The 56504-nt window shown below is 70.5% G+C and carries 55 protein-coding genes and 1 tRNA gene (1 of these 56 running past the window's edge); 38 read left to right on the top strand and 18 right to left on the bottom strand.

The window, feature by feature from the left end:
* The 3 genes from AB0B28_RS13480 to AB0B28_RS13470 form a co-directional block, all read left to right on the top strand.
* On the top strand, positions 1–5678 hold the 3' portion of the coding sequence (locus AB0B28_RS13480; protein WP_360120483.1) for a DUF5979 domain-containing protein. The gene continues 973 nt to the left of window position 1, outside the view; the window shows 5678 of its 6651 coding nt (coding positions 974–6651); its start codon lies off the left edge, out of view; its stop codon occupies positions 5676–5678.
* Between the two features lie 194 nt (positions 5679–5872).
* Positions 5873–6922 (top strand): AI-2E family transporter, encoded by a 1050-nt coding sequence (locus AB0B28_RS13475; RefSeq protein ID WP_360120481.1) that lies wholly within the window; start codon positions 5873–5875, stop codon positions 6920–6922.
* 15 nt (positions 6923–6937) lie between these two features.
* Positions 6938–8209: a hypothetical protein gene (locus tag AB0B28_RS13470; RefSeq protein WP_360120479.1), complete on the top strand. Its 1272-nt coding sequence runs from the start codon at positions 6938–6940 to the stop codon at positions 8207–8209.
* On the opposite strand, the gene AB0B28_RS13465 is transcribed toward AB0B28_RS13470, so the two are convergent.
* On the bottom strand, positions 8206–8595 hold the full coding sequence (locus AB0B28_RS13465; protein ID WP_360120477.1) for a hypothetical protein: 390 nt from the start codon (positions 8593–8595) through the stop codon (positions 8206–8208). The genes AB0B28_RS13470 and AB0B28_RS13465 overlap by 4 nt on opposite strands.
* A 113-nt stretch (positions 8596–8708) precedes the next feature.
* Here AB0B28_RS13465 and AB0B28_RS13460 point away from each other — a divergent pair, with 113 nt between their 5' ends.
* The 6 genes from AB0B28_RS13460 to AB0B28_RS13435 all read left to right on the top strand — a co-directional run bounded on the left by AB0B28_RS13460 (position 8709) and on the right by AB0B28_RS13435 (position 11287).
* Entirely contained in the window at positions 8709–9389 is a 681-nt protein-coding gene (locus AB0B28_RS13460) for a hypothetical protein (RefSeq protein ID WP_360120475.1), read from the top strand.
* Between the two features lie 87 nt (positions 9390–9476).
* The gene (locus AB0B28_RS13455; RefSeq protein WP_360120473.1) at positions 9477–9881 is read left to right on the top strand and encodes a DUF6325 family protein; all 405 of its coding nucleotides are present in this window, start codon (positions 9477–9479) and stop codon (positions 9879–9881) included.
* 14 nt (positions 9882–9895) lie between these two features.
* Complete coding sequence (locus AB0B28_RS13450) at positions 9896–10192, top strand: SHOCT domain-containing protein (RefSeq protein WP_360120471.1); 297 nt, start codon at positions 9896–9898, stop codon at positions 10190–10192.
* A gap of 14 nt (positions 10193–10206) precedes the next feature.
* On the top strand, positions 10207–10587 hold the full coding sequence (locus tag AB0B28_RS13445) for a phage holin family protein (protein ID WP_360120469.1): 381 nt from the start codon (positions 10207–10209) through the stop codon (positions 10585–10587).
* A gap of 29 nt (positions 10588–10616) precedes the next feature.
* A complete protein-coding gene (locus AB0B28_RS13440) occupies positions 10617–10892 on the top strand; it encodes a DUF2277 domain-containing protein (protein ID WP_360120467.1) in 276 nt (91 codons plus the stop codon).
* On the top strand, positions 10889–11287 hold the full coding sequence (locus AB0B28_RS13435) for a hypothetical protein (RefSeq protein WP_360120465.1): 399 nt from the start codon (positions 10889–10891) through the stop codon (positions 11285–11287). Before AB0B28_RS13440 ends, AB0B28_RS13435 begins: the two co-directional genes overlap by 4 nt.
* Before the next feature lie 2 nt (positions 11288–11289).
* Here AB0B28_RS13435 and AB0B28_RS13430 read toward each other — a convergent pair whose 3' ends face one another.
* Together AB0B28_RS13430 and AB0B28_RS13425 are read right to left on the bottom strand one after the other, a co-directional pair.
* The gene (locus tag AB0B28_RS13430; protein ID WP_360120463.1) at positions 11290–11727 is read right to left on the bottom strand and encodes a DUF1801 domain-containing protein; all 438 of its coding nucleotides are present in this window, start codon (positions 11725–11727) and stop codon (positions 11290–11292) included.
* Between the two features lie 298 nt (positions 11728–12025).
* Positions 12026–12100 (bottom strand) — tRNA-Val (locus AB0B28_RS13425).
* Positions 12101–12227: 127 nt separating this feature from the next.
* Between AB0B28_RS13425 and AB0B28_RS13420 the strand changes: the two genes are divergently transcribed.
* The gene (locus tag AB0B28_RS13420) at positions 12228–12944 is read left to right on the top strand and encodes a DsbA family oxidoreductase (RefSeq protein ID WP_360120461.1); all 717 of its coding nucleotides are present in this window, start codon (positions 12228–12230) and stop codon (positions 12942–12944) included.
* Positions 12945–13355: 411 nt separating this feature from the next.
* Here the strand turns inward: AB0B28_RS13420 and AB0B28_RS13415 are convergent, their stop codons facing one another.
* Positions 13356–13802 (bottom strand): DoxX family protein, encoded by a 447-nt coding sequence (locus AB0B28_RS13415; RefSeq protein ID WP_360120459.1) that lies wholly within the window; start codon positions 13800–13802, stop codon positions 13356–13358.
* A 132-nt stretch (positions 13803–13934) separates the two neighbouring features.
* Here AB0B28_RS13415 and AB0B28_RS13410 point away from each other — a divergent pair, with 132 nt between their 5' ends.
* The 5 genes from AB0B28_RS13410 (at position 13935) to AB0B28_RS13390 (ending at position 20332) form a co-directional block, all read left to right on the top strand.
* On the top strand, positions 13935–15392 hold the full coding sequence (locus AB0B28_RS13410) for a LuxR C-terminal-related transcriptional regulator (RefSeq protein WP_360120457.1): 1458 nt from the start codon (positions 13935–13937) through the stop codon (positions 15390–15392).
* Positions 15393–15471: 79 nt separating this feature from the next.
* Positions 15472–16614, top strand: a complete 1143-nt coding sequence (locus AB0B28_RS13405; RefSeq protein ID WP_360120455.1) for a VLRF1 family aeRF1-type release factor — start codon at positions 15472–15474, stop codon at positions 16612–16614.
* Between the two features lie 242 nt (positions 16615–16856).
* Positions 16857–18275 carry an FAD-dependent monooxygenase gene (locus AB0B28_RS13400; protein ID WP_360120453.1) on the top strand — a complete coding sequence of 473 codons (1419 nt, stop codon included), beginning with the start codon at positions 16857–16859 and terminating at the stop codon, positions 18273–18275.
* 153 nt (positions 18276–18428) lie between these two features.
* Entirely contained in the window at positions 18429–19346 is a 918-nt protein-coding gene (locus AB0B28_RS13395; RefSeq protein WP_360120451.1) for an endonuclease/exonuclease/phosphatase family protein, read from the top strand.
* A gap of 113 nt (positions 19347–19459) precedes the next feature.
* Positions 19460–20332: an endonuclease/exonuclease/phosphatase family protein gene (locus AB0B28_RS13390; RefSeq protein WP_360120449.1), complete on the top strand. Its 873-nt coding sequence runs from the start codon at positions 19460–19462 to the stop codon at positions 20330–20332.
* Here the strand turns inward: AB0B28_RS13390 and AB0B28_RS13385 are convergent.
* The 5 genes from AB0B28_RS13385 to AB0B28_RS13365 form a co-directional block, all read right to left on the bottom strand.
* Positions 20319–21374 carry an NAD(P)-binding domain-containing protein gene (locus AB0B28_RS13385; protein ID WP_360120447.1) on the bottom strand — a complete coding sequence of 352 codons (1056 nt, stop codon included), beginning with the start codon at positions 21372–21374 and terminating at the stop codon, positions 20319–20321. The genes AB0B28_RS13390 and AB0B28_RS13385 overlap by 14 nt on opposite strands.
* A 50-nt stretch (positions 21375–21424) precedes the next feature.
* The gene (locus AB0B28_RS13380) at positions 21425–21877 is read right to left on the bottom strand and encodes a DUF3291 domain-containing protein (protein WP_360120445.1); all 453 of its coding nucleotides are present in this window, start codon (positions 21875–21877) and stop codon (positions 21425–21427) included.
* Positions 21878–21929: 52 nt separating this feature from the next.
* Positions 21930–22316: a VOC family protein gene (locus AB0B28_RS13375; RefSeq protein WP_360120443.1), complete on the bottom strand. Its 387-nt coding sequence runs from the start codon at positions 22314–22316 to the stop codon at positions 21930–21932.
* A gap of 65 nt (positions 22317–22381) precedes the next feature.
* Positions 22382–25102 (bottom strand): aconitate hydratase AcnA, encoded by a 2721-nt coding sequence (gene acnA / locus AB0B28_RS13370; RefSeq protein WP_360120667.1) that lies wholly within the window; start codon positions 25100–25102, stop codon positions 22382–22384.
* 437 nt (positions 25103–25539) lie between these two features.
* Entirely contained in the window at positions 25540–27024 is a 1485-nt protein-coding gene (locus AB0B28_RS13365; protein ID WP_360120441.1) for an aminopeptidase P family protein, read from the bottom strand.
* Between the two features lie 188 nt (positions 27025–27212).
* On the opposite strand from AB0B28_RS13365, the gene AB0B28_RS13360 reads away from it, so the two are divergent.
* The 12 genes from AB0B28_RS13360 (at position 27213) to AB0B28_RS13305 (ending at position 37980) form a co-directional block, all read left to right on the top strand.
* Positions 27213–27518 carry a hypothetical protein gene (locus AB0B28_RS13360; protein ID WP_360120439.1) on the top strand — a complete coding sequence of 102 codons (306 nt, stop codon included), beginning with the start codon at positions 27213–27215 and terminating at the stop codon, positions 27516–27518.
* On the top strand, positions 27515–27910 hold the full coding sequence (locus tag AB0B28_RS13355) for a hypothetical protein (RefSeq protein WP_136530083.1): 396 nt from the start codon (positions 27515–27517) through the stop codon (positions 27908–27910). Before AB0B28_RS13360 ends, AB0B28_RS13355 begins: the two co-directional genes overlap by 4 nt.
* A gap of 66 nt (positions 27911–27976) precedes the next feature.
* Positions 27977–28456: a PH domain-containing protein gene (locus AB0B28_RS13350; RefSeq protein ID WP_360120437.1), complete on the top strand. Its 480-nt coding sequence runs from the start codon at positions 27977–27979 to the stop codon at positions 28454–28456.
* Positions 28457–28804: 348 nt separating this feature from the next.
* On the top strand, positions 28805–29398 hold the full coding sequence (infC, locus tag AB0B28_RS13345) for a translation initiation factor IF-3 (protein WP_360120435.1): 594 nt from the start codon (positions 28805–28807) through the stop codon (positions 29396–29398).
* A 77-nt stretch (positions 29399–29475) separates the two neighbouring features.
* The gene (gene rpmI, locus AB0B28_RS13340; RefSeq protein WP_360120433.1) at positions 29476–29670 is read left to right on the top strand and encodes a 50S ribosomal protein L35; all 195 of its coding nucleotides are present in this window, start codon (positions 29476–29478) and stop codon (positions 29668–29670) included.
* A gap of 45 nt (positions 29671–29715) precedes the next feature.
* Positions 29716–30099 (top strand): 50S ribosomal protein L20, encoded by a 384-nt coding sequence (rplT, locus tag AB0B28_RS13335; RefSeq protein WP_360120431.1) that lies wholly within the window; start codon positions 29716–29718, stop codon positions 30097–30099.
* Positions 30100–30101: 2 nt separating this feature from the next.
* On the top strand, positions 30102–31055 hold the full coding sequence (locus AB0B28_RS13330; protein WP_360120429.1) for an RNA methyltransferase: 954 nt from the start codon (positions 30102–30104) through the stop codon (positions 31053–31055).
* Positions 31052–32119, top strand: a complete 1068-nt coding sequence (pheS, locus tag AB0B28_RS13325; protein WP_360120427.1) for a phenylalanine--tRNA ligase subunit alpha — start codon at positions 31052–31054, stop codon at positions 32117–32119. Before AB0B28_RS13330 ends, pheS begins: the two co-directional genes overlap by 4 nt.
* A gap of 3 nt (positions 32120–32122) precedes the next feature.
* Positions 32123–34618: a phenylalanine--tRNA ligase subunit beta gene (pheT, locus tag AB0B28_RS13320; RefSeq protein WP_360120425.1), complete on the top strand. Its 2496-nt coding sequence runs from the start codon at positions 32123–32125 to the stop codon at positions 34616–34618.
* 315 nt (positions 34619–34933) lie between these two features.
* Positions 34934–36511, top strand: a complete 1578-nt coding sequence (locus AB0B28_RS13315; RefSeq protein WP_360120423.1) for a penicillin-binding transpeptidase domain-containing protein — start codon at positions 34934–34936, stop codon at positions 36509–36511.
* A gap of 23 nt (positions 36512–36534) precedes the next feature.
* Entirely contained in the window at positions 36535–37221 is a 687-nt protein-coding gene (locus AB0B28_RS13310) for a phosphatase PAP2 family protein (protein WP_360120421.1), read from the top strand.
* A 315-nt stretch (positions 37222–37536) separates the two neighbouring features.
* Positions 37537–37980: a DUF4190 domain-containing protein gene (locus AB0B28_RS13305; RefSeq protein ID WP_360120419.1), complete on the top strand. Its 444-nt coding sequence runs from the start codon at positions 37537–37539 to the stop codon at positions 37978–37980.
* On the opposite strand, the gene AB0B28_RS13300 is transcribed toward AB0B28_RS13305, so the two are convergent.
* Entirely contained in the window at positions 37977–38393 is a 417-nt protein-coding gene (locus AB0B28_RS13300; RefSeq protein WP_360120417.1) for a YrdB family protein, read from the bottom strand. The genes AB0B28_RS13305 and AB0B28_RS13300 overlap by 4 nt on opposite strands.
* A gap of 115 nt (positions 38394–38508) precedes the next feature.
* On the opposite strand from AB0B28_RS13300, the gene AB0B28_RS13295 reads away from it, so the two are divergent.
* The 10 genes from AB0B28_RS13295 (at position 38509) to argH (ending at position 48791) form a co-directional block, all read left to right on the top strand.
* Positions 38509–39666 (top strand): histidine kinase, encoded by a 1158-nt coding sequence (locus AB0B28_RS13295; RefSeq protein WP_360120415.1) that lies wholly within the window; start codon positions 38509–38511, stop codon positions 39664–39666.
* Positions 39667–39691: 25 nt separating this feature from the next.
* Positions 39692–40348, top strand: coding sequence for a response regulator transcription factor (locus tag AB0B28_RS13290; protein WP_360120413.1), 657 nt, complete (start codon positions 39692–39694; stop codon positions 40346–40348).
* An 89-nt stretch (positions 40349–40437) separates the two neighbouring features.
* Entirely contained in the window at positions 40438–41451 is a 1014-nt protein-coding gene (gene argC, locus AB0B28_RS13285) for an N-acetyl-gamma-glutamyl-phosphate reductase (RefSeq protein WP_360120411.1), read from the top strand.
* Positions 41448–42602, top strand: coding sequence for a bifunctional glutamate N-acetyltransferase/amino-acid acetyltransferase ArgJ (gene argJ, locus AB0B28_RS13280; protein WP_360120409.1), 1155 nt, complete (start codon positions 41448–41450; stop codon positions 42600–42602). The genes argC and argJ overlap by 4 nt, the downstream gene beginning before the upstream one ends.
* Positions 42599–43513, top strand: coding sequence for an acetylglutamate kinase (gene argB / locus AB0B28_RS13275; protein ID WP_360120407.1), 915 nt, complete (start codon positions 42599–42601; stop codon positions 43511–43513). The genes argJ and argB overlap by 4 nt, the downstream gene beginning before the upstream one ends.
* The gene (locus AB0B28_RS13270) at positions 43510–44712 is read left to right on the top strand and encodes an acetylornithine transaminase (protein ID WP_360120405.1); all 1203 of its coding nucleotides are present in this window, start codon (positions 43510–43512) and stop codon (positions 44710–44712) included. The genes argB and AB0B28_RS13270 overlap by 4 nt, the downstream gene beginning before the upstream one ends.
* Positions 44709–45632: an ornithine carbamoyltransferase gene (gene argF, locus AB0B28_RS13265; protein WP_360120403.1), complete on the top strand. Its 924-nt coding sequence runs from the start codon at positions 44709–44711 to the stop codon at positions 45630–45632. Before AB0B28_RS13270 ends, argF begins: the two co-directional genes overlap by 4 nt.
* Positions 45629–46183 carry an arginine repressor gene (locus AB0B28_RS13260; protein WP_360120401.1) on the top strand — a complete coding sequence of 185 codons (555 nt, stop codon included), beginning with the start codon at positions 45629–45631 and terminating at the stop codon, positions 46181–46183. Before argF ends, AB0B28_RS13260 begins: the two co-directional genes overlap by 4 nt.
* Entirely contained in the window at positions 46180–47391 is a 1212-nt protein-coding gene (locus AB0B28_RS13255; protein WP_360120399.1) for an argininosuccinate synthase, read from the top strand. Before AB0B28_RS13260 ends, AB0B28_RS13255 begins: the two co-directional genes overlap by 4 nt.
* Positions 47391–48791 carry an argininosuccinate lyase gene (gene argH / locus AB0B28_RS13250; protein WP_360120397.1) on the top strand — a complete coding sequence of 467 codons (1401 nt, stop codon included), beginning with the start codon at positions 47391–47393 and terminating at the stop codon, positions 48789–48791. Before AB0B28_RS13255 ends, argH begins: the two co-directional genes overlap by 1 nt.
* Positions 48792–48837: 46 nt before the next feature.
* Here argH and AB0B28_RS13245 read toward each other — a convergent pair whose 3' ends face one another.
* The 5 genes from AB0B28_RS13245 to AB0B28_RS13225 form a co-directional block, all read right to left on the bottom strand.
* Positions 48838–49314, bottom strand: a complete 477-nt coding sequence (locus tag AB0B28_RS13245) for a hypothetical protein (RefSeq protein ID WP_360120395.1) — start codon at positions 49312–49314, stop codon at positions 48838–48840.
* 84 nt (positions 49315–49398) lie between these two features.
* The gene (locus AB0B28_RS13240; protein WP_360120393.1) at positions 49399–49941 is read right to left on the bottom strand and encodes an HdeD family acid-resistance protein; all 543 of its coding nucleotides are present in this window, start codon (positions 49939–49941) and stop codon (positions 49399–49401) included.
* Between the two features lie 176 nt (positions 49942–50117).
* Positions 50118–50357 carry a DUF397 domain-containing protein gene (locus AB0B28_RS13235; RefSeq protein WP_360120391.1) on the bottom strand — a complete coding sequence of 80 codons (240 nt, stop codon included), beginning with the start codon at positions 50355–50357 and terminating at the stop codon, positions 50118–50120.
* A gap of 21 nt (positions 50358–50378) precedes the next feature.
* A complete protein-coding gene (locus AB0B28_RS13230; RefSeq protein WP_360120389.1) occupies positions 50379–50627 on the bottom strand; it encodes a DUF397 domain-containing protein in 249 nt (82 codons plus the stop codon).
* Positions 50624–51493 carry a helix-turn-helix transcriptional regulator gene (locus AB0B28_RS13225; RefSeq protein WP_360120387.1) on the bottom strand — a complete coding sequence of 290 codons (870 nt, stop codon included), beginning with the start codon at positions 51491–51493 and terminating at the stop codon, positions 50624–50626. The genes AB0B28_RS13230 and AB0B28_RS13225 overlap by 4 nt, the downstream gene beginning before the upstream one ends.
* 223 nt (positions 51494–51716) lie before the next feature.
* Here AB0B28_RS13225 and AB0B28_RS13220 point away from each other — a divergent pair, with 223 nt between their 5' ends.
* Complete coding sequence (locus AB0B28_RS13220) at positions 51717–52064, top strand: hypothetical protein (protein WP_360120385.1); 348 nt, start codon at positions 51717–51719, stop codon at positions 52062–52064.
* Positions 52065–52132: 68 nt separating this feature from the next.
* Here the strand turns inward: AB0B28_RS13220 and AB0B28_RS13215 are convergent, their stop codons facing one another.
* The 3 genes from AB0B28_RS13215 to AB0B28_RS13205 all read right to left on the bottom strand — a co-directional run bounded on the left by AB0B28_RS13215 (position 52133) and on the right by AB0B28_RS13205 (position 56192).
* On the bottom strand, positions 52133–54268 hold the full coding sequence (locus AB0B28_RS13215; protein WP_360120383.1) for an MMPL family transporter: 2136 nt from the start codon (positions 54266–54268) through the stop codon (positions 52133–52135).
* Positions 54269–54381: 113 nt separating this feature from the next.
* Positions 54382–55056 carry a response regulator transcription factor gene (locus AB0B28_RS13210; protein WP_360120665.1) on the bottom strand — a complete coding sequence of 225 codons (675 nt, stop codon included), beginning with the start codon at positions 55054–55056 and terminating at the stop codon, positions 54382–54384.
* On the bottom strand, positions 55053–56192 hold the full coding sequence (locus tag AB0B28_RS13205; protein WP_360120381.1) for a sensor histidine kinase: 1140 nt from the start codon (positions 56190–56192) through the stop codon (positions 55053–55055). The genes AB0B28_RS13210 and AB0B28_RS13205 overlap by 4 nt, the downstream gene beginning before the upstream one ends.
* Positions 56193–56504: the final 312 nt, after the last annotated feature.

Raw genomic sequence — 56504 nt, 5'->3', positions numbered from 1 at the left:
CGCCGCCGGACGGCCAGACCGTCACCGGTTTCACCGTGGTCTTCACCGGCGACATCGTCTCCGGCGCGCAGGCCACCCTCCCGTTCACCGTGGACACCGACCCCGACCAGACCGAAGAGGAACTCAGCCACGACAACCAGGTCCACGTCGAGGTCGCCGACGGCGGCGACACCGGCTCGGACACCGCCGAGGACTCACTGATCACCCTCGCCGCCCGCCTCGCCGTGGACGCAGACAAGCGCATCACGCCCGCCGAGATCAACGCGGTGCCCGGCGAGAAGGTCATCGTCCAGTTGCCCTCGCAGATCGAGCCGTTCCCGGCCTCCACGACCGACGCCACGCACCTGGTCGTCCAGGACCCGCCCGCAGTCCCCACCGACCCGGCTGACCCGTTCTGGAACGCCTTCGACGCCACCGCGATCACCCAGACCGCCGTCCCGGCGGGCGCGACCCTCACCATCTCCTACTGGGACGGCACCCAATGGGTGGTCCTGCCCGGGGCCGAGGCCATCGAAGGCCCGACCGTGGTCAACATCCCGATCCCGCCGGAGCTCCAAGGGGACATCCAGGGCCTCAAGTTCGACTACTACGACCCGGACGGCTTCCCGCCCGGGACCTCGGTGCAGCCGAACTTCCAAGCGGGCCTTCGCGACTCGCTGCGCGACGGCACCGGGGAGATCCCCGACGACGCGTTGATCACCGACTGCGCCGCGTCCAGCGCCACCACCGACGACCTGAGCGCCGAGTCCGATCCCGCGTGCGCCGACGTCCAGCTCATCCCCACCACGCCCGGTGAAGGCGAGCTCATCGACAAGACCTTCCTCGAACCCGAACCGGGTTCGGGCAAGACGATCATCGCCCGCTCGGGCGACCGGATCGACGCCGAACTCCACTGGTCCACCGGCGGCTACTCCGGCCTCGACCAGGTGGTCCTCTCCGACGTTGCCGACCCGAGCGTCCCGGTCGGCGACACGTTCTTCAACGCGTTCGACCTGGTCTCCATCGATCCGATCACGCCCGCCGACGACCCGTGGATGACCTACGACGCCGTCGACCGCGTCGAACTGTGGAACGGCACCGCCTGGGTCCGCGCCGCGAGCGACCCATGCCCTGCCGCCTGCGACGGGACCTTCCCGGGCTACACGCTCAACACCGACGAGATCGCCTCGACCACGAGCGTGCGCCTGGTCTTCATCGAGAGCCCGACCCGCGCCGACCGGATCGGCACCGACCCGACGCTCCCGCAGGTCGGCGACGGCGTCTCGCGCTCGACCGGAAACGACCGCACCGTGCGCCTGACCTTCCAGATCCGCGACGTGGTCCGCGACCCGCAGGCCGACCCGGACCCGGTCCTCGGCAGCCGCGAGTACAACGTGGACGGTTCGCCCGGCCAGGTCCACGACACCGCCAGCGCCACCGGCTTCACCGACGGCACCCAGGTCGTGCGCGACACCGACGGCGACGACGTGCTCATCATCGACGTGCCGCTCAACGTCGACGTCACCAAGGACTGGACCGGCGGCCCGCTCGGCATCCCGCCGGCAGGCACCGACCCGGCCTCGTATCCGTCCGGCCGGGTCACGGTCGACGCGGTCAACCGCACGGCCGCGAAGGTCGACACGCTCCAGATCACCGATCCGTCCGGCGGGGACGACCCGTTCGACGTGTTCGACCTGATGGACATCGTGGACATCACGATCCCGCCGGGGGCTGCGAACACGGTGGTCACGATCCTCTTCGAGGACGCTTCGACTTCGGACTACACCGTCGAGGAGGCGCTCGCGCTCTCCGAAGGGAGCCTCGCGAATGCCGTGGGCATCACGGTGACCCACACCGGCCGCATCGACGAGGGCGCGCACGCGACGCTGGTGTTCGATGCCCGCCTGCGCGCGACGCACCGCGTGGGCGGCGACCCGGTGATCGAGGACGACTCGCCGGTGACGAACGGGACGCTCGCGAGCGTGTCGGACCTCGGTGGCACCGAGGACGACACGCCCACGGCCTTCGACAACGCGCAGATCGAGCTGACCGACATCGACATCTCGGTCGAGGCCGGGAAGTCGTTCTCGCCCGACTCGATCACCGAGCCGTCGAACGGCCCGGTCACGATGACGATCACCGGGCAGCCGGGCGGCTCGACCCGCACGAACCTGATGACGCTCACCGACGACGAGCCGCTGCTGTGGAACCAGTACGACTTCTCCGGATTCGGTGCTTTCTCGTTCGCCGCGCCGATCGACACCGTCCAGGTCGACGCCTTTACCGGCGGGACCTTCACAACAGTGCCTTCTCCAGACGGCGGCTCGGGCGTCGAGGTCACGGGCGGTTCCTGGGTCGACGGCGAACCGGGCACGAGTCTCGTTCTGCCGGACGGGGTCGCGGCCGGTGACGTGCAGGGTCTGCGGTTCACCTTCACCCGCGCCGACGGCGCGATCTGGGAGAACCCGGCCAACCCGCTCCAGGCCGTCCCGATCGAGCTGCTGCGCCGCGACGAGTTGCGAACGGGCGGCCCGGTCCTGAGCGACCTGACCGGCAACGACCCCGCGCCGGGCGAGACGAACGCGGGCGTGGCCACGAACAACATGACCGCGCGCGTCGAAGGCGCGGTCATCATCGACGGCTCCCCGGTCAGCGCCGAGGACGACGCGCAGGCCACCGTGCTCTACCGGCACGCGGTGAACGCGGTCGAGATCGTCAAGCTCGCCGACGGCGCGGTCGACGGCGGCATCAAGGCGCCGTCGACCACGTTCCCCTACACGATCCAGGTCACCAACACCGGCGACCGGGCCATCGTGGACCCGGTGGTCCGCGACGTGATGCCCACGGACGCAACGGGTGCGCAGCTGACGTTCGACCCGGACGTCTATCCGGGCGGCGAGGGCGCGTTCGCCTACGCGCTCGACGGCGCGGCCCCCGACCCGGCCACGGGTCCGGCGCTGCCGACCGACGCGGCTGAAGTCACCACGGACATCACCGGGAACGTGGAGCAGATCGTGTTCTCCTTCCCGTCCGGTTCGGTGCTCGAAGTGGGCCAGACGTACACGATCACGATCCAGCTCATGATCCGTCCCGGCGTTGCGGGCGGCTCCGTCGTGGAGAACACGGCGGGCGTCTCGGGCGACCGGCCGTGGGACGAGTGCACCGGCACACTCGACCCCGACACCGGGGAATGCCAGGCCAACGCTTCGGTGCAGGTCTCCTCGTCGGCGTCGATCCGGGCCGTGAAGTCCGTGCGAGCCGTGGACGACGAGCTCGGTGAGCTCTCGGTGAGCGACGACGTGCCCGCCGAGGACTGCACACCGAACGCGAACGGGTTCTTCGTCTCCCCGTGCGTCCCGATCCTCAAGCCCGGCGGCGACCACATCTGGCGCTTCGAGGGCATGAACACCGGCAACCTGGGCCTGTCCCATGTGGTCGGTTTCGACGAGCTTCCGGCGATCGGCGACACGGGCGCGATCAACCCGAACCCGCGCGGTTCGCAGTGGCGGCCGCTGTTCGAGGGCACGGCGCGCCTGACCACGCCGGTGCCCCCGGGGACGCGGCTGGAGCTGTACTGGACCGACGAGATCGTGCAGTGCGGCCGGACCGTCGAGTGCCCCGACGAGTCCTGGACCCTGTTCCCGCAGTTCGGGGGCCCGGCATTCACCGACGAGATCCTCGACAGCATCAAGGCGCTGCGCTACGAGGCCTTCTTCCCGGCCGAGAACCTGTTCGATCCGCTGGAGACCATCGGGTTCGAGTTCATCATGACCGCGCCGCCGTATTCGGAGACGCCCGGGAAGGACACGATCGCCTGGAACTCGGCCTCCGTGGGCGGTGAGACCGAGAGCGGCCAGGACCTGCCGCTCACCGAGGGCGCGCGCGTCGGCGTCGCCCTCGCCACCGGGCATCTGGCGATCACCAAGGAGGTCACCGGCGACGGCGCGGCGTACGCGCCCGACGAGTTCACGCTGAACCTCCAGTGCCGTTCGGCGATCGGGACCCGCGTCGAGGACGACGTCCCGTTGGGGGACAAGGCGGTCCAGGTCGTCGCGGCCGGTGAGACCGTGGTCGTGGACGACCTGCCCTACGACGCCGAGTGCACCGTGACCGAAGCGGACGGTTCGGGTTCGACCTCGTTCAGCGCCAACACGGTCAAGGTGACCCGCGACGACGAGGACCCGCTGCTGATCACGGCCGAGAACGTCTACGAGCTGGCCGGGCTGATCGTCCGCAAGAGCGTGGACTCGGACGCCGTGGACCAGGACGGCAACCCGATCACATACGGGCCGTTCACGTTCGAGGTCGACTGCACGTTCCTCGGGGAGCCGGTCTACGCCGACGGCTACGGCCCCGACGCCCCGATGGTCGTGGAGCTCGCCGACGGTGAGGAGGCCGAGTTCGACGGGCTCCCGGCCGGGGCCGAGTGCACGATCACCGAGACCGACACCAAGGGCGCGGCCTCGACCACGATCACGACCGTCCACACCGGTGAGGACCCGGTCGTCGTCGACGGCGACACGACCGACATGGACCTCTACCCGGACGCGGGCGGCGATCCGGACAACACCGCGACCGCCGTCAACGTGTTCGAGACCGGCGTCCTGCGTCTGGAGAAGGAGGTCATCGGCGGCGGCGTGGGCCCGGTGATCCCCGGCCCGTTCACGATCGAGGTCACCTGCGTCTTGGACGACGCGTCCGGCCGCCGGACCGTGTGGGAGGGCGAGATCGTCCTCGGCGGCACCGAGCCGCTCGAAGCCGAGATCACGGACCTGCCCGCCGGGGCCGACTGCTCGGCCGAGGAGACCGCGACCGGCGGCGCGACCATGTCGGTGATCCTGCCGCGTGAGGTCACCGTGGACGCCGACGAGCCGGTCACGCTGCACGCGATCAACGTGCTCACCGCCGGTTCGCTCGAAATCGTCAAGGAGGTCACCGGCGACGGCGCCGACCTGTACGGCACCGGCCCGTTCGAGGTGGAGCTGACCTGCACGTTCGACACCGGCATGGCCGTGGTCCCGGTCCAGATCCCGGACGGTCCCGTGCGCGAGTTCGACGTGGACGAACCGACGGTCTACGAGGGACTGCCCACGGGCGCCGAGTGCACCGCGGCCGAGACGCTGACCGGCGGCGCGACCGAGGTCACCGTGAGCGGCGGCATCGACGACGGCCCGACGGTGATCGTCCCTGAGGACGACGAGGTCGGCCTGACGGTCACCAACCGGTTCGACACCGGCGGCCTCGCGGTGAGCAAGGCCCTGACCGGCACCGCCGCGGGCGACCACGAGGGCGACACGTTCGAGTTCACGCTCGACTGCGTGCGGGTCGTGGACGGCGAGGCCGTCCCGGTCGAGATCCCGGGCGGTCCCACCAGGGAGGTCACCGGCGCAGGCGAAGCCGCCTACGCCGACTTGCCCGCGGGCGCGCAGTGCACGCTCACCGAGACCGGCGACGGCAACGCCGAGACCACCGAAATCACCATCGGCGACGAGGACACCGCCGAGTTCACCGTGACCGCCTGCGACGACACCACTTGCGACGCGGCCACGGTCACGAACTCGTGGACCAAGCCGGTGCCCGACCTGGTGGTCACCGGAGGCGACACCGCAGCGCTCATCAAGGCCGCGGTACTCCTTACAGTGCTCGGAGCAGCAGCGATGAGCCTGGCCCGACGCAGACCGACAGGAATGAACGCTTAAGAGAGCACGGCCCGCCGGAACCAACCCGGCGGGCCGTTCCACGTCCGGCCTGTCAGCGTTCACGCGCTCATGAATGCGAGAAAACCCCTGATCAGCTCCCTGTCCGACCGTACGATCTGGAGGTTCGGTGCGTACGCCGAGCGAGGGGGCGCGGCATGGGCGGCAGGCGGGGGTTCGCGGCACGCCCGTTGCGCATGTCCCGGCCCGTCCGGACCGAACCCCTCGTGCTCCGCTCCCCGTTCCGCTTCGGACTCCTCGCGGCCCTCGGCGCGGCCGTCGTCATCGCCTTCGCGCTGCTCCTGCCGGTCCTCAGCTCGGTCCTGGTGATGTTCCTGGTCGCGTGGCTCCTCGCCACCGGCCTCAACCGGGCCGTCACCTTCCTCGTCCGCAAAGGACTGCGCCGCCCGGCCGCCGTGACCGCCATGCTGCTCGGCGGGCTCGCCCTCGTCGGGCTCCTCGGCGCGGTCGTGGTCCCCGTCGCGGTCAACGAGATCATCGGCCTCGTCGGCTCCCTCGACGACTACCTCATCTGGTTCGCCAACACCGACGCCATGCAGGACCTCGAAGCGCGCCACCACGTCTTCGAGCAGTTCGCCACCTACCTGACCCCCGACCGCATCGGGTCGCTCGCCAGCGGCGTCATCGGCAGCGCCGTCTCGGTCGCCGGAGCCCTCTTCGTGGTCTTCACCGTCGGCGTCCTCACCCTCTACTTCCTCATCGGATACGAGCGGATCCTGAGCGGCGCGTTCCGACTCGCCCCCGCCTCCCGGCGCGCCGAAGGCCGCGCGCTCGCCGACGGCGTGCTCGACAAGGTCGGCGGCTACATGACCGGCGCGATCCTCGTGGCCCTGTGCGCGGGCGTCAGCGCGTTCCTCCTCATGCTCGTCCTCGGCACCCCCTACCCGCTCGCGCTCGCCCTCGTCGTGGCCGGGCTCGACCTCATCCCGCAGCTCGGGGCCACGCTCGGCGCGATCGTGTGCGCCCTGGTCACCCTCACCGTGTCGCTCCCGGCCGCGCTCGTGGCCGTCGCGTTCTTCGTCGGTTACCAGCAGCTGGAGAACTTCCTGATCTACCCGAAGGTCATGAACCGCACCGTCCAGGTCTCCAGCCTCGCCGCGATCACCAGCGTCCTCATCGGAGGCGCGGTCGCCGGCGTCCTCGGGGTCCTCGTCGCCGTGCCCGCGTGCGCGGCCGTGCAGCTCATCGCCAAAGCCACCGTCCTGCCGCGCCTCGACCGCCGCTGATTGAAGGAGACCGCCATGTCCGACGCCCTCAACCGGGCCGAACGCGCCGAGCTCGAACGCCTCCGCGCCCAGGTCGGCACCCGCAAGGCCCGGAGCGGCCTGCGCTGGACCGGCTCGGCCGCGCTCCTGGTGATCGGCGCGATCGTCCTCATGCTCGCCGCCGTCACCGTGTTCGCCCGCAACGAAGTGCTCGACACCGACCGCTTCGTCGACAACGTCGAACCCCTCGCCACCGACGCCGAAGTCCGCGCCGCCGTCGCCACCCGCATCTCCACCGCGGTCGACGAGGCCCTCGACGTCGAAACCCTGGTGGCCCAAGCCATCGACGCCGTCCAGACCAAGGGCGCGCCCGACGTGCTCGACCGCCTCAGCGTCCCCCTCGCCTCCGGCGTCGACTCCTTCATCGAGAAGAAGGTCCACGAGGTCGTCTACTCCGACCAGTTCACCGAACTGTGGCGCGAGGCCTCCCGCGCGGCGCACACCGCGCTGGTCGGCGTCCTCACCGGCGACGGCGGCGACCTCCTCGCCCTGCAAGGCCAAGACCTCGTGCTCGACCTCGCCCCGGTCCTCGAACGCGTCAAGGAACGCCTGGTCGACTCCGGTTTCAGCCTCGCCGCGAGCATCCCGAAGGTCTCCGTCGAGTTCACCATCGCCGAATCCGAGGCCTTCCCCAAGCTCCGCAGCGCCGCGTCGCTCCTGGACGCCGCCGCGTGGGTCCTCCCGATCGCAGGGCTCGCGCTCCTGGCCGCGGGCGTACTCACCGCACCGGACCGCCGCCGCGGCCTGCTCGTCGGCGCGCTCTGCGTCGCGGGCGCGATGCTCCTGCTCATCGGCGGCCTGGCCATCGGCCGCGGCGCCTACCTCGCCGGGCTCGGCGACGCCGTCCAGTCCCAGCAGGCCGCCGCGAACGTCTACGACACCGTCACGCGCTTCCTCCAAGGCGGCGCGCAGACCCTCACGGTCATCGCGATCATCGTGGCGCTCGCCTGCTGGCTCCTCGGCCCCGGCACCGCCGCCCGCGCCACCCGCAGACTCGGCGTCTCCGCCCGCGACGCCGCCGCCCGCGGCCTCGCCGGAGCCGGACTCACCTTCGGCGCGGCGGGCGACTTCGTCCACCGCCACCGCCGCGGCATCGAACTGGTCCTCGTCCTCGCCGGTCTGGCCTGGATCGTCCTATGGCGACACCCGGGCGTCTCCGGCGTGGTCACCGTGGCGATCCTCGTCGGCGTCCTCGCGCTCATCGTGGAGGTCATCGGCCGCGCCGCGACCGAACCCCAACGCGCCTAACGCTCTACGGACACCCGCAACCGCCCGCCCGCGGTCGCGAGCGCCCAGATCACGAACACGTCCAACCCGATCAGCACCACCGACCACCACGGTTCGATCGGCAACCACAGGAAATTCGCGACCAACGACGCCGAAGCGAGCCCGAGCCCGAGCACGCGCGCCGTCGTCCCGCCCCAGAACAGGCGCACGCCCACCGCGACCGCCAGCGCGCCCACGGCCAGATGCACCCAACCCCAAGCGGCGATGCTGAACGCGAACGCATACCCCTCAGGAGCCGTGAAGTACCCGCCCTCGGCCACCGCCTGCAACCCCACCACCGCCTGCCAGCAACCCCCGACCAGCAGCAACACCGCCGCACCGACCATCCGCCCCGAACTCTTGGCCATGACGCCTCCCCACGACGATCATCACCCCGTCCGCGACCGCCCGTGCCCGTTTCGCCCTCTCGGCGCCTTCGACCCGGCTAGCCTCACCCGTACACAGGGGACGGAGGCTGCACATGGACGACGCGAGACCCCAGATGCGGCCTTGGGTCGACCTGGCGCTGACGATCGTCATGGCGCTGGCCGCCGTCGGCACCGCCTGGGCCGGGTTCCAGAGCGCCAAGTGGAGCGGCCTCCAGGCCATCGCGTTCGCCGAGGCCGGGGCCGCGCGCACCGAGTCGGCGAAGGCCAGCACCGACGCCGGGCAGGACCGCCTCAAGGACCTCGTGGCCTTCACCTCGTGGATCGACGCGCTCCAGACCGAGATCGTCGACGGCACCTCCCCGAGGCCCGCGGGGGACTACACCCCGAACCCCGACGAGGTCTCCGGCTTCCTCTACGACCGCTTTCGCCCCGAGTTCAAGACCGCCGTCGACGCCTGGATCGCCACCCGGCCGATGGTCGACCCCGACGCCCCGGCCACGCCCTTCGAGATGGCCGAGTACCAGCCCGCCTCCGACGCCGTCGCCGCCGAACTCGTCGCGAAAGCCGAGGCCTCCACCGCCGACGCCCACGAGTACAACCAGCGCTCCGACAACTACGTGTTCATGGCCGTGATCCTCGCGCTCGCGCTGTTCTTCGCGGGCGTCGCGGGCCGCACCCGCACGCTCCGCTCGCAGCGCATCCTCTCCTCGGCCGCACTGATCACGTTCATAGGGGCCGCGATCGTGCTGCTCGCGCTGCCCAAGACGTTCTGAGCATCGCGAGAAACCGTCACGGCCGCCCGTCCCGGCGTGTAGCGTCCCGTCCAGGCAGCGTTTTCGCAGCGCAAGTGGGAGGCAGGCATGGCAGGCAGCGCACCGGTGGACCTCGTCCTGGTGGAATTCTCGGGGAACCGCTTCGACGGGCGGGTCCTGGCCGAGCTCGAACGGCTCTCCTCGGACGGCACGATCGACGTGCTCGACGCACTGCTGGTCAGCCGCGGGTCCGACGGGTCGATCGAGTGGATGGAGGCCTCCAGCGTGGACGACCGCCTCGCCGCGCTCGTGGGCGAACCGGCGGGCCTGCTCAGCGCCGAGGACGCCGAGGCCGTCGCCGAGGAACTCCAGCCCGACACCGCGATCGGGATGCTCATCTTCGAGCACTCGTGGGCCTCGACCCTCGCCGAATCGGTGCGCGGGGTCGGCGGCCACCTGCTCGACTGGCAGCGCGTCCCGGCCGCCGCCCTCGACGAACTCGCCGAACACTGACAGGAGGCACGACGATGATCCGACGCGTGGGACGCCCCGGACTTCTCGGCACGATGGCCCGCACGGCCGTCATCGCCGGCACCGCCGGAGCCGTGAACCGCTCCATGAGCCGCGCCGCGGCCGGCCGCGAGCAGACCGAGGCCGAGGCCGCCGCCTACCGTGAGCAGCAGGCCGCACCGCCACCGACGGCCGCACCGGCTCCCGCGGGCGACGACGTGATCGCCAAGCTCGAACAGCTCGGCCAGCTGCACGCCTCGGGCGTCCTCAACGACGCGGAGTTCGCCGCGGCGAAGGCCAAACTGCTGTCCTGAACCGGAGGCCGCTCATGCGTTTCCTCATGCACACGCTGATCACCGCGGCGGCGCTCGCGTTCGCGACGTGGATCCTCGACGGCATCCACGCCGACGCCGACGGACCGGCGCGCAACGCCTTCACGCTGATCGGCGTCGCGCTGGTCTTCGGCCTGGTCAACGCCGTGCTGAAGCCGTTGATCCGCAAGGCCACCGGCTGCCTCTACGTCGTCACCGTGGGTCTGGCGGCCCTCGTGGTCAACGGCCTGCTGTTCCTGCTCACCGAGTGGATCGCGTCCCGGCTCGGCCTGCCGTTCGAGATCGACGGCTTCTGGCCCGCGTTCTGGGGCGCGATCATCGTCAGTGCCGTGAGCGCGATCCTCAGCTTCGCGGTGCCGAACAAGGACCACGCCTGAGTGTCGCCGGGGCGTGGCAGGCTTGAGGCATGTGTCGCAGTATTCGAACCCTGTTCAACCTCGAACCGCCGGCGACCTCCGAAGAGGTCAACGCGGCGGCGTTGCAGTACGTCCGCAAACTCTCGGGGTCGACGCACCCGTCCCAGGCCAACCAGGAGGCCTTCGACCGCGCCGTCGCGGCGGTCGCCGCCGCCACGCAGGAGCTCATGGACACCCTGGTGACCTCGGCGGCCCCGCGCGACCGCGAAGTCGAGGCCGCGAAGGCCAAGGCCCGCGCGGCCGAACGATTCGGGACGAAGCCGTGAGCCGCGAATTCATCGAGCTGGGTACTCGCTCCCCGGCCCCGACCTGCGGCCCGGCCTGCGCCGACGCCGGAGGCTGCACTTGCGGCCAGGCCGCGAGCTGGGCCCCAGCCGCCTGCACGCTCGACGAGGCCGACCGGCCCGCTCGCGAGCTGGAGTTCGCGTCCCTGTTCGCCAGGGCAGTGCGCTCGGCGCAGCGGCCGAACCCGACCAGGCTGCACCTGGTCCTCGACCCGGCCTTCGCCGCCGAGGCCCGCGACCTGGCCGCTCGCGAGAGCGGCTGCTGCTCGTTCTTCGAGTTCGCCTTCACCGAGGCCCCGACCGGCCTGGCCTGGTCCATATCGGTCCCCGCAGACCAGGCCGAAGTCCTCGACGCCCTCGAAGTGGCCGCCCGCTGACGTCAGGCCTTCTTGACCAGCGCTATGAGCTTCTTCTCGACGGCGGGCGTGATCTCCTCCAGCGCGAACGCGGTGGCCCACATGTCGCCGTCGTCGAGCTCGGCGATGTCGTTGAAACCGAAGCTCGCGTACCGGGACTTGAATTTCTGGGCGCTCTGGAAGAAGCACACGACCTTGCCGTCCCGGGCGTACGCGGGCATCCCGTACCAGGTCTTCGGTGACAGGTCCGGCGCGTTCTCGGTGACGATCGCGTGCACCCGCTCCGCCAGCTCCCGGTCGGTGCCCTCCATCTCGGCGATCTTGGCGAGCACATCGGCAGTGCCGTCCTTCCTGCCCGCCCGCTTCCCGCGCTTCTGCTCCTTCTTGAGCTCCGCAGCGTGCTCCTTCATGGCCGCCCGCTCTTCCGCACTGAACCCGACCGAGCTCTGCTTCTCCGCCATCACTCACTCCTCATCAATCGAAGCCGACCCCTCGATGCTAGGTTTCCGCACCTCACCTGCGCTTCTCGAATCCTGATCAATCCCGCCCTCGTCCGGCTCCCGAATGCCCAGGCCGGTGGCAAGCATGATCATCGGACCCAGCGATCGGCCTCGTGGGACTACGTCCTGGGAATCAGAGTCTGGGACCAACCAGAAGGCGCCGAAACCGCCTCCCCGGCGCCGAACGATGCTCGTCACGGACAAGAGCATGAAACGCTCCGCCCTGTCGCAGACAGATAGCCTGTGACCTGCGAGTTTGTGGTGGGTGCTACAGGGATCGAACCTGTGACCACCTCCTTGTAAGGGAGGTGCTCTACCGCTGAGCTAAGCACCCGGGGCGCGCTGTTGGGGGCGCGTTGGGCCTGGGACAGGGTACCTGAACGGGGGTTTGGGGTCGGCGGGGGGAGGAGAGGTGGGGCACGGAGTGGAATTCGGTGGAAGCTTCAAGTGTTGGGGGTGGGGTGACGAAGCTACGTGTTGACATCTGGTCCGACATCGCCTGCCCGTGGTGCTACGTGGGCAAGGCCCGGTTCGACAAGGCCGTGGAGCGGCTCGACGGGAAGGTGGACGTCGAGGTGCGCCACCGCTCGTTCGAGCTGGACCCCGACCGCGCGCCCGGGGACGTGGACGCCGTGGTGCCCATGATCGCCAAGAAGTACGGCATCAGCCCCGCACAGGCGCAGGCCAACGAGTACAAGCTCGGCGATCTCGCCAAGGCCGAGGGCCTCGACTACCGCTCCGAGGGCCGCGATCACGGCAACACCTTCGACTTGCACCGACTGCTGCACCTCGCCTCCGCTCGCGGCGTCGAGGCCGAGGTCTGGAGCGCGTTCTACGCCGCGAACTTCGCCGACGAGGCCTCGATCTTCGAACGCGACCGCGTCATCGAGGTCTCGGTGGCCGCCGGGCTCGACCGGGACGAGGTCGTGGCCGTGCTCGACGACCCTGAGGCGTACAAGGCCGAGGTCCGCGCCGACGAGGCCGAAGCCGCCGCGCTCGGCGCCACCGGGGTCCCGTTCTTCGTGATCGACGAGAAGTACGGCGTCTCCGGCGCCCAGCCCACCGACCTGTTCGCCGAGATCCTCGAAAAGGCTTGGGGCGAAAAGAAACCGGCGATCACCCCGATCACCGGAGCAGAAGATGCCGAGGCCTGCGGGCCCGACGGCTGCCCTATCTGACCGATGACGGAACGCGTCCCGCGCCCGACAAGGCGCGCGGGACGCGTTCGTCATGTCTCGACGGGATATTCGTCAAGGTGACGGCGGCGGGACGCGTCCTCGCACCGCCCGCGCGGGGCTGAGGCAAGCGCTCCAGCGGTGTCGGGAGCGCCCGCACGGGGCTGCGGCGAGTGCCTCAGCGGTGTCGGGAACGCCCGCACTGCGCGCACGGGCTGCGGCGAGCGCCTCGAATGCTCGCACCGGCCGCACGGGCGCGCGCCTTGAAGTGCCGGGCTGGTGCGTTCTCCGGTCGCACGGGACATGCGTGGGCGCACCGCGCGCGTAGCACGGCGCAGTTCGTCGGAGAGCGGGCGCAGCGCCAGCGGCGCGGGGCGTCTTGGGGTCCCGCGCCGCGTCGGAGGTTCGGGTTGGTCACGCCGCTGCCCGGTGCGTTTCTCGTCGGCGAAGCACCAGCGGCAGCACGTACGGGTCGAGACCGTAACGGCCCGAACCGGTCACGGCCAGCAGCAGGCATGCGACCCCCACCGCGAGCGGGAACGCGTAGCCGCCCGCGTCCGCGTAGATCCCGCTCGCGCCGTTGACGAACACGATCGCGCCGACCATGACGAGCGCCGCCCCCACGGCCGCCGCCCGCACCAGCACGCCGGCGATGAGCGCCGCCCCCGCGGCGAGTTCGCCGAACGCCGCCACGTGCGCGCTGACCTGCGGCAGCGGCACACCGCCGCCGCCCATCGCCTGCGCGGTCGCGTCGAGTCCCCACTCCGCGAGCTTCTGCCAGCCGTAGGCCAGCAGGATGACCCCGGTTCCCAAGCGCGCCAACAGTACTCCGGCATCGGCGAGCCGTCCTCGTGCTTCCATGCGTCCTCCTCATCGTGAGCGTCGCCTTGAAGTCTCGCCGCGCGAAGCCCCGCCGCCGCCCGCCCGTTCGAGCGGTTCCGCCGCCCCGAACGAGCAGGCCGCGCCCGGCCGTGTTCGCATTACTGTTGATCCATGACGCCTCACGAGCTCGCCACCGCGCTCGCGCGCCTCCAAGACCTGCTCGACGCCCCGCTGCCGCGCATCCTCCCGTGCGTCTCCGCGGTCCTCGACGAGGTCCTTCCGCATCGAGGACTGCTCCTGTTCAGCGGCGACTGCGTCGCGGCGAAAGTGCGCAGCACCGGCGACGCCCCGGCCGGTCCCGAGGCCGCCGCCGAGATGACCCGCCTCGCCGGGCTCGTCCTCCCAGGCACCCCGTGGCACGGGACGATCACCGTCGACGACATCGAACACCGAGTAATCGCCGTGGCCGCCGCGCCGCCCGGCTCGGCCGGTTCGGTCCTCGCGGTGCTCACCGACCCTGAACCCGCCGCTCCTCCCGCCTCCAGGGGCCTCGACCACCCCGAACCCGTTTCCGGTTCGCGCAACGGCACCGAACCCGCCCGCACCCCCTCCGAGGACCATGACCGCGCCGAACCCACCTTCAGCTCGCGCAACGGCACCGAACCCGACTCCACCGCCGATCCCGCACAGGACGCGGGCCTCGCGGTCCAGCGGCTCTGGGAGATCGCCGCCTGGCGCGTCCTCACGCTGAACGCCCAGGTCGAACCGGTGAAACTCTCCCGTTCCCACGTCGAGGCCCACGACCGCGCCCGCGAGACCGTCGAGCGCACCGACCGCCACGCGACCGCCCTCGCCGCCGTCCTCGGGGCCCTGCGCTCGCGCCGCCTCTCCGACGCCGCGGCCCGCCGCACCGCCACCGACCTCGCCGCGGAGGCGATGGTCGAACTGCGCACCGAGACCGGCCGCGAAGGCGACGCGGAGACCCTCGGCGACGCCTTCGCGAGCATGGCCGACCGGCTGATGCTCCTCATGCGCCACAACGACATCGAACTCGAACTCGACGCGCCCGAGTCGCCGCGGACCGCGCTGCCCGGCGCGATCGCGGTCGCCGCTCGGGCCGCGGCCCGAGGCGCGGCGCTCACCGCCGTGGAGCAGTCCGGCGTCACCCGCGTCCGTATCGCCTGGGCACTGCGCGACGGCGTCCTCCACGTCACCGTCCGCGACGACGGCCCCGGCCGCCTCGACCCGGAGGACCCGCGCGTGCGCCGCGTCGCCGAAGGCCTCGCGGCCCTCGGCGGCACCCTCGCCGTGGACGCCGTGCCCGGCTGGGGCAGCACCCTCACCGCGGCGCTGCCGCTCCACGACACGCCGCCGCGCCCCGCCGCGCGCGCCGACCGCCTGGGCCCCCGCGAGATCGACGTCCTGCGCCATCTCCTGCGCGGCCACCGCAACCGGCAGATCGCCGAGGCGCTTCACATCAGCGAGCACACCGTCAAGTTCCACGTGGCCAACATCCTCGACAAGCTCGGCGTCGCCACCCGTGGCGAGGCCGCCGCCGCGGCTCGTGAACTGGGGTTCGTGCCGATCGGCGCGACCCCCGCCGCGCCGCTGCCCGCCTCCCGCGCCTGAGGAGGTGGCGAAAGCTCCCCGAACGGGTAACCGCCGGAATATCCTGAGTCGAATTCCGCTCTACGAGGAGGCGATCGCCATGCCGATGGACCGCGAGACGCAACTGAAGCTGGTGAACCTGCGCGACGACGCCGGCGTGCTCTCGCTCTACGTCAACGCCGACCCCCGGCAGGAAGGATCCCAACCGCCCTGGAAGACCCGGCTCGATCAGGGGCTCAAGCAGCTGATCGAGGCCGTCGACAACCCCACCCGCTCGATCCTCGGCCGCCGCGTCGAGGAGATGAAGCTCGACATCGAGCAGCTCGTCCGGCCCGGAGCCCCCGGGGTGGGGCGCGCGCTGTTCGTGGCCCTCGACAGCGGCCGCTCCTACAGCGTCGCGATGCAGACGCCCCTGACCGACCGCATCGCCCTGGCCCCCCGCTCCCACATCTCCCCGATGTTCGGCGCCTGGGCCGAGGGCGCGCCCGTGGGCGTGGCCGTCGTGGACGGCAAGGGCATGCGCCTGCTCGACGTCCGCTTCGGCCTGTGCGAGGAGGTCTCGGGGCTCCACTTCGAACTCGACACCTCCGAATGGCGCGTCATGAAGGGCCCCGCCAGCCAGAGGGGCGCCAGCTCCTACACCCAGTACGACCTGTTCGACTTCCGCGTGGCCGAGCACCTCCAGAAGTTCCTGGCCGCCGCGCACAGCACGATCGAGGAGCACGCGACCACGTTCGGCTGGGAGCTCCTGGTCGTCACCGGCGACCCCGAGCTGGTCGAGGCCGCCTCGAAATCGCTGCGAAACGGCTTCAAGGCCGAGGTCGTGCCCTCGAAGCTGGTGCTCAGCCAGGCCACCCCCGCGCAGATCGAAGAGGCGCTCGCGCCCGAGATCGCCGCGGCCAGAGCGCAGCGGGACGGGAAGCTCGCCGCCGACTTCGCAGAGGCGGGGCCCAAGAAGACCGCGCTCGGTTCGGAGGAGGTGCTCGACGCGCTCCAGGAGGGCCGCGTCGATCGGCTGCTCATCGAACGCGACTCGGTCTGGAGCGGCCGCCGCATCCCCGAGGGCTCGGTCCTGGCCGACGCCATCGCGCCCGGCGAGGCCGAGGTGGCCTCCGCGATCGCCGACGCGCAGCTGGGCGAGGCGATGATCGAGATGGCGCTGTCCTCGGACGCGAAGGTGTCGATCCTGGCCGGAGGCCTGGGGAAGCAGGTCGGCGGTGTGGGCGCATTTCTCCGGTGGTGACCGATTGCATCTCGAAGTTAGGTTATGCTAACCTATCTTCGGCAGTACGAACAGGGCCGCGGGTCTCTCACCTCCCGCGGCCCTGCTGCATCTCCAGGGCACTCCAGGCACTGTTCTCACAGGTCGCCGTTGTCCTCCATCACAACTCGGCCGAAAGGCTTCCCTTCCCGGGTCCCTTCCCATAAGCTTAATTCATCAGTTGATGAATTAAGCTTCATCGGCTCACCCCAAGGGAGACCACCATGTCTGACCAGCAGCAAGCCGAAGTCATCGTCGTCGGCGCCGGGCCCACCGGCCTCCTGCTCGCCGGCGACCTCGCCGAAGCGGGCATCGCCGTCACCGTCCTGGAGAAGCGCGGCAAGGACCTCTCGAACCTCTCGCGCGCCTTCGCCGTCCACGCCCGCACCATCGAGGTCCTCGACGCCCGCGGCCTCGCCGACGAACTCTTCGCCCTGGGCGGCAACGAACTCGGGAAACTGTTCCTGTTCGGCCGCGTCGAGCTCGATCTCACCGAACTGCCCACCCGCTTCCCGTACCTCTACTCCACCCCGCAGTACAAGATGGAGCAGGTCCTGCGCGACCGCGCTCTGCGCGCCGGAGTCGCGATCCTATACGACCACAAGGTCACCGGCCTCGACCAGACCGCCGAAACGGCCACCGTCCACACCGACAAAGGCGACTACACCGGCCGCTACGTGATCGGCACCGACGGCGTGAACTCCGCGGTCCGCAAGGCCGCGGGCATCCCCTTCCCCGGCGAGGCCGTCCTCGAATCGATCATGCTCGCCGACGTCAAGCTCAGCGACCCGCCCCCGCGCAGCCCGGTCGCCAACGGTGCCAACGGGGCCTTCTCCTTCGCGGCCGACTTCGGCGACGGCTACTGGCGCGTCTTCGCCTGGAACAGCCACGACCAGCGCCCCGAGGACGCCCCGGTCGAGGCCGAGGAGATCAGTGCCGCGATGCGCCGCGCCTTCGGCAGCGACTTCGGCCTCCACGACCCACGCTGGGTCTCCCGCTTCCACTCCGACGAGCGCCAGGCCCAGACCTACCGCGCCCAGAACGTCTTCCTCGCCGGGGACGCCGCCCACTGCCACTCGCCCGCGGGCGGCCAGGGCATGAACACCGGCCTCCAGGACGCGGCCAACCTCTCCTGGAAGCTCGCCGCGGTCCTGCGCGGGGCCGACCCGGCCCTGCTCGACACCTACGAGGCCGAGCGCCACCCCGTCGGCAAGGCCGTGCTCCGCTCCAGCGGCACCCTCGTCCGCGTCGCGGCCAGCCGCTCCCGCACCGCCCAGATCGTGCGCACCACCGCCATCGCCGCGCTCATGCGACTCAAGCCGGTGATGCGCCACATGGCCGGTGAGATCAGCGGCATCGCGATCCACTACGGACACGAGAAGGGCGACCACCGCCTCGTGGGCCACCGCGCCGAGGACGTGGACCTCGCCGACGGCTCGCGCCTCTACGAAGCCCTGCGCGGCGGCAGGTTCGTGGTCCTCGACAGCGCCGGGGAGGACTCCTCGACCGCGGCCCACGCGTTCTCGGCGAAGCCCGACGGGACCGCCAAGGTCGTCCGCCCCGACGGCTACATCGGCTGGGCCGGACCCGACGACCCGGCCGCGATCGCCGACTACCTCGCCGTCCACAGCGGAACCCGCTGAGCCCCAACCCCTTCCATCACGCGGCGACGGGCCCGGCCCGCCGCCGCGGTCCTCTGCCGTTCGCGATCCGTTCACGCGCTCGCGGTAGCGCGGAAGTCGCTTTTGCCATGGACTGGCGGTCCACCCTGTTTCCTCCCGAAATGCAGGTGTCCCATGGCAAATGTCCTCAGTCGACGCAACGTCCTCGGTGCCGGCCTCGCGGCCGGTGCCACCGCCGTCGCCTCCGGCGCCCTCTCGGGTACCGCGCAGGCCCAGGAGGCCCACGGCGGCCCGCTCATCGGCGGCCCGCGCGGCGACCAGCTTCATCTGCTCACCTTCAACCTCCGCTACGAGGGCGGCGACGCCTCGCCGCACACCTGGGGCGAGCGCCGCCCGCTCGTCAAGACCATCCTCAAGCGAGAGAAGCCCACCGTGCTGCTCACCCAGGAGGGCGTGTTCGGCCAGCTCCAGGACGTCCTGGAGGACCTCGGCAGCGAGTACGACTGGGTCCACCTCGGACGCCTGGGCGGCTCCAGGTCCGAGGCCACCGCGATCTACTGGAACACCAAGCGACTCAAGGTGGTCGAGTACGACCACCAGTGGCTCTCCGACACCCCGCTGCTCATCGGGTCGAAGGGCTGGGGCAACAATGTCGTGCGGATGCTCACCTGGATCCGCTTCCAGGACAAGCGCACCGGTAAGGAGTTCTACGCCGTGGACAACCACTTCGACCACCAGTCGGAGGAGTCGCGCCAGCGCGGCGCGCAGATGAACCTCGACCTCATCGCGCCGTGGGACGCGCCGGTGATCGTGGCGGGGGACTTCAACAACACGCCCGACACCCCGATCTACCAGATCTTCGCCGACGGCGGCCTGGTCGACACCCTCGTCGAGGCCGAGGACCGGGTCACCCCGGTCTACGGTTCCTGGAACGGCTGGAACCCCGTCCCCACCGAGGCCGAGCGCCGCATCGACTGGATTCTCGCCACGCCCGACGTGCGCACCGTCAAGGCCGGGGTCAACACCTACGCCAAGGACGGCCTTACCCCGTCCGACCACTGGGCCGTGCAGGCCCTGGTCGAGCTGCCGTAAGGCCTCAGTGGCCCCAGATCGTATAGGATATAGGATATATCCTATCGGGTCTGGGGTCGCCGGGAGTTGCCGAAGGGGCCTTCTGAGGCCTCCGCGGCCGATATCGTCGAGAGGTGAACGACGTTCAGCCCCAAGAGCTTGCAGGTCCGCAGGCCGGACCGTCGCTCTCCGGTGCGCCGCTCATCGGGCCGGTCGCGGCGCCGCTGCTGCACGTCATGACCTACAACCTCAAGTCCTCCTCGGGCCGGGCCCCGCACTCGTGGCTGAAGCGGCGGCCGCTGGTGGCCGAGATCGTGCGCTCCGAGCGCCCCACGGTCCTGTGCACCCAGGAGGGCCGCTACCGCCAGCTCCTGGAACTGCGCGAGGACCTCGACGGCTACGACTGGGTCCACCTCGGGCGCGGCGGGGGTTCGCGCTCGGAGGCCACGGCCGTGTTCTGGGACCGCTCGCGGCTCGTCCCGGTCGAGTACGACCACCTGTGGCTCTCGAAGCGCCCGAACGTGATCGGCTCGCGCAACTGGGGTTCGGGCACGGTCCGGATGCTCACCTGGGTCCGCTTCGAGGACCGCGCGACCGGTCGCGACTTCCACGTGGCCGACGTCCACCTCGACCACCGCTCGGAGAAGGCCCGCCGCAAGGGCGCCCGGATGTGTCTCGACGTGCTGCGCCGCTTCCCCGGCGCGGCGATCCTGGCCGGGGACTTCAACTGCGAGCCCGGCTCGCCCGCGCACCGCGTGCTCACCGACGGCGGCCTGGTCGACGCGTGGGACGCCTCCGAAGCCCACCTGACCCCCGACTGGGCCACGTTCAACGCCTGGCGCACCAAGCCGGTGGTCGGCGGCAAGCGCATCGACTGGATCTTCTTCAAACCCGGCGGCGAAGGCGACCGCGTCCGCGTGCGCACCGCCGGAGTCAACCCGCGCGCGGCGCAGGACGTGGCCCCTTCCGATCACTGGCCCGTGCAGGCCGTGCTCACGATCGGCTGAGCAGCTCTCGCACTTCACGCACGGCCGCGCGACCGGCGCGGTTGCCGCCCACGGTGCTGGCCGAAGGCCCGTAGCCGACGAGGTGGATCCGAGGGTCGGCCGCCACGCGGGTGCCGTCCATGACGATCCCGCCGCCCGGCCCCCGCAGCTTCAACGGCGCGAGGTGGTCGAGCGCGGCCCGGAACCCGGTGGCCCACAGGATCACGTCGGCGGGCACGAACCTTCCGTCGTCCCATTGCGCCCCTTCGGGAGTGATCCGGTCGAACATCGGCAGCCGCGCAAGCACGCCCGACGCGCGGGCCGCCCGGATCTCCGGGGTCTGCGGCACTCCCGTGACGCTGATGACCGACTGCGGCCGCAGTCCGCGCCGCACCCGCTCCTCGACCATCGCCACGGCTTCGCGGCCCCGGTCGGGGTTGAACTCGTCGTCGCGCCACTGCGGTTCCCGCCTGGTGACCCACGCGGTGGAGGCCGCGTGCGGGGCGATCTCCAGCAGGTGCTGGATCGCCGAGATCCCGCCGCCGACCACGATCACGCGCTCGCCGGCGAACTCCTCGGGCCCGCGGTACTGCGCGGTGTGCAGCTGGCGGCCCGCGAAGGACTCCTGCCCCCGGTAGCGCGGCCAGAACGGCCGTTCCCAGGTCCCGGTGGCGTTGATGAGCGCCTTGGCGATCCACACGCCTTGGTCGGTGGCCACTTCGAGCCGCTTGTCCGGCAGGGACCTGACCGAGCGCACCGAGACCGGCCGCCGCACCCGCAGGTCGAATTCGCGCTCGTACGCGGCGAAGTAGTCCGAGATGACCCCGGACACCGGGGTCGAGGGGTCCGGCTGGGGCACTTCCATGCCGGGGAGCTGGTAGACCCCGTTGACGGTCTTGAAGGTGAGGGTCGGCCACCGGAACTGCCACGCGCCGCCCGCGTGCGGGGCGTGGTCGAGGACCGCGAACCCGGTCTCAGGTTCGAAGCGGCGCCGCAGGTGGTAGGCGGCCGCGAGCCCGGCCTGACCGGCCCCGACGACCACGACTTCCACTTCTCGCACCATGCAAGCTGAAACGACGCGAACGAGGCGCGGATTCCTCCCGGTGAGGCCCCTCACGGACTAGGGAACGGGTCCTTCAACGTGAACGCCTCGGTCGTCGGCCCGTGCTCGCGCAGCAGCGTCAGCCGCCGCTCGGCCTCGGCCACCGTGGGCCGCTCGCCCGCGGGGACCCACCACAGCGCCGTGACCGCCTCGGCGAGCCGCTCGAACCATTCGCGCCGCCGCTTGAGGAACGGCCGGTGCATCGACCCGTACACGAAGTCCTTGAGCGACTCGGCGTCGCTCCACACCGACATGTTCACGATCAGCCACTCGTCGCCGTAGAACCGCAGCCCGGTCGCGTTGTCCCCGGCCTCGTCCAGTAGTCGCCACACGAACCCGTCCGAAGCCTCGGCCGCGGCGTTGACCTCGTCGAGGTTGTCCACGAAGTCCTTCATCAACGGATCGTCAAGGGGCGCAAGCATCCGCGCGATGTTGACCTGCGCGAGCTCATGAGGGGTCGACATCCCCCGAGCCTACTCCCGCGCCCACCCGCGTCCCACGAGTTGAACTGCGGCCCTAGAACACCGGCGAGAGGAATTCGAGCCGGTTGCCGAACGGGTCGCGCGCGTAGCACCGCCGGTAGCCGGGGAAGTCCGCGTCCCAGGCCACTGGGTGCCCTGCCGCTTCGAGGCGCTCGGCGACCGCATCGAGGTCGGCGACCAGGATTCCCGGGTGCGCCTTCTGCGCCGGAAGATGCGAGGGATCGGCTCCCAAGTGGAGTTCGAGCGCGTCGGTGCGCAGCCACAGTCCGCCGCGTCCGGCCAGCACCGGCGGCTTGGGGACCTCGGTCATGCCCAGCACCTCCACGTAGAAGGCGCGCGCGAGGTCCTCGCCGTGGGGCCGGATCGCCAACTGCACGTGGTGGAGCCCGTAGCCGTAGGGGGAGGTGCCGCGATCGTTCACATTCGTCTCCTGTCAGGACGGAAAAAGGGGGCGGGCCGACCGGCCCGCCCCCCTTCTTGCTGTCGCTACTTGGCGAGCAGGCCTCGCAGCACGTACTGGAGGATGCCGCCGTTGCGGTAGTACTCGGCCTCGCCCGGGGTGTCCAGGCGGACCACGGCCTCGAAGGTCTTCTCGGCGCCGTCGGGGGCGACGGCGGTGACGGTGACCGTCTCCGGGATGCCCTCGTTGATCGCGGTCGCGCCGGTGATCGAGACGGTCTCCTCGCCGGTCAGGCCGAGGCTCTGGTGCGACTCGCCCTCGGGGAACTGGAGCGGGAGCACGCCCATGCCGATGAGGTTCGAGCGGTGGATGCGCTCGTAGGACTCGGCGATGACGGCCTTGACGCCCAGGAGGCGGGTGCCCTTCGCAGCCCAGTCGCGGCTGGAGCCGGTGCCGTACTCCTTGCCCGCGAACACGACCAGCGGGGTGCCCGCGGCCGCGTAGTTCTGGCACGCGTCGTAGATCGTCGACACCGGGCCGCCGGCCTGGGTGAAGTCGCGGGTCCAGCCGCCCTCGGTGCCCGGCGCGAGCTGGTTGCGCAGGCGGATGTTCGCGAACGTGCCGCGGACCATGACCTCGTGGTTCCCGCGGCGCGAGCCGTAGGAGTTGAAGTCGGCCGGGGACACGCCCTGGCCCTTCAAGTACTCGCCCGCGGGCGAGTCGGCCTTGATCGACCCGGCGGGGGAGATGTGGTCGGTGGTGACCGAGTCGCCCAGCTTCGCCATGACGCGCGCGCCCGTGATGTCCTCGACGGCCGCCGGGGTCGCGGGCATCCCCTCGAAGTAGGGGGCCTTGCGCACGTAGGTCGAGGCGTCGTCCCACTCGAAGGTGTTGCCGGTCGGGATCGGCAGGGACTGCCAGGTCTCGTCGCCGTCGAACACCGACGCGTACTCGTCGAGGAACATGTCGCGGCCGATGTTGCCGTCCACGACCTCGCGCACGTCCTCGGCCGAGGGCCAGATGTCGCGGAGGTACACGTCCTGGCCGTCCTTGCCCTTGCCGATCGGGTCGGTCGTGAGGTTCACGTCCATCGACCCGGCCAGCGCGTAGGCCACGACCAGCGGCGGGCTGGCGAGGTAGTTCATCTTGACGTCGGGGTTGATGCGCCCCTCGAAGTTGCGGTTGCCCGAGAGCACCGCGGTCACGGCGAGGTCGCCGGCCTGGACGGCCGCCGAGGTCTCCTCCGGCAGCGGGCCGGAGTTGCCGATGCAGGTGGTGCAGCCGTAGCCGACCAGGTTGAACCCGAGCTTGTCGAGGTACGGCGACAGCCCGGCTCGCTGGAGGTAGCCGGTCACGACCTGGGAGCCCGGCGCGAGCGAGGTCTTCACCCACGGCTTGGACAGCAGGCCCGCCTCGACGGCGTTCTTGGCCAGGAGCCCGGCGCCGACCATGACGTACGGGTTCGAGGTGTTGGTGCAGGAGGTGATCGCGGCGATCACGACCGCGCCGTGGTCGAGCTCGAACTCGCCGTCCTCGGACTTGACGGTCTGCGGGTTGTGCGGGCGGGCCCCGTTGGGGGTCTCGGCGGGCGAGTCGGAGCCGGGGAAGGACTCCAGCCCGGCCTCGTCGCGCACGTAGTTGGCCACGTCGCGGCGCCACTGGGCGTCGGCCTGGTCGAGCAGGATGCGGTCCTGCGGGCGCTTGGGCCCGGCGATGGAGGGCACCACGGTCGACAGGTCGAGTTCGAGGTACTCGGAGTACTCGGCCTCGCGGGAGGCGTCGTGCCACAGGCCCTGGGCCTTGGCGTAGGCCTCGACGAGCGCGATCTGCTCGTCGGTGCGGCCGGTCAGGCGCAGGTAGTCCACGGTGCGGTCGTCGATCGGGAAGATCGCGCAGGTGGAGCCGAACTCGGGGCTCATGTTGCCCAGGGTCGCGCGGTCGGCGACGGGGACGGAGGCCACGCCCTCGCCGTAGAACTCGACGAACTTGCCGACCACGCCGTGCTCGCGCAGCTGCTCGGTGATGGTGAGCACGAGGTCGGTGGCGGTGGTGCCGGCCGGGAGGTCCCCGGAGAGCTTGAAGCCGACCACGCGGGGGATGAGCATCGAGATCGGTTGGCCGAGCATCGCGGCCTCGGCCTCGATGCCGCCGACGCCCCAGCCGAGGACGCCGATGCCGTTCTCCATCGTGGTGTGGGAGTCGGTGCCCACGCACGTGTCGGGGTAGGCCACGCCGTCGCGGGTCATGACCACGCGGGCGAGGTGCTCGATGTTGACCTGGTGGACGATGCCGGTGCCGGGCGGGACGACCTTGAACTCGTCGAAGGCGGTCTGGCCCCAGCGCAGGAACTGGTAGCGCTCGCGGTTGCGCTCGTATTCGCGTTCAACGTTGCGCTGGAACGAGTCCGGGCGGCCGAAGAAGTCGACGATGACCGAGTGGTCGATGACCATCTCGGCGGGCGCGAGCGGGTTGATCTTGGAGGGGTCGCCGCCGAGGTCGCGCACGGCCTCGCGCATCGTGGCGAGGTCGACGACGCAGGGGACGCCGGTGAAGTCCTGCATGATCACGCGCCCGGGCGTGAACTGGATTTCGGTGTTCGGCTTGGCCGAGGCGTCCCACGAGCCGAGCGCGCGGATGTGGTCGGCGGTGATGTCAGCGCCGTCCTCGTTGCGCAGCAGGTTCTCCAGGAGGACCTTGAGGCTGTAGGGCAGCCGCTCGTGTCCCTCGACTCTGTCGATCCGGAAGATGTCGTACTCGTGCTCGCCGACCCGCAGCGTCTCGCGGGCGTTGAAGGAGTCCGTGCTCACCATGAGAGCTCCTCGTTTCAGGATTTGAAGGTCGGTGTCAGTCTGCCGCAACCTGAAGGGCCGGGAACCGAGGTCGCGCAGACGGCCGACTCTTAAACAGTACGTCCGTCTTGTTTAACGGGTCCAACTGTATCACCCGGCTCGCCGCGCGCGGTGCTGAGCCGAGCCTAAGCAAGGGGCCGCGGCCGTGGGTTTCGGTGGGGGAGTTCCGCGATGCGGTCGCGCTCCGGGCCGGTGGCCTCGCGCTCGGCGTGGTCGCGAGCGGTTTTGAAGGCCGGCGGCGGCTGGCGGTCGGTGTGCGGTGATGCTCGCCGCCGCCGGCCCGGTGCGGTGGATATAAGTCTCAATCCGGACTATACGCTTCGGGCGTTCGGGCCTCCTCGGCGGCCCTGTGACGCCCGTCGCGACCTGCGCGTTCTATCGAAAAGCGACGAGTCTCACTCGACCGGCAGCGCGGCGCGCGGACCGGCCTCGCGCTGGGCCGCCAGCCAGTTCTCCACGTCGTCGGCCGAACGCGGCAGGCCCTCCGAGAGGTTGTGCGCCCCCTCGGCGGTGACGTGCACGTCGTCCTCGATGCGGATGCCCACGCCGCGCAGCTCCTCGGGCACCAGCTCGTCGTTGGCCTGGAAGTACAGGCCCGGCTCCACGGTGAGCACGAAGTCCTCCTGCACCGCGCCCTTGTAGTAGTGCTCGGGGCGGGAGTTGGCGCAGTCGTGGACGTCGAGGCCGAGCATGTGCCCGAACCCGTGCAGCGTCCAGCGGCGGTAGATCAGCGAGTCCTTGTCCAGCGCCTCGTCCACCGACCCGGGCAGGACGCCCAAGCTCTTGAGGCCTTCGGCCAGGACCCGCATGCAGGTCTGGTGGATCTCCTGGAACTCGGTGCCGGGCTTGATGACGTCCATGCCTGCCTGCTGCGAGGCGTGCACGATGTCGTAGACCTCCCGCTGGAGCGGCGTGAACCGCCCGCTCACCGGGAGGGTCCGGGTGATGTCGGCGGTGTAGAGGTGGTTGTTCTCCACGCCCATGTCCATGAGGATCAGCTCGCCGGGCGTGGTGTGCCCGTCGTTGGTGATCCAGTGCAGTGTGGTGGCGTGCGAGCCGGCGCCCACGATCGAGTCGTAGCCCAGCCCGTTGCCCTCCACGCGCGAGCGGGTCCCGAACACGCCTTCGAGGAGCCGCTCGGGGATCGACCCGTCGGCCGGGAGGACGCGCGCCACGTCCTCGAAGCCGCGCACGGTGATGTCCACGGCGTTCTGGAGCTGCGCGAGCTCCCAGGAGTCCTTGACCAGCCGCAGCTCGGAGAGCACCGCCGCGAGTTCGGCGTCTCGGGTGAGCTGCGCGTGCCCTTCGGCGTCCTTGACCGCCTCTTCGGCGGGGAACTTCGCGTCAACGGCCGCGTCGAAGCCCCGCAGGACGCGCACCTTGCCGCGCTCGGCCCCGGTGAGCTCGCCCTCCAGGCGCTCGACGTCGCGCACCTCGATGCCCAGGCGCACGCTGGTCTCCTCCAGCGAGTGCTTGCGGCCGATCCACAGCTCGCCGTACTTCGCCGAGCGGAAGAACTCGTCGGAGTCGGTGCCCTTGCGCCCGCGCCGGTACAGGACCGCGTCGTGGCCGCCGTGGACCGGGTGCAGGACCAGCACGCCCTCGGGGTCGAGGTCGCCGGTGAGCCAAGCGAAGTCGGAGCCCGCGCGGAAGCGGAAGAACGTGTCGTTCGAGCGGGTCTTCTCGGCGCCGGTGGGGACGATGACCGTCTCCCCGGGGAAGGCCGCCGAGACCGCGGCGCGGCGGCGGGCCGTGTAGGCCGCCTGGTCGAGCTCGGCCACGTCCAGTTCCGTTGCGCCCCAACCGGTGCGCATGAAGTTCAAGAACTTCTCGGGGAACTTCGGGTCGTGGGGCCGCTCACCGGACTTCTTCTCGGTCATGACGGGTCCTTCCATGCGCCGTTGCGGTTCCCGGCGGCCTATGGTTCGCACGCGCCGCCGAGACGTCTCGTCGAAGCCGCGTCCCGGGCCGGGACGCGCTCCGCCCCCGACCGTACCTCCTCTGCGCGCGTGCGAGGGCGGTCATGGCCGGTGCCGGTCCCGGTCGCCGTCGGGTTACCCTGAGGAGCGTGACCGATCGCGCCAGCTCCTCGTTCAACCCTCCCGCGGGTGCGGGCACGGGTCAGACGCGGCACGGCGTGACCCTCTCCCCCGAGCAGCTCGAACAGATCCGCCGCCTCGTCGCGGTCGGGCGGGCCCCCTCGGTCGACGAGTACGTCGCCGCGGCCGTGGCCGAGCGCCTCGAACGCGACCGGTCCCTGACCGACCTCCACGACCTCTTCGAGCGCAAAGGCCAAGGCCCCAGCGCCGAGCACCTGGCGTGGGCCCGAGAAGTCCTCGGCGTCGACGACCGGGAAGGCGAGGCCCGCACGTGATCGGCGGCCGGATCCTCGACGTCTCGGCCATCGTCGGCTTCGCCACCTCCATGCCCTACCCCCAGGCGGTCGTGTTCACCGCCCTGGAGCAGAACGTGGTCCTCGCGATCCCCTCCGGGGCCCTCGCCGAGGCCTGGTCCCAGGCCCGCCGCCGCGACCGGGACGCCCTCCTGGTCCTGCTCGGCCTCCCGGTGACCGTGGTGATGGACCTCGACCAGAAGTCCGCGCGCGACGTGGGCCTGATGCTCTCGCGCTCGCGCCAGCACGGGAACATCGCCGCCGGGCACGTAGCCTGGTGCGGCCTCAACCGCCCCGGCTGGCCCATCGTGACCGGCGAGCCGAAGACCCTGCTCGCCTTCGACTCCGGCCTGGAGATCGACCAGTTGCCCTAGCAGGGCGTTTACGGGCCCGCCGGCCCGGAAACCCGTAACAGTTCGACACCGCATCGAGGGAGCAGCGTGAGCGCCGCACAGGAGCAGACCATGACCGAGACCGAACCCGCCGGGCACGTCGAGTACAAGCCCCGCAAGTCCCGCATCGGGGCCTGGATCGGCGCGGCCGTGGCCCTCGTCGGCTTCAGCGCGCTCTCGTTCACCCTCGGCTCCGAGACCGCCGGCGGCGGCGCCGTCACCGTCGCCGACCAGGCCGGGATGATCGGCCTCGGCGTCATCGGCGCCGGAATCGCCCTCAGCTTCCTGCGCCTGAAGGTCCGCGCCGACGACAAGGGCATCGAGGTCACCAACGTGACCTCCAAGCGCTACTTCCCCTGGGGCGTCGTCACCGCCATCAACTTCACCGACAAGATGACCTGGGCGACCGTCGAACTCGCCGACGACGACGAGATGTCGATCATGGCGATCCAGGTCAGCGACAAGGAACGCGCGCTGGCCGCCGTCAAGGGCCTGCGCGCCCTCCTGGAGCAGTCGCGCACGTCATAGCGGGTCTGGTCGAACCCGGGCCTCGGGGTTGGCTATACTCGCTTGTTGTGCGTGCTTTACGCGACGCACCCGCAAGCGGAGTCCAGCTCCCACCCTCAGCCGGGTCCCTCGGGACCGACTGGCGAACGGGTCACAAGACGGCGATGCATTCGCCGTACTTTGGAGTGGACCCTAGCCTCGGCTGGGGTCTTTTCTTTTGGGGACCTCTACCTGTGAGGCCTGCTGGGTCACGCTTGCGAAAGCCGCCGGCGCACCCGCGCTGGCGACGACCCGTAAGCCACAGGGCCGCCGGTGCGCAGCGCACCGGCGAGAATCGCGAACCAAGGAGGCCCCATCAGCGATTTGCGTGTGAACGACCAGATCCGGACCAAAGAAGTGCGTCTGGTCGGCCCGCAGGGAGAGCAGGTCGGCATCGTGTCGATCGACAAGGCCCTGCAACTGGCAGCCGACGTCGACCTGGACCTGGTCGAAGTCGCGCCCACTGCCCGTCCGCCGGTCTGCAAGCTCATGGACTACGGCAAGTACAAGTACGAGTCGGCTCAGAAGGCCCGTGCTTCCCGCCGCAACCAGCAGCAGACCGTCATCAAGGAGATGAAGCTCCGGCCCAAGATCGACAAGCACGACTATGAGACCAAGAAGGGTCACATCGTGCGATTCCTGACGGCCGGGGACAAGGTCAAGATCACCATCATGTTCCGCGGACGCGAGCAGTCGCGCCCCGAGCTGGGTCGGCGACTGCTGGACAAGCTCGCCGAGGAGCTCGCCGACCTCGCGGTCATCGAGTCCGCCGCGAAGCAGGACGGCCGCAACATGATCATGGTCGTCGCCCCCATCCGCCCCAAGGGCGAGATCAAGGGCGGCGGGCGCAAGGGCCGCGACCGCGGCGAGGGCGACGAGGCCGAAGCCCCGGCCGACGAGCCCGCCGAGACGCCCGAGTCCTAGACCCGAGCACTTGCCGGCCGGTACCGTGCGCCACCGCGCGCAGGACCGGCCGGATTGAAACACATAGGAGAAGCACGATGCCGAAGATGAAGACCCACAGCGGTGCCAAGAAGCGGTTCAAGGTGACCGGCTCGGGCAAGCTGATGCGACGCAAGGCGGGCAAGAACCACCTCATGGAGCACAAGTCCTCCAAGCTCAAGCGCGGCAAGGACGGCCGCACCGAGGTCGCGCCGTCCGACGTCAAGCAGGTCAAGAAGCTGCTCGGCAAGTAGCCCCCGTCTGACTTTCATCCGGTTTTAAAGCAAGGAGACTGAACTGTGGCACGCGTCAAGCGTTCACTGAACGCCAAGAAGAAGCGCCGCGTCGTACTCGAGGAGGCCAAGGGCTACCGCGGCCAGCGCTCACGCCTGTACCGCAAGGCCAAGGAGCAGCTGCTCCACTCGTACACCTACTCCTACCGCGACCGCAAGGCCCGCAAGCGCGAGTTCCGCAAGCTCTGGATCACCCGCATCAACGCCGCGGCCCGCCAGAACGGCATCACCTACAACCGCTTCATCCAGGGCCTGGCCCTGGCCGAGGTCGAGGTGGACCGCAAGATCCTCGCCGAGCTGGCCGTGTCCGACCCGACGGCGTTCACCGCCCTGGTCGAGGTCGCCCGCAAGGCCCTCCCCGCCGACGTCAACGCTCCGGTCGAGCAGTAGACGTGACAGCTGACGAACCCGGGACGGACGCGTTCACTCCGCGCTCGTCCCGGGTTGTCGCCGCCCGCAAGCTCCAGCGCCGCCGCGGCCGCGACAAAGCCGAGCGCTTCCTCGCCGAAGGCCCGCAGGCCGTGCGCGAGGCCGTGGCCGCAGGCGTGGTCGAGGACCTGTTCTACGACCTCGACGCCGATGAGCGCCACTCCGACCTCATCGACGCCGCCCTCGCCGCAGGCGCCCATGTCCACCCGTGCACCGACGAGGGCCTCGCCGCGCTCGCCGAGACCGTGACCCCGCAAGGGCTCGTCGCGATCTGCCGCTTCCTGGACCAGCGCCTCCCCGAGGAGCCGAACCTCGTCGCGGTCCTCCACGGGATCACCGACCCCGGCAACGCCGGGACCGTGCTGCGCGCGGCCGACGCCGCCGGAGCCGACTGCGTCGTGTTCGGGACCGACTCGGTCGACCCGTACAACGGCAAATGCGTGCGCTCCTCGGCCGGGAGCCTGTTCCACCTGCCGGTGATCCGCGCCGCCGACACCGTCGACTTCCTCGACGTGTTCGCGCACGCCCAGATCCTGGCCGCGGCCGCGGGCGGCGACGACCTGTACGCCCTCGACGCCGCGGGCGACCTCGCCGCGCCCACGGTGTGGCTGTTCGGCTCCGAGGCCCACGGCCTCGACGCAGCCACAGCCGCCCTCGCGCACCGCAAGGTCGGCGTCCCGATCTGGGGCAAGGCCGAGAGCCTGAACCTGGCCGTCGCCGCGGGCGTGTGCCTTTATGCGAGTGCCGCCGCGCAGCGCAGGAAGTTAGAATGTCGTCATGTCTTGCGGCCACCGCGAATTTATCCAGCCCGCCGGGTGCGGGCTGTGGCGTTAGCCGTCCACACCTCCTGGCGGGCTGCGGCAGAGCCGCACTTCTTCTTTAGACTTCTCAGGTCCCGCCAGGAGAAAGACGTATGAGCACAGACAACGAGAACGAAGCCGGGCGTCTCGCGCCCGAGGCGCTCGCGCAGGCCGTCAAGGACGCCGCCGCCGCCATCGAAGCCGCCGCCGATCTGGAGGCCCTCGCCGCCGCGAAGTCCGCCACGCTCGGTGACAAGTCGCCGGTGTCGTTGGCGCGCAGGGCGATCGGTTCGATCCCGGGCAAGGAGCGCGGCGAGGCCGGACGGAACGTGAACGCGGCCCGCACCGAGATCACGGCCGTGTTCGCCGCCCGCGAGGAGATCCTCAAGGCCGCCGAGGCCGCCCGGGTGCTCCGCGAGGAGACCGTGGACGTCACCGCCCGCACGCCCCGTCGCCGCGAGGGCGCCCGCCACCCGGTCAACGTCCAGATGGACCGCATCGCCGACCTGTTCGTGGCGATGGGCTACCAGATCGGCGAGGGCCCCGAGGTCGAGCTGGAGTGGTTCAACTTCGACGCGCTCAACATCCACCCCGACCACCCGGCCCGGACCATGATGGACACGTTCCACATCGCCGACGGCAAGGGCGAGTACGGGTCCAACATGGTGCTGCGCACGCACACCTCCACGGTGCAGATCCACACGATGCTCACCCAGGAGCCGCCGATCTACACTGTCGCGCCCGGCCGGGTGTACCGCACCGACGAGGTCGACGCGACCCACTCGCCGGTGTTCCACCAGACCGAGGGCCTGGTCGTGGACGAGGGCATCACGATGGCCGACCTCAAGGGCACGCTCGACCACTTCGCGAAGTCGGTGTTCGGGCCCGACGCCAAGACCCGCCTGCGGCCCTCGTACTTCCCGTTCACCGAGCCCAGCGCCGAGGTCGACGTGTGGTTCGCCGCGCACAAGGACGGCGCGCGCTGGATCGAGTGGGGCGGTTGCGGCATGGTCAACCCGCGCGTGCTGCGCGCGTGCGGCATCGACGCCGACAAGTACTCGGGCTTCGCGTTCGGCATGGGCGTCGAGCGGGCCCTCATGCTGCGCCACGGCATCACCGACCTGCGCGACATCATCGACGGCGACGTCCGGTTCCCGGTCGGCCTGCGAGTGGAGGAGTAACCGATGAGGATTCCCGTCTCTTGGCTCGCCGAGTACGCCGCGCTGCCTGAGGACCTCTCGACCGAGGCGCTCGACGCCGCCCTGGTCGAGGCCGGTCTCGAAGTCGAGGAGGTCGACGACCTCCGTGCCCGCGTCACCGGCCCGCTCGTGGTCGGCCGGGTCGCCTCCATCGAGGAGCTCACCGAGTTCAAGAAGCCGATCCGCCACTGCCAGGTGGAGGTCGGCGAGGCCGAGCCGCGCTCGATCATCTGCGGCGCGCGGAACTTCGCCGAAGGCGACCTCGTGGTGGTCGCGCTGCCGGGTGCCGAGCTGCCCGGCGGTTTCAAGATCGCCTCCCGCAAGACCTACGGCCGCCTCTCGGACGGCATGATCTGCTCGGCACGCGAGCTCGGCGTCTCCGACGACCACGAGGGCATCATCGTCCTGCCCGAAGGCACCGTGGGCGAAGACGCCCGCGCCGTGGTGGGCCTGGACGACGTCGTGTTCGAGCTGGCGATCACTCCCGACATGGGCTACTGCTTCTCGGTGCGCGGCATCGCGCGCGAGGTCGCGCACCGCCTCGGCGTCGCTTTCACCGACCCGGCCGCGAAGGCCGTCGAGCCCGAAGCGACTGCGGCGCAGCCGTTCCCGCTGTCGGTGGAGACCGACGGCTGCACGCGGTTCACGCTGCGCGCGGTGACCGGTGTGGACGCGAACGCCGAAGCCCCCGAATGGATGGCCAAGCGCCTGACCCAGGCCGGGATGCGTCCGCTGGGGCTCGCGGTCGACGTCACGAACTACCTGATGCTCGAACTGGGGCACCCGCTGCACGCGTTCGACCTCGACGCCCTCAAGGGCGGCCTGGTGGTGCGCCGCGCGGACGCGGGGGAGCGGCTGACGACCCTCGAAGGGGTCGAGCGCGCGCTCGACGCCGAGGACATGGTCATCTGCGACGAGACCGGCCCGCTGTCGCTGGCCGGGGTCATGGGCGGTCTCACCTCCGAGGTCGCCGAAGGCACCCGGAACGTGCTCATCGAAGCGGCCCAATGGGACTCGGTGTCGATCGCGCGCACGTCGCGGCGGCACAAGCTCACCTCGGAGGCCTCCAAGCGCTACGAGCGCGGGGTGGACGGCGCGATCTCGCTGCTGGCTGCCCAGCGCGCGGCCGACCTGCTCGTCGAGTACGGCGGCGGCACGTTGCAGCCGGAGGTCGCCGACGTCGACCGCCGCGCAGGCCGCGAGCCGATCGTGATCCCCGTCGACCTGCCCTCGCGGGTGGTGGGCGTCGACTACGACCGCGAGACCGTGATCGCGATGCTCGAAGCCGCCGGTTGCGAGGTCGTGGGCGGGGTCGTCAAGGAGGGCACCGTCGAAGGCGGCGACGTCCTGACCGTGGTGCCCGGGTCGTGGCGGCCCGACCTGACCGACCCGGTGGACCTCGTGGAGGAGGTGGCCCGCCTCGACGGCTACGGCCGCATCCCTTCGAGCATCCCGCGCGCGATCGCCGGGACGGGCCTGAGCCCGGCCCAGCGCCGCCGCCGCCGGGTGGCCCGCGCGTTGGCGGACAACGGATTCGTGGAGACCTACACGTTCCCGTTCGTCTCGCGGGGCCGCGCCGACGAACTCGGCCTGGACGAGAAGGACCCGCAGCGCGAGGCCGTGGCAGTGCTCAACCCGCTCGATGACGCCGCGCCGCTCTTGCGCTCCACGGTGCTCGCGAGCCTGGTGAACGCCGTGCGCGTCAACCTCTCCCGCGGCGCGAAGGACCTCGCGGTCTTCGAAGAGGGCCTGGTCTTCAAGCCCGCCGAGGGCTGGACCGAGCTCGAATCGGTGGCGTTGCCGGTCTCCAAGCGGCCCGCCGACGAGCTGATCGAAGCCGCGATCCGGCGACTGCCGGTGCAGCCGCGCCATGTGGCCGCGGTGCTGTGCGGCCAGGCCGTGCCCGCCGGGGTCGACGCGCCCGGTCGCGCCGTGGACTGGTCGGACGCGATCGAGGCCGCCGAGATCGTGGCCGAAGCCGCCGGGGTCAGACTCGAAGCGGCCCAAGGGGAGGCCGCGCCGTGGCACCCGGGCCGCTGCGCCGAGCTCATCGTGGACGGCCTCGTGGTCGGCCACGCCGGTGAGCTGCACCCCGAGGTCTGCGAACGCCTCGGCCTGCCGAAGCGCACCGCGGCGATGGAGCTGGACCTGTCGGCGCTGCCGCTGCCGGACCTCGCGCCCGCGCCGGTGGTCTCGCACTTCCCGGCCACGCTCATCGACGTCGCGGTCGTGGTGGCCGAGTCCGTCCCGGCCGGTGATGTCGAAGCGGCCCTGCGCGACGGGGCCGGGGAGCTGCTCGACTCGCTGCGCCTGTTCGACGTCTACCGCGACGCGAAGCTCGGCGAGGACCGCAAGTCCCTCGCGTTCAAACTGGAACTGCGCGCCGCCGACCGCACCCTCACCAACGAAGAGGGCGTGGCCGTGCGCGACGCGGCCGTAGCGGTCGCGGCCGAGCGCTTCGGCGCGGCGATCCGCGTCTGAGAGCGAGCGAATGGGCGCGTCACCGCTGCGGCGGCGATGCGCCCATTCGCATGCGAGGCGGGCACCGCGCGCGGGCCTGGTACCGGTTGGCCAGGTACCGCCGCAGCGGCCGGATTCGCGGTGGGCGGCTCCAGCGGACACCGCCCCGCGGAGGTGCGTGGTTGATGCGGGCGGGTCGACCGGGTTCTCCGAGCTCCGTTTCAGGCCACGTCTCGTGATAGCGCGTGCCTCGCGTTTGTCCGTGACACATGGGTTTGCGCGCTAACACCGGAGCCGCGGCTTGTCATATGGTCCGCGCCTTTTAAAGTACGTGTTGTGAATAACGGGAACCCCTCTCACGTTGGTGGGCGGCGGAGGCGGACCGGGACGCAGGACGGCCCCTCCGGCGGTCACCGCTCCGGTGCCCGCGGCGGCGCGTACAGCGGCAAGCGCCGCGCGGGTGCGGCGCTCCCCTTCGACCTGCCTCTGCCCGAGAAGCTTCAGCACCTCGGGTTCGGCCGCAGGCATCTCGCCGTCGCCGGGGCCGCCGGACTGGTGATCGCCGTGGGCCTGAGCATCGTCCTGGCCAACCTGCCCGGCGACGCCCCCGCCGGGCCCGAGCCCGCCGACGCCGCGTTCCTCTACGCAGACGGCCAAGCGCTCCCCGACGAGTTCGCCGCCGACTACCCCGGCCTGATGAACCGCGTCCACACCGAACTGGAGACCCGCTACGGCCTGACCCCCGACGAGCTCTACGACCCGTCCCGCCCCGACGGTCCGCGCGTGGTCCTCACTCTCGACAAGGCCCTCCAGGACGCCGCCGAATCCCTCACCGGCGAAGCGGGCGTGGTCGCCGTCGAACCCGGCACCGGCGCGGTCCTGTGCTACTACGGCGCCGAGTCCGAGACCGGCGTCGACCTCATCGGACCCACCGCGCCGCACCCGCCGTCCTCGGTGTTCAACCTGCTCACCGCCGCGGCGGCACTCGAAGCCGGGGCCTCGGTCGACTCGTGGTGGGCCGACGCGGACGCCGACGTGACCCTCACCGAGGCCGTGCGCGAGGCCCGCGACGGCGCGATGGACGCCGTGGCCGTCGAATACGGCGTCGAAGCCGTGCTCGACACCGCGAACGGCATGGGCCTGGCCGCGATCGCCGACGCCGACGGCACCCGCCGCGACCTCGCCGCGGGTCAGTACGACGGCCTCAAGGCCGCTGACCTCGGTACCTACCCGGTGAGCGTGGTCGACATGGCCACCGTCTACGCCACGATCGCCGCGGGCGGGGTCCGCGCCGACACGCACCTGGTCGCCGAGGTTCTCGACAGCGCCGACGACCCGATCGAACCCGATCAGGGCGTGCGCACCGAGCAGGCCGTCGCCGCGACCACCGCGCAGGACCTCCAGTACATCGGCTTGGGCCAGAGCGAGGCCATCGCCGACCGCGACTTCTTCGGCTTCGGCGCCGACTACTACGGGGAGACCACCCAGACCTGGTTCGTGGGCGCGATCCCGCAGCTCAGCGTCGCCGCGTGGGCCAACGGTACCGCCGCCGTTGACGGCGGGATCCCGTTGTGGCGCAGCGTGATCGACACCGCGATCGAGGCCAGGGGCTACGAGGCCCAGTCGCTGCCCGGCGCGTCCGGCGCCGGCGACGACCTCACCGACGGCATCGCCGACGACGAGGGCCGCATCGACCCCTCCAGCGAGTACTGCCTCGCTCACCCCGACGAACCCGCCTGCGCCGCATCGCAGTCGCCCTCGGAGAGCCCCTCGTCGCAGTCGCCCACCCCGGACGAGACCACCAGCGCCGAACCCGACCCCGAGCCCACCACGACGCGCGAACCCGACCCGGAGCCGACCACCTCCGAACCGCCGGAGGAGACCACGACCGACTGCGGCTGGGTGTGGTGCTGAGACCGCGGGCTACGATGCCGCCCATGACGACGCCCAACGGGTTCCCCCGGTCCCGGACCGCGCTCATCCTCGCCGTGGCGGTGCCGCTCGCCGTGCTGGCCGACGCGATCCTGATCCGCGTCGCGGGCTCCGGCGGGCCGCTGTGGCAGGGCCTCGACGACGCCTGGAACGGCTTCGTCGGCGGTTCGGCCTCGGGTCTGCTGTGGCAGCTCGCCGAATTCCACAACCGACTCGGCGGCCGGGCCGGGCTGATCCTGTTCGGACTCGGGGTGATCGCCCTGATCCTGTTGCGGCGCTGGCGTTCGGCGGTGTTCGCGTGCGCGGCGGTGGCGGCCGCGGCGTTCATGACCGACGGGATCAAGCAGGTGGCCGAACGGGCGCGGCCGGAGGACCTGATGGTCCACACCGCGTCGTGGGCGTTCCCTTCGGGGCACGCCGCGCGCATGGCGGCGTTCATGGTCGTGATCGCGGTGGTCGCGATCCCCGCCGCGCGGCTGCGGGTGTGGTGGCCGATCGCGGGCGTTTTGGTGCTCGCGATGATGTGGGCCCGCACCTGGCAGCACGCCCACTGGCTCACCGACACGATCGCGGGAGCGGCCCTCGGCTGGGCCGCGGCGATGCTCGCCTGGAAGGCCTGCGACTCGATCCTGGCGACCGAACGGCAATGGAGAACCGAACCGGACGAGGAAGCGAAAGCCGACCAGCGCTGACGCGATCGCGGCGACCCCGAGCCGCGCGACGACGCGGGCGAGAGGCATTGGCGGAGGCGTAACGTCGTCGCCGACCGTGCCGACCGTGCCGACCGTGCCGACCGTGCCGACCGTGCCGACCGTGCCGACCGTGCCGACCGCTCGGGCGGTGGCGTCGCGACGCGGACTACAGCGCCCGCCCCCGGCCGCACCGCCGGGCCGCCTTCGCCTCGCGCGCAGTCCCGCGCGCTCTTCGCCTTCGCTCGCGCGAGCCCCTCCTCGGGCATCGACCGCTTAAGCTGGGGGCACGCCCGTACTCGTTCGAAAGGTCTCGCGATGTCGACGCCCGATCCCCACGCGCAGCCCGACCCGTATCAGCCGCAGCAGCCCCCGCCGCCGTACGCCCCCTACGCGCAGCCGCCGCCGTACGGTTACCCGTATCCGCCGCCGCGGCCCACCAATGGGATGGCCATCGCCGCCATGGTCGTGGGGATCGTGGGCGCGTGCAACCCGATCGGCGTCCTCGGGCTCATCTTCGGGATGATCGCCAAGCGGCAGATCCGCGAGACCGGCGAAGGCGGCGACGGGTTCGCCACCGCCGGGGTCGTGCTCGGGTGGATCGGCGTGGCCTCGGTCGTGTTCTGGGTCCTCTACTTCGTGGTCTTCGCGAGCCTCTGGGGCTTCGCCATCCACGAGATCAGCCAGCTCCCCACCGATTACCCGACCGATTACCCGACCGACGACCCGACCTGGGCCATCGGTCTCCTCACCGCCCGCTAACGCCGCTTGCGGTCGCGCCGAACATACGTGGTCACCGTGAGGTTCAGCGCCGCCACGACCGCGTAGACCAGGGCCGCGACGCCGAAACCGAGGCCCCACAACGCCACAGCGCCCGAAGCGAACGCGACCACCTTGACCGCCACCACCGCCGGGGTCGCCACCTTGAACCGGGCCTTCGGTGCGGCGAACGAGCCCCACAGCGCGATCAGGGCGCCCACCGCGCCCGCGGCCACGAGGATCCGGCCCCACCACGGCAGATCCAACGTCAGGGCCCACCAGCCCACGAAGACGAGCATCGCCACCTCGACCACGAACGCCAGCAACGCGTTCCACATCACGAAGGTGCGCAGGATCCCGCTGTAGTGGTCCCATTCGGGCCGAGGGGCGCGGTTCGAAGAGTTCGCTTGGGTCACTCGAACATGATCACCCCTCGGCGGGGGTCGAGCCTCGCCGGGTACGACCAAAGTCGGAGCGCGGCTCCGCTCCCGGACTGAGGCCGAACGCCTGCGCGCGTGATGGGATAAGGGGATGACCCGCAAGCCCGGACTCCTCCGCCGCGTACGCCGCGGCGATCTCGTGGCCGCGATCGTGCTGTTCGCGATCGGGGCGGTGATGATCGGGTCCGGGTCGTTCGAGCGCTACGTGCCCGACCTGCCGATGGCCGTGCGCTTCGCGCCGTTCGCGCTGGCCTGCCTCGGCGTGGTCGTGCGCCGCGCCTCGCCGGGCCTGTGCCTGGCGCTCGGCTCGACCGGCTTCGTCACCGAGATCGCGATCGGCCTGACCTTCGCCACCGTGTGCGTCTACACCGACAACCTGTACGCGTTCGCGCGCTACGGGCCCCGCCGCGGCGTGCGCTATCTCGGCCCCGCGCTCGGGCTCGTGGTGATCGCCCTCGGCGGCCTGGTGATCGTCCAGGGCGCGAACACCGCGGAAGTCATCACCACGATCGCGATCAGTGCGGTCGTGCTGCTCTCCCCGATCGCGACCGGCGTCATCGTCCGCCAGGCCCACGACCGGGCCGAGCTCGAACGCGAGCGCGCCGAGCAGGCCGCGCGCCTGGGCGACGTGCGCCGCCGCGAGGCGGTCCTGCGCGAGCGCACCCTCATGGCCCGCGAGCTCCACGACACCGTCGCGAACTACCTTTCGGCGATCGCGTTGCAGTCCACGGCCCTCCAGGCCCGAAAGGACCTCGACGCCGAGACCATGCGCACCTCGGTGGCCGCGATCCGCTCCTCGAGCGTCGAGGGCCTGGCCGAGCTGCGCCGCATCATCGGCCTCCTGAGGGCGGGCGAGGAGGGCGAGGAGCTGGCCTCCTACCGGCTCGACCAGCTCCCCGAGCTCGTCGAGCGCATGCGGGCGGTGGGCCTGCGCATCGAGGTCGCCGTCGAAGGCGAGGAGCGCGGCCTGCCCGACGAGGTCGAGCTGGCCGCCTACCGTGTGGTCCAGGAGTCGCTCACCAACGCCCTCAAGTACGGTGCGGACGCCTCGGTGCGCATCGCGTACGAGCCCGCCCGGCTGCGCCTGCTCGTGGAGAACTCGGCGAACCCCGAGACCGCGCCGGTGCCCGGCGGCGGCGCGGGCCTGGTCGGGATGACCGAGCGGGTGCGCCTCCTCGGCGGGGACGTCGAGGCCGGACCGGTCGGGGACCGCTGGCGGGTGCGCGCCGAGATCCCTTCCGCCGCATGAGAACCGAATCGAAGAGGAGACCGCGATGACCAGGGTCCTGCTGGCAGACGACCACGCCGCCGTCCGCGCCGGCCTGCGGATGCTCCTGGAGAGCGCCAGCGGGGAAGGCGAGGACGACATCGTGGTGGTAGGCGAGGCCGCCGACGGGGTCGAGGCGGTGCGCCTGGCGCGGGAACTCGCCCCCGACGTGGTGGTCATGGACGTGCGCATGCCCCGCAAGGACGGCATCGCCGCGGCCGCCGAGCTGCGCGGCGTGGCCGACGTCCTGGTCCTCACCAGCTACAGCGACGACGCGAACGTGTTCGACGCGCTGCGCGCCGGAGCCAGCGGGTTCCTGCTCAAGGACGCCGACGCCGAGACCCTCGTGGCCGCCGTGCGCACCATCGCCCGCGGCGACGGCCTGATCTCCCCGGCGGTGACGCGCGGTCTCATCGCCGAGTTCGCGCGCTCGCGCCCGGCGTACGCGCCGATCAGCGTCGACGGCGCGGGCCTGGCGAACCTCACGCCCCGCGAGACCGAGGTCCTGGCCCTCATCGGCGAGGGCATGTCGAACGCCGAGATCGCCGCCGAGCTGGGCATGGCCGAGGCCACCGTCAAATCCCATGTGACGCGGGTCCTGGCGAAACTCGGTCTCACCAGTCGGGTTCAGGCCGCGATCTTCGCCCGGGAACAGGGACGATAGTCACGTCCCACGTACCGGAATGTCGCTTTCCAACTTCCATTGAATGCTGATACAGTTCGCTGCATAGTCATTCAATACGGAGGTTTCCAGTGACGTACCAGGTCGCCGTGGCCGGCGCCAGCGGCTACGCGGGAGGCGAGGTGCTGCGGCTGCTCGCCGACCACCCCGAGCTCGACGTCGTCGCCGCGGGCGCGCACAGCAACGCCGGTGAGTTCATCACCGCGGTCCACCCCCACCTCTCCTCCTACGGCGACCGACGTTTCACCCCGACCACGCCGGAGGCCTTCGCGGGCGCCGACCTGGTGATCATGACCCTCCCGCACGGCCAGTCCGCCGCGCTCGCCGCGCAGCTCCCGGCCGACCAGAAGATCGTCGACCTCGGCGCCGACCACCGGCTCGAAGACGCCGCCGCCTGGGAGGCCTACTACCCCGGCCCCCACGCCGGGACCTGGACCTACGGGCTCCCCGAGCTCCCCGGTCAGCGCGAGAAGATCGCCGCGGCGACCCGCGTGGCCGCCACCGGCTGCTATGCCGTGGCCACGATCCTGGCGCTCCGGCCGCTCCTGGACGCCGGGATCGCCTCGCCCGAGGACGTCGTCGCCGTCGCGGCCTCCGGCACCACCGGCGCAGGCAACGCCCCGAAGAAGCACCTGCTCGCCTCCGAGGTCATGGGCTCGATGAGCCCGTACAAGGTCGGCGCCCACCAGCACGTGCCCGAGATCAAGCAGGCCTCCGGTGCCGCCTCGCTCTCGATGACCCCGCTGCTGGCCCCGATGCCGCGCGGCATCATCGCCACCGTCACCGCCAAGCCCGTCGCATCGGTCACCGCCGAGGACGTGCGCGCCGCGCTCGCCAAGGCCTACGACGGTGAGACGTTCGTGCGCCTCCTGCGCGAAGGCCAGTGGCCCGCCACGGCCTCGACCTACGGCACCAACCTGGCGCTCGTCCAAGGCACCGTCGACATCGACTCGGGCCGGATCATCGTCACCTGCGCGATCGACAACCTCGGCAAAGGCGCTGCCGCCCAAGTCGTCCAGTGCGCGAACCTCATGCTCGGCCTCCCCGAGGCCGCCGGACTCACCGTGAACGGAGTGGCCCCGTGACCATCACGAGCCCCAAGGGCTTCCGGGCCTCCGGCGTGACCGCCGGTCTCAAGCCCTCCGGCAAGTCCGACCTCGCCCTGGTCGTCAACGACGGTCCGCTGCACGTGGCCGCCGGGCGCTTCACCGGGAACCGCGTCAAGGCCGCCCCGGTCAAGTGGACCCAGCAGGTCCTCACTTACGGCCAGGTCAAGGCCGTGGTCCTCAACTCCGGCGGCGCGAACGCCTGCACCGGCCCGGCCGGGTTCCAGGACACGCACGTGACCGCCGAGACGGTCGCCGGGCTCCTCGACTGCGGCGCAGCCGAAGTCGCGGTGTGCTCCACCGGCCTCATCGGCGAGCGCCTCCCGATGGACAAGCTCCTGCCCGGCGTCGCCGCCGCTGCCGCGGCTCTCACCGCTGACGGCGGCCCCGCTGCCGCGACCGCGATCATGACCACCGACACCGTGGCGAAGAACGCCGCGATCACCAGCCCGGCGGGTTGGACGGTAGGCGGCATCGCCAAGGGTGCGGGCATGCTCGCCCCCGGCCTGGCCACGATGCTCGTGGTCCTCACCACCGACGCCGTGGTGGACGCCCCGCTCGCCGACGCCGCGCTCGGTACGGCCTGCCGGTACTCGTTCGACCGGCTCGACTCCGACGGCTCGATGTCCACCAACGACACCGTGCTCCTCCTCGCTTCCGGCGCTTCCGGGGTTGAGGCGGACGCCGACGAGTTCATTACCGCCGTCACTGACCTGTGCAAGGACCTCGCCCACCAGCTCCTGTCGGACGCAGAAGGCTCCACCAAGGACGTGGCGATCACCGTTTCGGGCGCGGCCAGCGAAGACGACGCGGTCGAAGTGGCTCGGATCGTGGCCCGTGACAACCTCGTCAAGACCGCCCTGTTCGGCTCAGACCCGAACTGGGGCCGCATCCTCGCCGCCGTCGGCACCGCGAAGGCGCCCTTCGACGCCGACCAGGTCGACGTCGCGGTCAACGGCGTCTGGATCTGCAAGGCCGGGGCCGCGGGCGAACCGCGCGACCTGGTCGACCTCAAGGGCCGCGACATCACGATCGACATCGAACTCCACCACGGAGCCGCGTCGGCCACGATCTGGACCAACGACCTGTCCCACGACTACGTCCACGAGAATTCGGCGTACAGCACATGAGCTTTGCAGACAACGGTTTCGAAGACCTCGCCCCGCACCTCCAGTCGGCCCTCGGCAAGGCCGAGACGCTCATCGAGGCCCTCCCGTGGCTCCAGCGCTTCACCGGAGCGACCGCGGTGGTCAAGTACGGCGGCAACGCCATGATCAACCCCGAGCTCCAGGCCGCGTTCGCCGCCGACATGGTGTTCCTGCACTACGTCGGCATCAAGCCCGTGGTCGTCCACGGCGGCGGCCCGCAGATCTCCGCGATGCTCGCCAAGCTCGACATCGCCTCCGAGTTCAAAGGGGGCCTGCGTGTCACGACCCCCGAGGCCGCCGACGTGGTCCGGATGGTCCTGGTCGGCCAGGTCGGCCGCGAGCTCGTGGGCCTGATCAACAACCACGGGCCCTTCGCCGTGGGCATGTCCGGCGAGGACGCGCAGCTGTTCACCGCCAAGCGCCGCTGGGCCGAAGTCGAGGGCGAACGGGTCGACGTGGGCCGCGTCGGCGACGTGGCCTCGGTCAACACCGCCGCCATCGCCGACCTCATCGACGCCGGGCGCATCCCCGTGGTCTCCACGGTCGCGCTCGACCACGAAGGCGTCCTCTACAACCTCAACGCCGACACCGCCGCCGCCGCGCTGGCCGAGGCGCTCGGCGCGCAGAAGCTCATCGTCCTCACCGATGTCGAAGGGCTGTACGAGAACTGGCCCGACAAGTCCTCCCTCGTGCGGCAGATCGACACCGACCGGCTCGCCGGGCTCCTGCCCTCCCTCCAGTCGGGCATGGTCCCGAAGATGGAGGCCTGCCTCCGGGCGGTCAAGGGCGGCGTCCCCCAAGCGCACGTCATCGACGGGCGCGTTCCCCACTCGACCCTGCTGGAGATCTTCACCTCCGACGGCGTCGGCACGATGGTCGTGGAGTCGAAATGACCTACTCGGAGCAGATCAAGGCCCGCTACGAGCGGTCCCTCATGGGCAACTACGGCCTCCCGCCGGTGGCCCTGCGCGAAGGCGAGGGCCGCACCGTCACCGACGTCGACGGCAACACCTACCTCGACATGATCGGCGGCATCGCCGTCTCCAGCCTCGGGCACGACCACCCCGCGCTGGTGGAGGCCGTGAGCGTCCAGGCCGCGCGCCTCGCGCACACCTCGAACCTCTTCTTGCACGAGAAGGAGGTCGAACTCGCCGAGAAGCTCCTCGAACTGTGGGGCAACCCCGGCCGGGTCTTCCTCTGCAACTCCGGCACCGAGGCCAACGAGGCCGCGCTCAAGCTCGCGATCCTCCACGGCAACGCCACCGGCAAGAGGCGGATCGTGGCCACCGAGAACGGCTTCCACGGCCGCTCGCTCGGCGCGCTCTCGATCACCGGCAAGGCCGCGATCCGCGAACCGTTCGAGCCTCTGGGCCGGGACGTGGTGTTCGTGCCCTACGGCGACGCCGACGCCCTCGCCGAGGCCCTCGACGGCACCGTCGCCGCGGTCTTCCTCGAACCCACCCAAGGCGAGACCGGCGTGATCCCGGCCCCGGCCGGTTACCTCAAGGCCGCACGGGAACTCACCAGCATGAGCGGCGCGCTCCTCGTCCTGGACGAGATCCAGTCCGGCTTCGGCCGCACCGGCGCCTGGTTCGCCCACCACGCCGAAGGCGTGGTCCCCGACGTGGTCACCCTCGCCAAGGGCCTCGGCGGCGGCGTCCCCATCGGCGCCGTCCTCGCCACCGAGGCCGCCGCGGCCCTGTTCGCCAAAGGCGTCCACGGCTCCACGTTCGGCGGCAACCCGATCGCGTGCGCGGCCTCCCTCGCCGTGATCGACACGATCGAACGCGACCAGCTGTTCACCAGCGTCCTCGCCCTCGGCGAGCACCTCGACGCGCGCCTCGCCGCCGACCCCCGGGTCACCGAGGTCCGCGGGCAGGCCCTGTGGCGCGGCATCGGACTCACCGAGCCGGTCGCCGCCCAGGCCGTCGAGCACCTCATCGGCCTCGGTGTCCTCGCCAACGCGCCCCGGCCCGACACGGTCCGCATCGCCCCCGCGCTCACCATCACCCGCACCGAGCTGGACGCGTTCTGCGACAAGCTCATCGAAGCCCTCGACGCCGTACTCCCGGCCCCCGGAGGTCGACCGTGAAACCTCATCACTTCCTCAGAGACGACGACCTGACCCCCGCCGAGCAGGCCGAGATCCTCGACCTCGCCGCGAAGCTCAAGGCCGACCGCCACGGCTACCCCGCGCTCGCGGGCCCCAAGTCCGTCGCGGTCGTGTTCGAGAAACCCTCCACCCGGACCCGCCTCTCCTTCGACATCGGCATCGCCGAGCTCGGCGGCCACCCCGTGCTCCTCGACGCCCAGTCCACCCAGCTCGGCCGCGGCGAGTCCATCGGGGACACCGCGAAGGTCCTGTCCCGGTACGTCAGCGCGATCGTGATCCGCACCTTCGGCGACGACCGGATCGCCGAGCTCGCCTCGCACGCCACCGTCCCGGTCGTCAACGCCCTCACCGACGGCTGGCACCCCTGCCAGCTCCTCGCCGACCTCCAGACCGTGGCCGAGCACCGCCCCCTCAAGGGAACCCACCTCGCCTACGTCGGCGACGCCGCGTTCAACATGGGCAACTCCACCGTCATCGCCTGCTCCCTCGCCGGGATGCACGTGCGCATCGGCGCCCCCGAGGGCTACCAGCCCGCCCCCGACGTGCTCGCCCGCGCCGCCGAGATCAACGCCGCCACCGGCGGGTCCGTGCTCGTCACCAACGATCCCGTAGCGGCCGTGACCGGCGCGCACGTCGTCTCCACCGACGCGTGGATCTCGATGGGCATGGCCGACAGCGCCCAGCGCTTCGGCGACCTCGGCCGCTACCAGCTCAATGCCGAACTCCTCGCGCACGCCGCCGACGACGCGATCGTCCTCCACTGCCTCCCCGCCCACCGCGGCGAGGAGATCACCGACGAAGTGATGGACGGCCCCCAGTCGCGCGTGTTCGAGCAGGCCGAGAACCGCCTCCACGCCCAGAAGGCCCTCCTGGCCTGGCTCCTCAAGGAGGCAGCGTGAACCAGCCGACCACCAAAGCGGCCCGGCAGGCCCGCATCGTGGAGCACATCTCCACCGAGGCGATCCGCTCCCAGACCGAACTGGCCGCGCTCCTGGCCGCCGACGGCATCGAGGCCACCCAGGCCACGCTCTCGCGCGACCTCGAAGAACTCGGCGCCGTCAAGGTCCGCGGCACCGACGGCGGCTCCGCGGTCTACTCGATCTTCGCCGAAGGCGAACGGCCCCTGCGCGACGCAGAGGCCGCACCCGACCGGCTCCAGCGGCTCCTGCGGGAACTCCTCGTGGGCGCCGACCACTCCGCGAACATGGCCGTCCTGCGCGTCCCTCCCGGCGCGGCCCAGTACCTCGCCAGCGCGATCGACCGCTCCGGCCTGGCCGACGTCATCGGCACCATCGCCGGAGACGACACGATCGCCGTCATCGCCCGAGACGGCCTCACCGGCCGCCACGTCGCCGACCAGATGCTTCGCTGGGCCGGCAAGGGACCAGACCCGTACACCGGCGCCATCGAGCCCATGCCTTTGAAGAACACCAAGGAGAACAGCAAATGACCGAGAAAGTAGTGCTCGCCTACTCCGGCGGCCTCGACACGTCCGTCGCGATCCCGTACCTCGCCGAGCAGCTCGACGCCGAAGTGATCGCCGTGGCGATCGACGTCGGCCAGAACGGCGAGGACATGGACGTCATCAAGCAGCGCGCCCTCGGCTGCGGCGCGGTCGCCGCCGAGATCGTGGACGCCCGCGAGGAGTTCGCCGCCGACTACTGCTTCCCGGCCGTGGCCGCCAACGCGCTCTACATGGACCGCTACCCGCTCGTCTCCGCCCTGTCCCGGCCGCTCATCGTCAAGCACCTCGTGGCCGCCGCCGAGAAGCACGGCGCGACCATCGTCTCCCACGGCTGCACCGGCAAGGGCAACGACCAGGTCCGGTTCGAGGCCGGCCTCGCCGCCCTCGCCCCGCACCTCAAGGTCGTCGCCCCCGCGCGGGACTTCGCCTGGACCCGCGACAAGGCCATCGCGTTCGCCGAGGAGAAGAGCCTCCCGATCGACGTGACCAAGAAGTCCCCGTACTCGATCGACCAGAACCTGTGGGGCCGGGCCGTCGAGACCGGGTTCCTCGAGGACATCTGGAACGGCCCCATCGAGGACATCTACGACTACACCCAGAGCCCCGCCGAGGCCCGCGAGGCCGACGACGTGGTGATCACCTTCATCGGCGGCAAGCCCGTCGCGCTCGACGGTGTCAAGAAGTCCGCGTTCGAGCTCATCCAGGAGCTCAACGTGCGCGCCGGGGCCCAGGGCATCGGCCGGATCGACATGGTCGAGGACCGGCTCGTGGGCATCAAGTCCCGCGAGGTCTACGAGTCCCCGGCCGGGATCACCCTGATCGCCGCCCACATGGAACTCGAGAACGTGACCATCGAACGCGAGCAGGCCCGGTTCAAGCGCACCGTCGACCAGCGGTGGGGCGAGCTCGTCTACGACGGCCTCTGGTTCTCCCCGCTCAAGGACAGCCTCGAAGCGTTCATCGACGACGTCCAGACCCACGTCACCGGCGAGGTCCGGCTCTCCCTCCACGCGGGCAAGGCCACCGTCACCGGTCGGCGCTCCGAAGCCAGCCTCTACGACTTCGACCTGGCCACCTACGACGAGGGCGACGCGTTCGACCAGACCAACGCGCGCGGCTTCGTGGAGCTGTGGAGCCTCCCGGCGAAGCTCGCCGCGGCCCGGAACGAGCGGATCAAGGCCGAGGCCGCGTAATGGCGAAACTCTGGGGGGGCCGCTTCACCGGCGGCCCCGCCGCCGCCCTCGAAGCACTGAACGCCTCCATCGGCTTCGACTGGCGGCTGGCGCCGTACGACCTCCAGGCCTCCCGGGCCCACGCGCGCGTCCTGCACCGCGCCGGGCTCCTCGACGCGGTCGAACTGGAGCGCATGATCGAGGCGCTCGACGCCCTCGAAACCGATGTCGCCTCCGGGGCCTTCACCGGCACCGTGGCCGACGAGGACGTGCACACCGCCCTCGAACGGGGCCTGGTCGAACGCCTCGGCGACCTCGGCGGCAAGCTCCGCGCGGGCCGCTCGCGCAACGACCAGATCGCCACCGACCTGCGCCTGTACTGCCGCGACCACGCCAGAGGCCTGGCCGCCGACGTGACCGCGCTCGTTGCCGCGCTGGCCGATCAGGCCGCAGACCTGGTCGACGCGCCCGCGCCGGGCATGACCCATTTGCAGCACGCGCAGCCGATCACCTTGGGCCACCAGCTGCTGGCCCACGCCCAGGGGTTCCTGCGGGATCTGAGCCGCCTCTACGACTGGGACCGGCGGGCGGCCGTGTCGCCGCTCGGCTCGGGCGCGCTCTCGGGCTCGTCGCTGCCGCTCGACCCGGTGGCCGTGGCCGAGGAGCTGGGTTTCGGCTGGGCCGCCGAGAACTCGATGGACGCCGTCTCGGACCGCGACTTCGCCGCAGAGCTGCTTTTCATCTGCTCCATGATCGGCGTGCACCTCTCCCGCCTGGGGGAGGAGGTCATCCTCTGGTCGAGCCACGAGTTCGGCTGGGTCACTTTGGACGACGCGTTCTCGACCGGCTCGTCGATCATGCCGCAGAAGAAGAACCCGGACGTGGCCGAGCTCGCGCGCGGCAAGGCGGGCCGCCTGGTCGGCAACCTGACGAGTCTCCTGGTGACGCTCAAGGGCCTGCCGTTCACGTACAACAAGGACCTCCAGGAGGACAAGGAACCGGTCTTCGACTCGCTCGACAACCTGGCGCTCCTCCTCCCGGCCGTCACCGGCATGGTCGCGACGCTGACCTTCAACACCGAGGTCCCGCGCGCGTCGGCTCCCAAGGGCTTCAGCCTCGCCACCGAGATCGCGGACTGGCTGGTGCGCAAGGGGATTCCGTTCCGCTCAGCCCACGAGATCGCGGGCGCGTGCGTCGCGCACTGCGAGTCGAAGGGCATCGAGTTGCACGAGATCAGTGACGCCGACCTGGCCGCGATCTCCGAGCACCTCGACCCGGCCGTGAAGCAGGTCTTGGACGTGGACGGCGCTCTGGCGGGCCGCACGACCCCGGGCTCTACTGGTCCGAAGGCCGTGGCCGACCAGCTCGCGACCGTGCGCGAGCGGATCGCGTCCTGGAACGACTGGTCACAGTCGAAATAAGACGAACGAAGGGGCCCGCGAACCTCGCGGGCCCCTTCCCTCATGTTCAGGGCTTGAGCACCACCGGTTCGGTGCAGTCGAACCCGGGCTGGCCGCCGAGGTCGTCGTTGAGGCAGATCGCGACGGTCACGTAGTCGATCCGCGAGGTCGCGTCGCCGGTCAGCGTGAAGTCGAACACGGACACCGATTCGCTGTTGGACAGCGGTTCGCGGTGCTCGTCCACGGGCCGGTCCTGCGAGTAGGCGGTGAACCGCACGTGCCGCGGCTTCGGCTCGACGTCGAGGCAGCGCTCGTCCTCGACGGTCGTCGAGGCCTTGCCGACGATGTCGACGGTGGGCTGGATGATCAGGTCCTCCCACTCGGCGTCGCCCGCCGCCTCGTAGAAGGTGCACGCGTCCTCGCCGACGTCGTTCACGACGAACGGGATCGGTGCCGCCGCGGCCGGAGCGGCCACGACGAGTGCGAACAGGACGCCCGCGGTAAGTGCGAGAGCGCCGCGAATCAGGTGGGGGAGTCGTCTCATAGGGCTCCGTTCAGGGGTGCGCGGCGCCGTGCCCCACCTCGACGCCGCCAGTAGATATGAACGTTTATAAATATCCAGCAAGCGCTACCGAGCGTCAAGCTCCTTGGACAGCCTGCGAAGCCGGATGCTGGTGAAGACCGTGAGCAGGCCCCAGATGATCGCGAAGAACCCGATGGTCACCACCAGGGCGACCGCGCCTTCGCCGGGCTTGGCGAGCAGCACGATCCCGAGGATGACCGCGGCGAGGCCGGTGAGGATGAACAGCCAGCGCCCGCCCGCGTCCCGGCTGAGCCCGAACCCGGAGACGATGGACGCGACGCCGATGACGATGGCCCAGATCGCGATGACCCACAGCAGCGCGACAGCGGTGATCCCGGGCCACAGCAGCGCGATGAGACCGGCGATGACCCCGAGGATCCCCATGAAGATGAGGAACCCGCGCCCGGAGTCGCGCCGCATGCCCATGACGATCCCGGTCACGCCGTCCACGATCGCGTAGGCCCCGAACAGGATCACGAACGCGAGAATGGTGATGTCGGGCCAGAAGATCGCCATCGCCCCGAAGATGATGGTGAAGATACCGCGGGCCAGCACCCAGCCCCAGTTCTTGGCGAGCAGTACGAACATCCCGAACACCCCATTCCACCAGCGCGGACACCGGTGTCCACAGGCTAGCTCCGAAGGGATGGAACGGTACGGATTCCGAGAAAACCGCAGATTCGGACGAGTCTCGGGCCGCAGGCCTGAACGTGAGCGGACCCCGGCGCGCAGCGCCGGGGTCCGGGTTGTCGTCGTGCCGAGGGCTAGGCGGTGAAGTCGAATTCGCCGTCTCGGGCTCCGGCGAGGAACGCCACCCATTCGGCGCGGGTGTACACGATGACCGAGCCTTCGGGGTGGTGCGAGTGCCGAACGGCGACCCGCCCCGAGCCATCGGCCAGCGGGCCAGCCTCGACACAGTTGGGGCCGTTGTCGCTACTGCGGGAGCTCTTCCGCCAGCGAATCCCGGCCAGCTCGGCCGCTGAAAGCTGCTGTTCGGTGGTCATGCGATCTCCTCCTGGTGGCTGTCAGTCGGTGAAGTCGAATTCGCCGTCTCGGGCTCCGGCGAGGAACGCCACCCATTCGGCGCGGGTGTAGACGATGACCGAGCCCTCGGGGTGGTGCGAGTGCCGAACGGCGACCCGCCCCGAGCCATCGGCCAGTGGACCAGCCTCGACACAACTTCCGCCATTGCTGCTGCTACGCGAGCTGATCTTCCAGCAAACCCCGGCGAGCTCTTGGGTGGAAAGCTCCTGCACGGTACCGGCGACGCTCACTTGATCTCCTTCAACACGGACTTGATGAGTGCTGCGGACCGTTGCGGGTCCAACGCTCCACCTCTCACATCCTTCCACGCCTCTTCGAACCGCTCTACGCCAGGCGATTCGACGTATAGTGCACCGCCCAGCGTCTCGACATAGGCGACGTCGGTGAACTCCTCAGGCATAACGAATACTTCAAAGCTGCCCAAATGACCGCTGTGAGGGCCGTGCGCGGTCGGCAGGACCTGTATATCGATGTTTTCGTGTTCTCCGAGGTCAAGGAGGTGCGAAAGCTGGCCGCGCATGACCTTTGTTCCGCCTATCGGCCTGCGTAGCACGGGCTCCTCAACCACCATCGTGTAGCGGAGGGCTTGGTCGCCGGAGAGGATGGTCTGTCGTTCGAGGCGCAGGTCAACCCATCTATGTATCTGCGATTCCTCGGCACCTTCCTCCGCCTTGCGGATCAGTGCTTCCGCATAGGGGCGGGTTTGGGCGAGGCCGTGGATCACCATGTTCTGGTAGGTACACAGCTCATCGGTCCGAGACTCCAGCCATGGCAGGTCGATGAAGTCGCGGGTGACTTCCTCCCGATAGGGGTGCCACCAGCCCTTGCGCCAGACATCTTCGCAGAGTTCGAGCAACGTCTCGCGAGTCTTCTCGTCCTCGACGCTATAGAAGGTGAGCAGCGCGTACACATCAGCTCGGCGGATCGGGTACTCGCCGGTCTCGTACCGGCTCACCACCGACGGGTCCTTCTGTAGGAACTCGGCGGTCTCGGCCCGCGACCGTCCGGCCTGTTCGCGGTGCGCTCGCAGCTTCTCGCCGAGCCAGCGTGACCGCAGGCTCGGTCCAGGGCCCTTCGGTCGTCCTCTTCCCGCCATCACACGCCCTCGTCGCTCATCTGGGTTACATCGCCCGAATATTTTTGGACACGGTGAGTCTTGATGCTTGTGCTAAAAGACTCGATATGCCACTATACAACCAAGCGTGGCGGGAGTCACGGAGGAGATGAGCGAGTGTCGAGTGCTCGCCAGACAAGAGCCGGCCGGGGCGGTCACAGGTTGCAGCCAGATCCGCCCCGGCCTCAAACATCGGAGGCAGAGCATGTCTACGCCCGACTCAGTCATTGTCGCCCAGGCGACCGACAAGACCAAACCCGATCCGTTCGCCGAGCCGCAGACCTTCACCATCCGCTGTGCCGAGTGCGCCGACGACCTCGGCTCCCATCTCCCGCACTGTCCCGGCGTCATCGCCGCCGGCTACGACGCGCCCGGCCTCGGCGCCTTCTCCAGCACCGTCTACCCCAACGTGGGCGGCAACTTCTGCAAACACGAGTCCGCCCTCAGCGCCCTGCGCTTCTATGCGCTCTGGGGCCCAGTGGAACTCCACCTCGCCAACGGCCACATCCTCAATTGCATGGACCTCTTCACCGAGGAGGACGAACTCGGTTGAGCCCCAGACAAACCCACTGGTGCCCCGGCGCGAAGCGCCGGGGCACCAGTGGGTTCTTACGTTCAACCTCAGCGCACCGCTGCCGGTTCGCGGGTCTCCGTTGCGACAGGGGCCGGTTCGGGCTCCACCGTCACGTGGGGGAGCACCCGATCCATCCACTTCGGCATCCACCAGGCGGCCCGGCCCATGAGCTTCATGATCGCCGGGACCAGGAGGCAGCGGATCACGAAGGCGTCGATGAAGATCGCCGCGGCCATGCCGATGCCGAACTGCTGGAGCATCCGCGACTCGCTGAAGATGAACGCGCCGAACACCGCGATCATGATCGCCGCCGCAGCTGTGACCACGCCGCCGGTCGAGGCCAGGCCCTTGCGAACCGCTTCGATCGCGTCGCCGGTGCGCACCCACTCCTCGCGCATCCGCGACATGAGGAACACCTCGTAGTCCATCGACAGCCCGAAAATAATCGCGAAGCTCATGACCGGCACGAACGCCTCGATCGGCCCCGGCTGCGTCCCCAGCAGGCCCTCCTGAAACACCCAGGTGACCAGGCCGAGGCTCGCGCCGATCGTCAGCAGATTCAAGATCGCGGCCTTGACCGGGATGAGGATCGAGCGGAACACGGCCATGAGCAGCAGCATCGACAGGCCCACCACGAGCACCAGGAACAGCGGCGCGCGCTGCTCGATGATGTCGCTGAAGTCGATCGCCGCGGCCGTGGAGCCGCCCACGAACTGCGTGCCCTCGACCTCGTTCAAGACCTCGCCCCGCAGCTGGTGCACCAGATCCACAGTGGCCTCGTCGCTGGGGCCGCCGGTGCCGATCACGAACGACATCCACAGGTCGTCGGCGACCTCGAACGCCGGGGACACGTCCTCGACCGTCTCAAGCCCTTCGATCGCCTCGTACGCGGCGGTCGCCTCGGCTTCGGTGCCGTCGGTGACGACCATGAGCGGCCCGTTGAAGCCCTTGCCGAACCCGTCGGAGAGCAAGTCGTACGCCTGGCGGCTCTGGAGCTCCTCGGATTCGGTGCCCGCGTCGGCGAAGCCGAGCCGCAGGCCCGTCAGCGGCGCGGTGAGGGCCACGAGCCCCACGGTGACCGCGATGATGGCCAGGCCCGCGCGCTTCTCGATGAACCGCGACCACGCGTTCCAGCGCTGCCCGGGAACGCCCTTGGCCTTCGCGGCGTGCTTCCTCACCCGCTTCTCGATGCGCTTGCCGAACAGGGCCAAGAGCGCCGGGAGCAGTGTCACCGAGGCCAGCATCGTCACCAGGACCACGAGCGCGACGGCGATCGCGACCGATTGCAGCGCGCCCAGTCCCAGCGCGTAGAGGCCGATGAGCGCCACGATGACCACGGACCCGGCGAACAGGACCGATCGCCCGGCGGTGTCCAGAGCAGTTGCTGCCGCCGCCTTGCGGCTCGCGCCGCCGATGAGCTCGGACCGGAACCGCGCGAAGATCAGCAGCGCGTAGTCGATGCCCACGCCGAGGCCGACCAGGAACATGATCGGGGTCAGGAACGTCGGCAGGGTCGCCACGTGGGAGACCAGCATCGAGAGGCAGAACGTGGTGCCCACGGCGAACACGGCGGTGATGAGCGGGAGGCTCGCGGCCAGGAACGACCCGAACATGAGCACCAGGATCACCAGCGCGGCGAGCATGCCGATGCCCTCGGCGGCCCCGCCGCCGCCTTCCTCGGCCTCGCGGACCGGGTCGCCGCCGAGCGCGACTTCGAGGCCGTCGCCCGCCGCGTCCTCGGCCAGCGGCAGCAGCTCGGCGGCCTCTTCGGCGGTCCCGTCGAACGTGGCGGTCGCGTACCCGACCGTGCCGTCCTCGTTGATCGCCCCGTATTCGGTGAATGGGTCGTTCACGTCGACCACGCCGGGCATCCCGGCGAGTTCGTCGAGCAGCGCCGCCACGCGGCCCTCTTCGGCATACACGTCGTCGGCGCCGAACACGACCTGCACGGACACGTCGTTCGCTTCGGGCGCCCGCTCGTCGAGCAGGTCGAACAGCTCTTGGGATTCGGTGCCGGGCATCGAGTTGTCGTCTTCGAAGGCTGAACCGACCGCGCTGGACGCGCCGATGGCGCCGGCGAACACGAGCGCCCAGGCGAGCAGGGCGATCCAGGGACGCCGCTGCGTCCAATGTGAAAGCCTCGCCATGAGCGAAGGCCGGGAGGAGTCAAGGTTTCGTTCCATGACGATGACTCTCGCCGCACGGCCGCGTCCCTCGCATCGCCTCGGAAGCGGCTCTGGCCGTACGCCTGAGGGTTCAGGGCCCGCCCGGGGCGTACTCCTCAGGGCGCACCCGGCTAGGCGTCCCCGTCGGTCCAGGTGGGGCGCACCAGGCCCGATTCGTAGGCGGTGACCACCAGTTGCGCGCGGTCGCGCGCCGAGAGCTTGGACATGATGCGGCTGACGTGGGTCTTGGCGGTCGCCGGGGACAGGAACAGCGTCTCGGCGATCTCGTTGTTGCTCAGGCCCGTGGCCACGAGCTTGAGGACCTCGGTCTCGCGTTCGGTGAGCGCGTTGAGTTTGGTGCCCGGCTCGGGCCGGGCCACGCGCCCGGCGAACTCGCCGATGAGGCGGCGCGTGACCTTCGGGGAGATCAGCGCCTCGCCCTCGGCCACGACCCGGATGCCCCGCAGGAGCTCGTCGGGGTCAGTGTCCTTGAGGAGGAACCCGCTGGCCCCGGCGCGCAGCGCCCGGTACACGTAGTCGTCCTCGTCGAAGGTCGTCAGGATCACGACCTTGACGCCGTCGAGCTTGGGGTCGCGGCCGATCCGCTCGGTCGCCTCCAAACCGTCCATGACGGGCATCCGGATGTCCATGAGCACCACGTCGGGGCGGTGCCGCCGCGCCAGTTCCAGGGCCTCGGACCCGTCGCCGGCCTCGGCGACGATCTCGATGTCGTCCTCGTCGCCGAGGATCGAGCCGAATCCGGCCCGCACCAGCCGCTGATCGTCCACCAGCATCACCCGGATCACGAATGCACCTCCAACGGCCATGTGGCCTCCACGATGAACCCGCCCTCGTCGAGCGGTCCGGCCTCGAACGTACCGCCGAGACTCTCGGCCCTCTCGCGCATCCCCGTCAGGCCGTTCCCTGCCGCGTTGCCGCCCTTGGCATCGCCGACGCCGTCGTCGGCGATCGAGACCGCCAGTGTGGACGTCCCGGTGACCACTTTGACCAGCACGTGCGTGGCCTGGGCGTGCCGCAGCGCGTTGGTCAGCGACTCCTGCACCACCCGGTACGCGGCAGCGTCGACCGCGACCGGCAGCTCGGCCCGGCCGTCGACGCGCAGCTCCACGTCCAGCCCCGAGGCCCGCGCGGCGTCCACGAGGGACGGCAGCTGGTCGAGGGTCGGCCCCGGCCCGGTCGGCGCGTCCTCGTCGGCCTCCCGCAGCACCCCGACCATCGCCCGCAGCTCCCGCAGCGACAGCTGGCTCGTGTCGGCGATCACCTGGAGCGTGTCCTCGGTCCGGAACGCGGGGTCGCGCTTGAGCTTGCGCAGCGCCGCGGCGGTCTGCACGTTGATCAGCGAGAGGTGGTGCCCCACGGCGTCATGCAGCTCTCGCGCGATCCGCAGCCGCTCCTCGGCCACGCTCCGCCGCTGCGTCTCGGTGAGCGCCACCGCGGTCTCGGCCCGGTACTTGCGGTGATGCGCCACCACCGCCCCGATCGCGGGCACGGCGATCACCCAGCCGCCGAGCATGAAGGTCTCACTCGCGGTCATATGCGCGAAGTCCGCCAGGGTCTCCGACACGACCACCACGAGGAACGTGCACCCGGCGATGATCCCCGCAGCGCAGGTCCGCCCCAGCGCCGCGAGCGTGTACAGCGCGATCACGAACCCCATGAGCATGGGCCCGTCGATCGAGGAGGCCGGGTAGTAGACCAGGGTCGCGGCCAAGGTCACGAGCGTGACGGTCAGCGGGAACGTGCTGCGGAAGTACAGCGCCGCGACCGAGACGACGAGCACGATCCACGCGAGCTCCTCGTTCAACCCCTGCGTGTCGCTTCGCCGCATCGCCCACTGGATCAACGTCCACCCGAGCACGACCACGGCGTTCATGGTCCCCACGAGCACATCGAGCGCGCGCACGGAAAATCGGTTCAACACGAACCCAACCCTAGAGACCGGCACGGCGCAAGGGTCGAGCCGTCCCGAACCCACGGGCGAGCGCGCGATTCGCCGGACGCCACGGCGGGTGACCAGGTGGCAGCGTCTCGCGATTACGAATCGAGGCGGCCGCCGTTCGCGACTCGCGGCCTGAGGCGCGCTTGCGTCGCGCTCGCGGTCCGCTTTTCGGTGTGCGACCGCACGTCGTTCGGCGGGCCGAACCGCTAGAGGCGGAGGGCCGGGGCGAACGCAGCCGACCGCTGCTTCGTGGTCGACGCCGACGGCGAGCCGGTCGCCCCTTCGACGATCACC

This window comes from Glycomyces sp. NPDC046736 (assembly GCF_040645615.1).
Classification (GTDB): domain Bacteria; phylum Actinomycetota; class Actinomycetes; order Mycobacteriales; family Micromonosporaceae; genus Glycomyces.
Note: the sequence above shows the minus strand (reverse complement) of the source record. Positions and strands in the feature narration are given on the sequence as shown.

What these genes read in the sequence shown, in the direction of transcription:
- AB0B28_RS13475 (WP_360120481.1), top strand. Translation starts at nt 5,873, where the DNA reads ATGTCCCGGCCCGTCCGGACCGAACCCCTCGTGCTCCGCTCCCCGTTC.
- AB0B28_RS13470 (WP_360120479.1), top strand. Translation starts at nt 6,938, where the DNA reads ATGTCCGACGCCCTCAACCGGGCCGAACGCGCCGAGCTCGAACGCCTC.
- AB0B28_RS13465 (WP_360120477.1), bottom strand. Translation starts at nt 8,595, where the DNA reads ATGGCCAAGAGTTCGGGGCGGATGGTCGGTGCGGCGGTGTTGCTGCTG.
- AB0B28_RS13460 (WP_360120475.1), top strand. Translation starts at nt 8,709, where the DNA reads ATGGACGACGCGAGACCCCAGATGCGGCCTTGGGTCGACCTGGCGCTG.
- AB0B28_RS13455 (WP_360120473.1), top strand. Translation starts at nt 9,477, where the DNA reads ATGGCAGGCAGCGCACCGGTGGACCTCGTCCTGGTGGAATTCTCGGGG.
- AB0B28_RS13450 (WP_360120471.1), top strand. Translation starts at nt 9,896, where the DNA reads ATGATCCGACGCGTGGGACGCCCCGGACTTCTCGGCACGATGGCCCGC.
- AB0B28_RS13445 (WP_360120469.1), top strand. Translation starts at nt 10,207, where the DNA reads ATGCGTTTCCTCATGCACACGCTGATCACCGCGGCGGCGCTCGCGTTC.
- AB0B28_RS13440 (WP_360120467.1), top strand. Translation starts at nt 10,617, where the DNA reads ATGTGTCGCAGTATTCGAACCCTGTTCAACCTCGAACCGCCGGCGACC.
- AB0B28_RS13430 (WP_360120463.1), bottom strand. Translation starts at nt 11,727, where the DNA reads ATGGCGGAGAAGCAGAGCTCGGTCGGGTTCAGTGCGGAAGAGCGGGCG.
- AB0B28_RS13415 (WP_360120459.1), bottom strand. Translation starts at nt 13,802, where the DNA reads ATGGAAGCACGAGGACGGCTCGCCGATGCCGGAGTACTGTTGGCGCGC.
- AB0B28_RS13410 (WP_360120457.1), top strand. Translation starts at nt 13,935, where the DNA reads ATGACGCCTCACGAGCTCGCCACCGCGCTCGCGCGCCTCCAAGACCTG.
- AB0B28_RS13405 (WP_360120455.1), top strand. Translation starts at nt 15,472, where the DNA reads ATGCCGATGGACCGCGAGACGCAACTGAAGCTGGTGAACCTGCGCGAC.
- AB0B28_RS13400 (WP_360120453.1), top strand. Translation starts at nt 16,857, where the DNA reads ATGTCTGACCAGCAGCAAGCCGAAGTCATCGTCGTCGGCGCCGGGCCC.
- AB0B28_RS13395 (WP_360120451.1), top strand. Translation starts at nt 18,429, where the DNA reads ATGGCAAATGTCCTCAGTCGACGCAACGTCCTCGGTGCCGGCCTCGCG.
- AB0B28_RS13385 (WP_360120447.1), bottom strand. Translation starts at nt 21,374, where the DNA reads ATGGTGCGAGAAGTGGAAGTCGTGGTCGTCGGGGCCGGTCAGGCCGGG.
- AB0B28_RS13380 (WP_360120445.1), bottom strand. Translation starts at nt 21,877, where the DNA reads ATGTCGACCCCTCATGAGCTCGCGCAGGTCAACATCGCGCGGATGCTT.
- AB0B28_RS13365 (WP_360120441.1), bottom strand. Translation starts at nt 27,024, where the DNA reads ATGACCGAGAAGAAGTCCGGTGAGCGGCCCCACGACCCGAAGTTCCCC.
- rpmI (WP_360120433.1), top strand. Translation starts at nt 29,476, where the DNA reads ATGCCGAAGATGAAGACCCACAGCGGTGCCAAGAAGCGGTTCAAGGTG.
- pheS (WP_360120427.1), top strand. Translation starts at nt 31,052, where the DNA reads ATGAGCACAGACAACGAGAACGAAGCCGGGCGTCTCGCGCCCGAGGCG.
- pheT (WP_360120425.1), top strand. Translation starts at nt 32,123, where the DNA reads ATGAGGATTCCCGTCTCTTGGCTCGCCGAGTACGCCGCGCTGCCTGAG.
- AB0B28_RS13310 (WP_360120421.1), top strand. Translation starts at nt 36,535, where the DNA reads ATGACGACGCCCAACGGGTTCCCCCGGTCCCGGACCGCGCTCATCCTC.
- AB0B28_RS13305 (WP_360120419.1), top strand. Translation starts at nt 37,537, where the DNA reads ATGTCGACGCCCGATCCCCACGCGCAGCCCGACCCGTATCAGCCGCAG.
- AB0B28_RS13295 (WP_360120415.1), top strand. Translation starts at nt 38,509, where the DNA reads ATGACCCGCAAGCCCGGACTCCTCCGCCGCGTACGCCGCGGCGATCTC.
- AB0B28_RS13290 (WP_360120413.1), top strand. Translation starts at nt 39,692, where the DNA reads ATGACCAGGGTCCTGCTGGCAGACGACCACGCCGCCGTCCGCGCCGGC.
- argB (WP_360120407.1), top strand. Translation starts at nt 42,599, where the DNA reads ATGAGCTTTGCAGACAACGGTTTCGAAGACCTCGCCCCGCACCTCCAG.
- AB0B28_RS13270 (WP_360120405.1), top strand. Translation starts at nt 43,510, where the DNA reads ATGACCTACTCGGAGCAGATCAAGGCCCGCTACGAGCGGTCCCTCATG.
- AB0B28_RS13255 (WP_360120399.1), top strand. Translation starts at nt 46,180, where the DNA reads ATGACCGAGAAAGTAGTGCTCGCCTACTCCGGCGGCCTCGACACGTCC.
- argH (WP_360120397.1), top strand. Translation starts at nt 47,391, where the DNA reads ATGGCGAAACTCTGGGGGGGCCGCTTCACCGGCGGCCCCGCCGCCGCC.
- AB0B28_RS13245 (WP_360120395.1), bottom strand. Translation starts at nt 49,314, where the DNA reads ATGAGACGACTCCCCCACCTGATTCGCGGCGCTCTCGCACTTACCGCG.
- AB0B28_RS13240 (WP_360120393.1), bottom strand. Translation starts at nt 49,941, where the DNA reads ATGTTCGTACTGCTCGCCAAGAACTGGGGCTGGGTGCTGGCCCGCGGT.
- AB0B28_RS13235 (WP_360120391.1), bottom strand. Translation starts at nt 50,357, where the DNA reads ATGACCACCGAACAGCAGCTTTCAGCGGCCGAGCTGGCCGGGATTCGC.
- AB0B28_RS13225 (WP_360120387.1), bottom strand. Translation starts at nt 51,493, where the DNA reads ATGGCGGGAAGAGGACGACCGAAGGGCCCTGGACCGAGCCTGCGGTCA.
- AB0B28_RS13220 (WP_360120385.1), top strand. Translation starts at nt 51,717, where the DNA reads ATGTCTACGCCCGACTCAGTCATTGTCGCCCAGGCGACCGACAAGACC.
- AB0B28_RS13215 (WP_360120383.1), bottom strand. Translation starts at nt 54,268, where the DNA reads ATGGAACGAAACCTTGACTCCTCCCGGCCTTCGCTCATGGCGAGGCTT.